Raw genomic sequence first — 57,372 nt, 5'->3', positions numbered from 1 at the left:
ATCCCGGCGACCCCAACGGCGGCGGCGCCGGCCGCGGCGCCATCATCGCCCAGCTCCACGAGACCCTGCGCCGCATGCGCACCGACTACCTCGACCTCTACTGGCTGCACAACTGGGACCGCAACACGCCCGTCGAGGAGACCATGCGCACCCTCGACGACCTGGTGCGGGCCGGAAAGGTGCGCTACCTCGGCTTCTCCAACACGCCCGCCTGGGTCGTCGCGCGGGCCCAGACCATGGCACAGCTGAAAGGTTGGACCCCGCTGGTCGCGCTCCAGGTCGAGTACTCGCTGCTGGCCCGCACCGTCGAGGGCGAGATCGCCCCGCTGGCCCGCGACCAGGGCATGGCGCTGGTCCCGTGGAGCCCGCTGAAGAACGGCTTCCTCTCCGGCAAGTACCGCCGTGGCGCCCAGGTGACCGACTCCGCCCGTACGGCCTACGTCGGCGGCCCCACCGACGACGAGTACAAGGTCATCGACACCGTCGCCGCGGTCGCCGACGACCTGGGGACCACCTCGGCCGCGGTCGCACTGGCCTGGCTACACGCCCGCGAAGGCACGGTGGTCCCGATCGTCGGCGCCCGGCGCGTCGAGCACCTGGAGGCCAACCTGGCCGCCCTCGACACGACCCTCACCCCGGCACACCTGGCTCGCCTCGACGGGGTGTCCACTCCGGACCTCGACTACCCGGCACCGCTGAACGGCCCGCTGCGCGCCATGCTCCAGTTCGCCGGCACCACAGTGGACGGCGAACCGTCCACCGTGTACCCACCTCTCCTACAAAGCGACGTCCGCTACTAGAGACCTTTCGGGGTCAGGGTCGCCGTTCGTCGTGCGTTGTTTCAAGGCAGATTTGCCCACGTCCGCGTCAGCTGCGGACCGTATGCTCCCGCGGGCACCGTTCCCGGCCGGCGGCTCGCAGCGCTCGCCGAACCCCCCGGCCGTCCACTGCCAGCTCCGCGGTGCAAGCCCCGAGCGGGTCGGCGCGGCCCCCACCCGCGCCACCCTGACGCAGCGTAACCAGCCAAACGGGCCAGACTTCGAGATCTAGGAGACTTAGGGTTGAAATAGCGCCCTAACTCTCTCCTAAATCTCGAACCTCGCGCCCGCTCGCACCCTCGTGGCGGTTACCCGCGGCGACGACAACCCCGTTGCCTTCCCGGATCGCCGATCCGGGAACAGACATTGTGGACAAACGTCGGCCACCGCCTGGCGCGAGCTCCGTCACCACGCCCCCTTTCCTCCCGGCCGGTTGCGCGCAGGGTGATCGCGACCAGCGGCGGACGGGTGAGGCCGCGGGAGCAGCGGTCTGGACCGCGACGGACATCGCGGTAGCCCAGTTTCGGGGCCGCGACGTCCGCCACTAGGCGCCGCCCGGGGGGCTAGGCGCGGGACGAGCTGCGGCGGACTACCAGGTCGGGGGTGAAGACCAGGTGGTTTTCCTCGGGCGGTGGGGTCTCGCCGAGCACCGCGAGCAGCAGGTCTATCGCGGCCACGCCGAAGTCTTCGTGGGGCGGGCGCACCGAGGAGAGCGGCACGAACGAGTTTTCCGCGTACTCGATGTCGTCGTAGCCGACCACCGCGACCTCCTCCGGCACGTCGACGCCGCCGGTGGCGAGGGTTTGCACGAGGCCGATGCCGAGCAGGTCGTTGACCGCGAAGATGCCGTCGGGGCGGCGGCCCTGGGTGCGGCCGATCAGCTCGGCGGCGACCTTGTGGCCGGTGGCGATGACGCGGGGCTCGCTCGCGATGATCTCCAGGGTGGCGGAGCCGGACTCGCGGATCGCGTCGCTCGCGCCCTGGAGGCGGTCGGCGACCTGGCGGATGGAGAGCGGGCCGCCGACGAAGGCGATGTGCTGGCAGCCGATGTCGACGAGGTGGCGGACCGCCGTGTAGCCGCCGGAGACGTCGTCGATGGAGACCGACGGCTGGGCCGGTGCGCTGGCCCGCTGGCCGACCAGCACCGAGGGGGTGCCGCGCCCGCGGATGGCCGCCAGGCGGTCTTCGATGGCGCGCGGTGACGCGACGAGCATGCCGCGCACGCCGTGCTCCTCGAAGAGGTCGAGGTAGGAGTCTTCGCGGGCCGGGTCGCCGCCCGAGTTGGCGACGAACACCGACAGCCCGGCCTGGGCGGCCCGCCGCTCGACGCCCTCGGCGATGGTGGCGAAGAACGGGTTGCTCACGTCCGGCACGATGTACGCGATCGTGGTGCTGTGGCCGAGCCGCAGCTGGCGGCCGGCGTTGTTGCGGACGAAGCCGAGCCGGTCGATGGCCTCCTGGATGCGCTTCGCCTTCTCCGCCGACACCCGGTCGGGGTGGTTGAGGAAGTGCGACACCGTGCCCATGGAAACGCCGGCCGCCGCGGCGACCTCCCGGATCCCAACTCTCGGCACCTCGAACCCCATGCTGCTAGTAAACGTGATCGCGTCCTACGGCGTGGGCGCGGTCTCCAATCGGAGCATCCGGGCGATCACCCGGTCGAGCTCGGCATCGTCGAATATCTTCTTCCAGTCGGGCCGCACGATGGTCTCGCGCCCGTAGTCCATGGCGATGCGGCACCCGTCGGAGAACGGGTTGGCACCGCGCAGCGTATTACTCAGCGCGACCTGGATGTGCCCGTGCAGCATCGCGCGGGCGGCGCCCTCGGGCACCCCGACCGTGTGGACGGTCTCGTGGAGCGCCTCGCGGAGCAGGTCGCCGACCATGCACGCCACCGTCTCCACCAGCGTCGGCTCCAGCACGGCGAGCTGCTTGACGGTGACCCAGTGGAGGTCGAGCACCGGGCCGTACATGACGCGGATGACCTCCTCGGCCACGGCGCGTTCCGCCTCCGGGCCCTCGAACGCGGCCACCACGTCCTGCGGGGCGGCCACGCCACCGAAGCTGTCCGCGTACTCCTCGGGCGCCGTCCGTTCCAGGAAGACCGAGGGGTGGCACGGGTGGGCGACCGCGTAGTGGACGTCGTCGCGGCGGTGCAGGACGCCCGCGTAGGCCGCCGCGGGGTCGAGCGTCAGCACCGTCGCGCCCGCCCGCAGCAGCGGGACCACCGCGGCCGACACCGCCGCGAGGGCCACATCGGGTACCGCCAGGACGACCACGTCCGCGTCGGGCGCCGCCGTCCCGGTCTCGGACAGGGGCCGGCCGGCGGCGGCGACCCGTTCGCGGCCGGCGGGGGCGTTCTCCACGTAGCGCACGTCGTGGTCGGTGCGCGCCAGGTTGTCCGAGACGCGCATGCCCATCTTGCCGCCCGCGCCGATCACCGCGATCTTCATGCTCTCCTCCTCAGGTACGCGAGGTTGTGCGCGGTCCAGCGGCGCTCCAGCGCCACCGTGCCGTCCTCGTCGCCTTGCCACGGCAGCCAGTGCTCGATCACCTGACTGATCCCTCGCTCAGCCGGCCGCACCCGTGCGAAGAGCCGGTCGAGGTCGAGCGCGCCCTCGCCGAGCGGGGCGCCGGCCAGGCGGAAGCCGACCCAGCCCTCGTCCCGGGTGAAGGCGAAGTCTTTGACGTGCAGGTTGACCACGTGCGGCGCGGCCGCGTCGACGACGTCGTCGGGGTGTTCCAGCGCGGCCACGCAGTTGGCCGGGTCGAGGCAGATGCCCAGGTGGGGATGGTCGATCCGCTCGACGAGCGCGACGAGCTGCGCGGAGGGCACCCGCTCGTAGGTCTCCAGCGCGATGGTCACGCCCGCCGCCGCATAGCGCGGCAGCACCGCTTTCAGCTCGCCTTCCGCGGAGGGCCCCGTCACCATCGTGCGCACCAGGCGGGCGTGGAGGTGGGTGGCCAGCCGCAGGTACGCGTCGAGGTGCGCGACCGCCGTGCCGCGCGTGCCGAGCTCCAGCGCCACGCCCGCGTCCCGCGCCCGCGCCGCGAGCGCGTCCAGCCGCGCGTCGTCGAAGCCGGCCACGTCCGGGTGGTCGCAGATCTGGAACACCTCGGCGCCGAGCGCGGCCGTCCGGTCGAGCATCTCCTCGACGGTCAGCGGCTCGGCGACGCGGGGGGAGTGCTGCCAGAAGAAGGCGTACGTGCTGAGGCCGATCATCCGCTCAGCGCCTCCGCTTCGTCGAGCACGTCGGCGAGCGCGGCCGGGTCGTGCGCGAACCGGCCCAGGAACAGGCCGTCCACCGCGCCGCCGAGCTTGGTCAGCAGGCCGGGTCCGGCGCTGCCGCCGTAGATGACGGGGTGCCCGCCGCCGCGCAGCGCGTGGCAGATGGCCGCGATGTGGTCCGGGCCGGCCGGCTCGGCGGCACCGATCGCCCAGACGGGCTCGTAGGCGACGATCGCGGGAGCCGCCGCAGCGGCCGCGTCCAGCTGCCGCAGGCACTCGCAGGCCGCCCCCGGCCCGGGTGACGTCTCACCGACGCAGATCACCGGCGTCAGTCCACTGCGGAGCGCGGCCGCCGTCTTGGCCGCCACCACCGTGTCGTCCTCGCCGAAGAGGCGGCGGCGCTCGGCGTGCCCCACGACCGCGTACCGGCAGCCGAGCGCGGCGAGGTCGGCGCCGCTGACCGCGCCCGTGTACGGCCCCCGCTCGGCCCAGAACAGGTCCTGTGCGCCGACCGCGAGCGCCGAGCCGCGCACCCGGTCGAGCACCAGCGGGATCGCGGGCAGGCTCGGCGCCACCCACAGCCGTACGCGACCGTCCACGATGGCCGGACGGTCGGCGGCCAGCGCCACCACCCGCTCGCACCAGTCGAGTGTGGACGGGATGTCGACGTAGAGCTTGAGGCTGACCCCGATCGTCAGCATGGGGCCTCCGCGTCGTAGCCGTCGAGCACGCGCACCTTCTCCGCCGAGGGCGAGCTTTCGTCGAAGCGGTGGGTCAGCCACTCGCGGGCCAGGCGGCGGGCCAGCTCCAGGCCGACCACGCGCTGACCGAGCGCGAGCACCTGGGCGTTGTTGCTGAGCACGGCGCGCTCCACCGAGTACGAGTCGTGCGCGGTCACCGCCCGCACGCCCCGCACCTTGTTGGCCGCGATGGCGACGCCCAGCCCGGTGCCGCAGACCAGCAGGGCCCGGTCGGCCTTGCCGTCCGCGACCAGCTGGGCGGCGGCGACCGCGATGTGCGGGTAGGCGGTGCGCCCGTCGGCGGCCACCCCGACGTCCACCACGGACTCGACGAGCTCGCTCGACTCGAGATCCCGCTTGAGGACCTCCTTGTAGTCGTATCCGGCGTCGTCCGAGCCGACCACGATCCGCCAGCGACTTCTCATGCCTGTGCCTCCACTGTGTCCAGAAGCGCGCGCAGCAGCAGCGCCAGCGACGTCGCGCCCGGGTCGGGGGTGCCGCGGCTCCGCTCCCCGTGCGGCCGCGCCCGGCCCTTCCGCGGCAGGAGGGCCGCGGTCGCGCGGGCGGCCCGCTCCGCCACCGGCACGGCCGCTTCGAGCGCGGTCCGCGCCCCGCCGGCCGCTGCGGCCTCGAACGCGTCCCGGAACGGCACCAGCACGTCGACCATCGTCTTGTCGCCGACCTTCGCGCCGCCGGCGTCCACGATGGCGTCCGTCGCGGCGGCGACCGCGAGCGCGAGCGCGGCCGCCGCCGGCTCGTCCCGGTCGCCGACCACCTCGCCGAGCGCGCGCAGGCCCACGCCCCACAGCGCCCCGGAGGTGCCGCCGGCCCGATCCGCCCAGGCGTCGCCGGCGAGGCGCAGCGCGGTGCCGGTGCCGCCGCCCGCGGCCACCACCCGCCCGGCCGCCTCGAAGGCCGCCTCCGCGCCGCGCCGCATGCCGATGCCGTGGTCGCCGTCGCCGGCCACCGCGTCGAGCCGGCCGAGGTGGTCGGCGTGCTCGCCCAGGACCCGGACCGCGGCGGCGAGGGCGTCCCGCACCGCCGCGGCGCCCCGCCGGCCGGCCTCGGGGGCGCTCTCTATTTCCCTGGTACGCACGGGTGCCTCACCGCCGGCGGGCACAGTGCCCGTGGCGACGGTGCCTTTGCGGTAGGCGGGCGTGTCGGCCGCGGCCCTCCACAGTGGCTCCAGCTCGTCGTCGAGCCAGCACAGGGTGAGCGAGACGCCGGCCATGTCGAGGCTGGTGACGAGCTCGCCGACCTCCGGCTCGACGATGTGGACGCCGGCCGCGTCGAGGCGCTCGGCGACCGCGCCGTACAGCACAAAAAGCTCCTCGTACTTGACCGCGCCGAGTCCATTGAGGATCGCGACCGCCCGCCCGTCCCGCGCCGCCGTCAGGTCCTCGGGAAGCTCGGCCAGCAGCGCGTCGACGAGCCGGCCGGCCAGCTCGTCCGCGGTGGGCACGTCGGCCTCCTCGATGCCGGGCTCGCCGTGGATGCCCATGCCGACGGCCATCCGCCCGGCCGGCACGGTGAACAGCGGCTCGCCCGCGCCCGGCAGCGTGCACCCGCCGAAGGCCACGCCGAGCGTGCGGGTGCGGTCGTTGGCCCGCCGCGCCACCCGGGCCACCTCGTCGAGCGGGCGCCCTTCCGCCGCGGCGGCGCCGGCCACCTTGTACACGAAAAGGCCACCGGCTATCCCACGACGGAGCGCGCGGTCGCCCGGGGGTGCGCTGGAGATGTCGTCGGTGACCAGGACGGTCTCGCACGGTACGCCGTCGGCGCGCAGCCGGGCCTGTGCCTGGTCGAAGTTGAGCACGTCGCCCGCGTAGTTGCCGTAGCCGAGCAGCACGCCCCGGCCGCGGTCGGCGGCGCGGGCCACGCTGTAGACCTGCTGGGCCGAGGGCGAGGCGAAGAGGTCGCCCATGGCGGCGGCGCTCGCGAGCCCGGGCCCGACCAGGCCCGCGAACGCCGGGTAGTGCCCGGAGCCACCGCCCACGACGAGCGCGACGTGCGGAGCCGGCTCGACGGTGCGGCGCGCCACTCCGCCCGGCACGGGGCGCACCCACGCCCCGAACGCCCGCGCGAACCCCGCGGCGGACTCCTCCGCGAAGCGTGCCGGGTCGTTTGCCAAGCGGGTCACGAGCGCACCTCCGTGATTGAAACGTGTCAAGCATAGCGGATCATGCCGGCTACCGGAACAGCCGAAATCCCTGGGATACTTCGGCACATGGCCGCGTTGACCGCTCCCAGCAGCAAGCTTGAAACGTTAGCGACAGGCACGCGATGGGGCGAAGGTCCGGCGTGGTTGCCCGCCGCCGGCCGGTTGCGGTGGAGCGACATCCCGAACGACCGGATCCTCGAGTACGCACCGGACACCGGCCGCACCACCGTCCACCGCACCGAGGCGGGCTTCGTCAACGGCCGCACCCTGGACGCGGCCGGTGCCGTGGTGCACTGCTCGCACGGGCGGCGCGCGGTGGAGCGCGAGACGGCGACCGGCGTGGCCACGATCGTCGACACCTGGGACGGCAAGCGCCTCAACTCGCCCAACGACGTCGTGGTCGGCCCGGACGGGGCGATCTGGTTCACCGACCCGCCCTACGGCATCCTCTCGGACCGGCAGGGCCACGTCGCCGAGCCCGAGTACGGCGGCTGCTACGTCTTCCGCCACGACGAGCGCACCGGCCGGACCACGCCCGTGGTCACCGACATGGTCCACCCCAACGGCCTGGCCTTCTCGCCCGACGGCCGCACCCTGTACGTGTCGGACACCTCGGTCCTGCACCGCCCCGCCGGCCACCACCACATCCGCGCGTACGACGTGACGCCCGACGGCACGTGCGAGCGCGGCCGCGTGCTGGCCGAGATCTCACCCGGCTGCCCGGACGGCCTCCGCGTCGACGAGGAGGGCCGAATCTGGACCTCCAGCGGCTCGGGCGTGCAGGTGCTGGGCCCGGACGGCGCGCGCCTCGGCGAGATCCCGGTGCCCGAGGTCGTCTCCAACGTCTGCTTCGGCGGCCCCGACCTCTACATCACGGGGGCGACACGCCTCTACCGCATCCGCATCCGCGTCCCGCGTCGCTAGTGCGGTGGCACGGACGCTTACCCGGCCCGGCGAAGCCGGCCAACCGCGCGGGTCGGTGCGGCTGTGGCCGCACCCGTTGTGACACGGCGTTACCGGCCCGGGGCCGGGACTTCGAGATCTAGGAGAGTTAGGGCTGAAATAGCGCCCTAACTCTCCTAGATCTCCACCATCCACGTCCGCGTTCCTCGCGGCCGTTACTGCTGGTGACAGGCTTCGCTGCCCGCCATCCGCGTCGACCCGGCTACGGACATCGTGGACAAATCCTCACCCCCGCCGGGGTCAGCGTGACCAGCCGCGAAGGGTGAGGCCGCGGGAGCAACGGTCCGGACCACGACGGACATCGCGGTAGCTCAAATCTCCGTCCTAAAGGAATTCGAAAGCCCGACCCCGAAAGGTCTCTAGTGGCCCGGCCAGTGCGTCCAGGTGCGCAGGACCGGCGCGAGCGCCTGTTCCTCGAACGCGAGGTGCTCGTGCAGGTGGGTGGTCAGGCTGTCGAGCGCCTCGACCAGCCGCACGCGGGCGGCGTCGCCGTCGCTCCCGAGGTCTCGGGCGGCCGCCTCGATCTTGTCGAGGAGGTCGCTGACGGTGCGATGGTCCTCCTCCAGCCGGTCGACGGTCCCGGCGAGGTGGGGTGCCGCCCGGCGCACCGCGGGGAAGAGCATGCCGTCCTCGCCGCCGTGGTGCGCGTGGACCAGCTGGCAGTAGCCCAGGCAGTTGGCCTTGAGCTGAAGGAGCGGACCCCGCGCGTGCAGGGCGTCCAGGCCGTCGCGGACCCGCACCGCCGGCTCGCCGGCCGCGGCCGCCGCGGCGATCTCCTTCACGGCGGCGAGGTCGCGGCGGAGCATGTCGTGCACGCGCAGCAGCTCGCCGAACAATGAGGCTTCTCGTGTCGTCACGCACCCAGGCTCGTCGAGGTCCGGCCCGCTCGGCAAAACCGGGTTAGTAACTTACGATCGGTAAGTGACTCAGATTGGTGTGGCCGACGACGCGACGTGCGAGGCGTTCCAGCCGATCCTGGAGCTGATCGGCCGGCGCTGGGTCGGCGTGATCCTGCTGGCCGGGGCGCACGGGGCCCGGCGGTTCGGGCAGTACCGGGCGCTCGTCACCGGCATCTCCGACCGGATGCTGACGCAGCGGCTGCGCGAGTTGGAGCGCCAGGACCTGATCACGCGGACGGTGATCCCGAGCTCGCCGGTGCAGGTCCTCTACGCGCCCACGGCCCGGGGTGAGCAGCTGATCGAGGCGTTGCGGCCGCTGCTGGCGTGGAGCCTGCGGCACCCCGACTTCGTCCACCGCTGAGGTCACGGGCCGAGCGGCTCGGGGATCTCGGCGCCGCACTCGACGAGCGTGTCGGTCACGACGCGGATGGCGTTGAGCGCTCGCGGAAAGCCGGCGTACTGCACGACGTGGATCACCGTCTCCAGGATCTCGGTCGGCGTCAGGCCGGCGTTCAGCGCGCCCCGCGTGTGGCCCTTCAGCTGGGGTTCCAGCCCGCCGAGGGCGACAAGTGCGCCGAGGGTGATCATCTCGCGCTGGGCCAGGGTCAGGCCGGGGCGGGAGTAGATGTCGCCGAAGTTGAACTCGATGCCGTACCGCGCCAGGTCCTGGGCCAGGCCGGTCTGCATGGCGATCAGGCCGTCGGCCTTGCCTTCGCCGTAGAGCTCCTCGAACTTGCGCTTGCCTTGTTCCAGCCGGTCGCTCACGTGCGAACCTTTCAGATCGAGTGCCCGCCGTCGAGCGGGAGGACGACGCCGGTGATGTTCACGGCGGCGGGTGACGCCAGAAACACGATCGTCTCGGCCAGGTCGCCTGGCTCGCCGAGCAGGCGGGTCGGGATCTGGGCCAGCAGCGCCTCGCGGCGTTCCGGCGTGTCGCGGTCGCGGCCGGGCGTGGCCTGCGCGCCCGGTGCGATGCAGTTGACGGTCACGCCCCGCTCGGCCACCTCGATCGCGAGCGCCTTGGTCAGGCCGACCACGCCTGCCTTCGCGGCCGCGTAGGCGGTGGCGCCGCGGACCAGGCGGCCGCCGGCGATGGCCGCCACCGAGGCGATGTTGACGATGCGGCCGTGCGACTGGGCGAGCATCGACGGGAGCACGGCGCGGGTGACGTTGAAGACCGTGGTGAGGTTGCGGTCGACCTGGGTCGTCCAGGTCTCGTAGCTCATCTCGTGGAAGAACGCGACCGCGCCGCCGCCGGCGCCGTTGACCAGGATGTCGACGCCGCCCCAGACGCCGGTGACCCGCCCGACGGCGGTCTGGACGGCGTCGAAGTCGGTGAGGTCGACCGGCTCGGTCAGCGTCAGCGCGCCGTTGGCGGCCAGGCCGTCGGCGTTGAGGTCGAGGCCGGCCACCTGGGCGCCCTCGGCGGTCAGGTGCTTGGCGATGACGGTGCCCAGCGCGCCCGCGGCGCCGGTGACGACGGCCCGCTTGCCGGAGAGCTTCACTGCGGCCTCCTCCAACCCCTACTTGAAACCTGTCAAACGTCAGTGAATGTTACGGGCCATACCCGTGGCAAGGGGAATGCCCTGCACCTGTGAGATCCTTGACATCGTGTTGGTGGCAGGGCTAACCTCCGCTTTGAAACGCTTCAAAGTCCCGCCGCGCTTCACGAGGAGGAAACGTGTCGGTAGCGAAGACAGGGCGCCGCGGGTGGGCCGTCCGGGTGACGGCCGCAACGGGGGCGGCGCTGCTGCTCGCCGGGTGTGCGTCTGACAACGGTTCGGGTGGCGGCGGGTCCGCTCCCGACAAGTTCAGCCTGCTCACCCCGGCGGAAAATGCGATCATCCGGGACGAGCTGACCGCGCTGTCGAAGAACCAGTGCGCCACGGCCGAGCAGGCCCTGCCACTGAGTAGTGAGACCGTCGCACAGTCGGACGTCGTACAGAAGATAACGCTCCTGGCCAGCCAGGACGCGCTGCCGGTCATGTTCGTGGCCGGCACCGCCCAGGTGAAGCCCACCGGCGACCTGGGCAAGGGCAAGCTGATCGTCGACTACGAGCAGACCCTCAAAGAGCTCGGGGTCTGGGACAACATCCTGCCGGCCGCGGCCTCGACCGTGAAGTCGGCCTACGGCTCCATGGCATCGCTGCCGTTCCAGTACAACATCGAAGGCATCTTCTACAACAAGAAACTCTTCGCCGACAACGGTGTCCAGCCGCCGCAGACCTGGGACGACCTCGTCGCGGCCGGGCGGAAGTTCAAGGGCGCCGGCGTCGTGCCGATCACCGAGGCGGGCAGCCAGGGCTGGCCGATCACCCGGCTGATCGGCATGTACCTCTTCCGCAGCCTCGGCCCGGACGCGATGCTCGCGATCCAGAAGAACGAGGCCAAGCTGACCGACCCGCAGTACGTGGCGGCCGCCAAGGCCGTCGCCGACCTGGGCACCGCGGGCATGTTCGGCGACGGGATCACCTCCCGCACCACCGACGCCGCGAACGCGCAGTTCCTCAACGGCCAGGCCGCGATGATGTACAACGGCTCGTGGTTCCTGGCCAACCTCAACGACCCCAAGCAAAACAAGATCGGCGCGGAGAACGTCGGCTTCATCCCGTTCCCGAACGTGGCCGGCGGCAAGGGTGACAGCTCGCAGTGGCCGGCGAACGCCGGTGCGGCGACCGCCCTCGCCACCAAGTCCTACACGCCGAAGGTCGGCGACTGGCTCAAGTGCGTCGCCGAGAACTACGGCAGCAGCGTGTTGCAGAATCAGGGCGTGATCTCCGGCTTCCGTACCAACCAGCAGGTCAGCAACGTGCCACCGCTGACATCGCAGCTCCAGGAGATCGTCAGCAAGGCCAGCCAGACCGTGCTGTGGTTCGAGGCGCTCATGGACGCCAAGACCACCTCGGACGCGCAGACCAACGCCGCCCTGCTGCTCACCGGGAAGATGGCGCCCGACAAGTACATGGCCACGCTCCAGGCGGACCTGGACCAGGCACGCTGACCCAGCTGGAAGGGAAGCCACGTGCAGAGCGTCCTGGGTGACAAGAAGGCGATCCTGATCCTTCTCGGTCCCGCGCTGCTCGTCTACACGCTCGTCAAGCTGGTGCCGGTGTTCTGGTCGCTGGGCCTGACCTTCTACACCGGCAACCCGCTGAGCGGATTCGACTTCATCGGGCTCGACAACTTCAGCCGCTTCGCCGAGGATCCGCAGGCCCGCTCGGCGCTGTGGTTCACCCTGAAGTACGCGTTCGTACTCTCGGCCGGCCAGATCGTGCTGGGGTACGCGCTCGCGCTGCTGTACGTGTTCGTGCTCCGGCGGGCGTCCACGTTCGTCCGCACGGTGGTGTTCTTCCCGACGGTGCTGCCCACGGTCGCGGTCGCGCTGCTGTTCAACAGCCTGTTCGCGACCGGGCAGCAGCAGGGTCCGGTCAACGCCGGGCTGGAGGCGGTCGGCGGGTCACCCGTCGACTGGTTCTCCACCGGCACCGGCACGTTCGTCGTGGCCATCGTCATGGAGCTGTGGCGCTCCATGGGCTTCTACGCCGTGCTGCTCTACGCCGGCCTCGTCGACATCCCGGAGGAGACGCTGGAGTCGGCGAGGCTGGAAGGGGCGACGGGATGGCGGCTGGTGCGACACGTCGTGCTGCCGCTGTCCCTGCCCGTCCTGCTCTCCTCGGTCATCTTCAGCATCAACAACACCCTGAAGGTCTTCGACACCCTGCTCGCGCTCAACAACGGCGGGCCGGGCGGCGAGACCACACCCCTGACGCTGTACATGTACCGCACCGTCTTCAACTACGCCGACTACGGCTACGGCAGCACGATCGCGTTCGTCCTCACGGTCATGTGCCTGCTGGTGACGCTCGTGGTGTTCCGGTCGGCCCGACGCGACATCACGAGGGCCTGATGACGACGCTCACCGAGGCGCCGGCGCGAGCGGCGCACGCCCGTACACCGGCACCCCGCCGCCGGGCCGGCCGCACGCTGCGGCGGCTGCCGGTCCGGATCCTCATCGGACTGTTGGTGGTCGTCGAGCTGTACCCGTTGGTGTGGCTCGTGCTCGGCTCGTTCAAGACGCAGGACGAGTTCTTCAGCAAGCCGACCTGGGCGCTGCCGGAGGGCTTCAACCTCGACAACTACACCGAGGCCTGGTCCGGCGGCGGCCTGGGCCGCAACGTGCTCAACAGCGTGCTGGTCACCGTGCCGTCGCTGGCCTTCATGATCCTGCTCGGCGTCGCCGCGGCGTACGCGCTGGAGGTGATGGTGTGGAAGGGCCGCGGCACGGTGCTGCTCGCGTTCGTCGCCGGCATCATGATCCCCGGGCAGATGATCCTGGTGCCGCTCTTCACCGTCTACTTCCAGGCCGGGCTCACCAACACGTTGTGGCCGCTCATCATCACGTACACGGTGATGGGCCTGCCGCTGACGGTCTTCCTGATGGCGGCGTACCTGCGCGCCATCCCGCGGGAGATCTTCGAGTCGGCGGCAGTCGACGGCGCCGGCATGCTGCGCAGCTTCTTCCGCATCGCGGTGCCGATGATGCGCAACGCGATCGTCACCATCGCGCTCGTGGAGTTCTTCAGCGTGTGGAACGACCTGCTGATCGCGCTCACCTTCACCACCCGCGACGAGCTGGCCACCGTCCAGGTCGGACTGTTGCAGTTCAGTGACGAGTACGGCTCGACGCAGTACGGCCCGCTGTTCGCCGCGATCAGCATCAACGTGCTCGGCATCCTCGTGCTGTACCTCTTCCTCAACCGCCAGATCATGGCGGGCTTGGCGGCGGGGTCGGTGAAGGGATGAGGCCGGTGACGATCGGCGCCGGTCGGGTGTCCAACGTCGACCTCGCGCTGGCGGTGCTCCGTTCGCCGTTCGGACAGGTCGACACGTCCAACGCCTACGGCGAGGGGCGCAGCGAGACGGTCCTGGGTGAGGCGATGCGCCTGGCCGGGCCCGCGGTGGTCTTCTCCAAGGCCGACGCCGACCCGGTGACCGGGGTCTTCGACGGCGACCGGGTCAAGCGGTCGTTCGAGGAGTCCGTCACCCGGCTCGGCGTCGACCGGCTGCCGATCTACCACCTGCACGACCCGTTCACCATCACGTTCGCCGAGGCGGCCGCGCCGGGCGGGGCGATCGAGGCGCTCGTCGGGCTGCGCGAGCAGGGCCTCGTCGGCGCGATCGGCATCGCCGCCGGCCCGCTCGACCTCGTCGAGGAGTACGTGCGCACCGGCGCGTTCGACGCGGTGCTCACCCACAACCACTACACGCTCGTCGACCGGAGCGGCGCCGAGCTGATCGCCTCGGCGAAGGCGCGCGGCATGGTGGTCTTCAACGCGGCGCCCTTCGGCGGCGGGCTGCTCGCCGGCTCGACGCGCGCCGGGGGAAAGTACGCGTACCGCTCCGCCGCACCCGAGGTGCTGGCCCGCGTCGACCGGCTCACCGCGCTCTGTCGCGAGTGGAGCGTCCCGCTGCCGGCGGCGGCGCTGCACTTCTCGCTCGCCAATCCGGACATCGACTCGACGGTGGTCGGCGTCTCCCGCGCGGCGCAGCTGGCCGAGCTGGAGGCGATGGCGGCGCACCCGATCCCGGACGGGTTCTTCGCCGCGCTGTGACGTCCTACGTGGAGTCGTTTTCGCCGGGGGAGGGGCGGCGCCGGCCGCGGGCTGACTTTCACTCCGACGCGCCCCGCCTCTCGCTGAACGGCGACTGGGCATTCCGCCTGGCGCCGACCGCGTCCGGTCCTTCGTTCTGGGCACCGGAGTTCGACGACAGCGGCTGGGACCGGCTGCGCGTGCCCTCGCACTGGGTGCTCGAAGGCCACGATCGCCCGCTCTACACCAACACCGCCTACCCGTTTCCCATCGACCCGCCCCACGTGCCGGTGGAGAACCCGACCGGCGACTACCGCCGCCACTTCGACTGGCCGTACAGCGGCCGGGCGGTCCTTCGCTTCCAGGGCGTCGACTCGTGCGCGAAGGTCTGGCTCAACGGCACCGAGCTCGGCCACTCGAAGGGGAGCCGGTTGCCGTTCGAGTTCGACGTGACCGGATTGGTGCGGCCGGCCGGCAACGTCCTCGCCGTGCGCGTGCACCGCTGGTCCTCCGGCAGCTACCTCGAAGACCAGGACATGTGGTGGCTGCCCGGCATCTTCCGCGACGTCGAGCTGCTGGGCGGCACCGTCGACGACTTGTTCGTCCACGCCTCCTATGTGGACGGCCTCGGCACGCTGCGCGTGGACGCCGACCCGCCGGGCATCGTGGAGCTGCCGGAGCTGGGTGTCCGGGTGCCGACCGGCGAGACCGTGACCGTGCCGGTCGAGCCGTGGAGCGCCGAGCGCCCACGCCTCTACAAAGGCGTGTTGACGGCCGCCGGCGAGCGGATCGACCTCGCCGTCGGCTTCCGGACAGTGTCCATCGTGGACGGCCGGCTGCTCGTCAACGGCGCGCCCGTGCTCTTCCGCGGCGTCAACCGCCACGAGCACGACCCGGACCGCGGCCGCGCGCTCGACCCGTCTACCAGCCACTACCCGCCGCATCCGGAGTTCCTGCGGCTCTGCGACGAGTACGGGCTGTGGGTCGTCGACGAGTGCGACATCGAGACGCACGGCTTCGTCTACGCCGGCTGGGAGGGCAACCCGCCGGACGAGCCGGCCTGGCGGGACGCGCTCGTCGACCGGATCGAGCGGATGGTCGAGCGGGACAAGAACCATCCCAGCGTCGTCGTGTGGTCGCTGGGCAACGAGAGCGGGCACGGCGCGGCCTTCGGCGAGATCGAGTCGTGGATCAGGGAGCGCGACCCGAGCCGCCCCGTCCACTACGAGCGCGACCGCTCCTACCGGCACTCCGACTTCGCCAGCGTGATGTACCCGTCGCTGGAGGAGCTGGAGGCGATCGGACGGCGCCGGGAGCCGACCCCGGAGGGCGTCGAGCCGGACTCGCCCGACGACGTACGCCGGCGCGGGCTGCCGTTCCTGCTCTGCGAGTACGCGCACGCGATGGGCAACGGTCCCGGCTCGCTCGTGGACTACCAGCGGATCCTGGAGGCGCACGAACGGTTCTGCGGCGCGTTCGTGTGGGAGTGGATCGACCACGGCCTGCACGCGCCGGACGGCGGCCTGTTACACGGCGGCGACGTCGACCACCTGCCCAACGGCGGCCGCTACTGCCTCGACGGCCTGCTCTTCGCCGACCGCACCCCCTCGCCCGGCCTGCTGGAATACGCGAAGGCTATCGAACCGGTCGAGATCACGATCGCGGACGGCCGGGTCTGGTTGCGCAACCGGTACGACTTCGCCGACCTTTCCCACCTGCGTCTGGAGTGGACGGCCGGCGACGAGGCCGGCGAGCTGCCCACGCCCTACGTGCCCGCGCGCCACGCGGCGTCGGTGCCGGCGCCGAGGGGCGACCTGCTCACGGTCCGCGCGGTGCTGGCCGCCGGGACCGCCTGGGCGCCGGCCGGGCACGTGGTCGCGTGGGGCCAGGCCCCGGTCGTCCCACCGGCACGGGCTTTCCGGCCGGCGGGTGCTTTCCGGGGCGTCCGGTTCGACGACGGCCAGCTCGTGCGCCTCGGCGACCTCGACCTCAGCGGCCCGGTGCTCGACGTCTGGCGCGCACCCATCGAAAACGACCGCGGCCAGGGCTTCCGCAACGACGTCACGCGCGCCTGGCGGGCCGTCGGGCTGGACCGGATGCTGCACCGCGTGGAGGAAATCCGGACGGAGGACGGCCGGGTTGTCGTGCGCGGCCGCAGCGGGCCGGCCGGCCAGGCCATCGGCCTGCGCACCGAGATGTGCTGGGAGCCGGCCGGCGACGCGGGCGTCGCGCTGACCCTGCGGGTCACGCCCGAGGGCGTCTGGACGGACACCCCGATCGGCGGCCACGCCGTCACCCTGCCGCGGCTCGGCCTGCGGATGGGGCTGCCGGCCGGGCTCACCCGCGCCAGGTGGTTCGGCCGCGGGCCGGGGGAGTCCTACGTGGACAGCCAGGCGGCCGCCCGGGTGGGGCTGTTCGCGGCGGACATCGACGCGATGCAGAGCCACTATCCGTGGCCGCAGGAGAACGGCAACCACATCGAGACCCGGTGGCTGGAGCTGACCGGCGACGGTGTGCCGAGGCTGCGGGTCGAGGGTGACCCGTGGTTCGACTTCACCGCGCGCCGCTGGACGAGCGAAGACCTCGACCGCGCCACGAAGCCCGCGCAGCTGGTCCCGTCCGACCGGGTGTGGCTCAACGTCGACTACGGCCAGCAGGGCCTGGGCAGCGCGTCCTGCGGGCCGCCGCTGCCGGAGCGGTACCGGCTGCCGATCCGCCCCTACACGTTCCGCGTCCGCCTGTACGCCTAGCCGTCGCGGCGCTATGGTGCGAGGCGAACAGATAGGGGGACGTGGATGCATCTCGTGGCCGCCGTCGCCATCGCCATCGCTTCCGCGGTCGTGCCGCCAGCCGAGCCGGCGCTCACCTGGCGGGCCTGCCCGGGCGTCGCGGACGCGCGCCTGACGTGCGCCACCGTCAGGGTGCCGCTCGACCACGCGCGCCCCGGTGGCCGCACGATCGACATCATGATCTCCCGGCTTCCCGCCACCGACCCGGCGCTCCGCCGCGGCGTGCTGGTCACCACCGGCGGCGGGCCGGGCGGCGCCGGGGTCCCCGAGCCGCTGGCCCTCGCCGGCGTCCTCGACCCCGCGGTGCTCGCCCGGTACGACATCGTCGGGTTCGACACGCGCTTCGTCGAGCGCAGCACCCCGATCAGCTGCGGCCAGCCGGAGGAGGAGCCGGGCGGCTTCTGGGTACGCTCCGCGACATACCAGTCCATGGAGGACACCGCGGCGCAGGCGCGCGCGTACGCCCGCGCCTGCGCCCGTCACGCCGGCTGGGCGCTGCCGTACGCCACGACCGCGCAGGCCGCCCGCGACATCGACGCCATCCGCGCGGCCCTCGGCGAGCGGCGCGTGTCCTTCCTCGGCGGCTCGTACGCCGCGATGCTCGGCGCCGCCTACAGCACGCTCTTCCCGGGGCGGGTGGACAGGTTCGTGCTGGACAGCCCGGCCGACTACGACCTCGTCTGGCGCCGGTACGAGCTGAGCCGCATCCCCGCCTTCGAGGAGAACTTCGCCGCCTTCACCGGGTACGTCGCCGCGAACAGCGCGACCTTCGGGCTCGGCGCCACGCCGGCCGAGGTGGCCGAGACGTTCCGCCGGGCGTTCGCCGAGGCGCCCCTGCCCGCCGGCGGGCACGCCTGGACGGTCGGCGAGCTCGGCTCCCTCGCCGTCATCGCGACGTTCTTCGCGCACCTCTGGCCGGTCGTCGCGACAAACCTCGCCGCCATCATCGCGGGCAACCCGCCGCCGATCCCGATCGACCCGCGGCCCGCCGCGCTGCCCGGCACCCCCGGCGTACCGGCCGACAACCACACCGCGGTCAACACCGCCTTCCGCTGTGGCGACAACGCGTGGCCGCGCGACCTGGCGACCTACCGCCGCGACCTGGCCGGCCTCGGCGCCCGCTATCCGGTGTACGGCCCTGCCAGCGCCAACGTCGGTCCGTGCGCCTTCTGGCCGTTCAGCCGCGACAACACCGTGCCGCTGGCCACCAACCGGGCGCCGGCCGCGCTCGTCCTCGCCGCCCTGCACGACGCGTCGGTGCCGCTGGCCAACTCGGTCGCGACCGCCCGCGCCATCGCCGGCTCGCGACTCGTCACCGTGGACCGGCGGACGCACGTGCCGCTGCTCAGCGGGCAGGGCAACGCCTGCCTGGCCGGCGCGGTGACCGCGTACCTGGTGGACGGCCGGCTCCCGGTGCGCGACACGGCCTGCTAGTAGGGCTAGCCCTACGCGGAGAGGGTGGCTAGCCGCAATGCGATCACACGGCGGGACGCGGGACCCTTCATAGCATGTCGAGCCCTCTCAGCCGCCGCACCGTACTGGGAGCCGCCGCCGGCCTCGCCGGCGCCGGACTCATCCCCGGACGGGCCGCGCACGCCAGCCCGCCGCCGGACCGCGACTCGGTGGACGCCGTGGCGTCCACATTGGACGCCGATTGGATCGCGCTGCGCCGCGACATCCACCGCCATCCCGAACCGGCCGGCCAGGAGGAGCGCACCGCCGGGGTTGTCGCGCGGCGGCTGCGCGCCGCCGGCCTCGCCGTCACCACGGGGGTGGGCGGGCACGGCGTCGTGGGCGTCCTCGAAGGCGACCGCCCGGGCCGGATGGTCGCCTACCGGGCCGACATGGACGCGGTGCCGCCCGACGGGCAGATCGGTGGCGCCGCCGGCCCAGCCGCCCACCTGTGCGGGCACGACATCCACACCACCGTCGGTGTGGGCGTCGCCGAGGTGCTGGCCCGCCTGCGCCGCCGGCTCAGCGGCACCGTCGTGTTCGTGTTCCAGCCGGCCGAGGAGGCACTCACCGGCGCCGCCGCGATGCTCGACGACGGCCTGTTCGCCCGCACCCGCCCGGCGGAGATACACGCCCTGCACTGCGGTCCGTGGCCGGTCGGGCAGTTCATGGTCATGCCCGGGTTCGGACTACCCGGCCTCGACCGCGGCACCGTCACGCTCACCGGCCCCGACGCGGCGACCCGCGCGCAGCGGCTCGCCGCCGACATCGGCGCGCTGGGCACCGTCATGCCGCCCACCACACCCGCCGACCTCGAACGGATCGTGTCCGACGTCCAGGTGCCGGACGGCCCGCTGGCCAGGTTCGTCTTCATGCGGCCCCGGGCCTCCGGCGCCGAGGTGCAGATCTCCTTCCGCTGCTGGCCGGAGAAGAGGTACGTCGAGATCCGCGAGGAAATCCGCCGCCTCGCCCGGTCGTCCGGCGAGGCCACTGTGGACTTCCCGGACGACCCGTTTCCCGCCATGGTCTGCTCCGAGCGGGAGGGTCACGCGCTCAGGCGGCACCTGCGCCGGACGCTCGGCCACGACCGGGTGGGCACGCTGCACGCCTCGATCCCGTTCAACGGCGAGGACTTCGCGCTCTTCCTAGACCGGATGCCCGGCACGTTCACGTTTCTCGGTGTCCGGCCGCCCGGCGCGCCCATCGAGTCGGCCTATCCGCACTTCGTCGGCTTCACCCCGGACGAGCGGGCGATCGGCCACGGCGTCCGCGCCATGTCCGGCTGGCTGGCCAGCCGGACCCATGCCTAGAGAGCAGATATCCCCGGTCCGCGTCACCTGCGGACCGTACGCTCCCGCGGGCACCGCTCCCGGCCGGCGGCTCGCGGGGCGAGCCGAGATCCCCGGCCGTCCACTGCCAGGTCCGCGGGACAAGCCCTCAAGGATCTTCGCGGGCAGTCGCAGACCCCTACTTTCCTCCACCCTGACGCAGCGTGACCAGCCCGGGGCCGGGACTTCGAGATCTAGGAGACTTAGGGTTGATATAGCGCCCGAACTCTCCTAGATCTCGACCGCGCGCTGCTCGCATCCCTCGCGGCCGTCACTCCTGGCACCGACGCCCGCGCCACAGGTGGACCGGTTCGTAGCCGAGCTCGGCGCGGGCCTTGTCGATGGACATCAGGGTCTCGTGCTCGCCCAGGTCCTTGCGCAGTGGCACGCCGGGGAAGGCGCCGGCGACGAGGTCGGGGGTGGGCACGGTGAGGCCGGTGTCGGAGGCGGCGACGTTGTACGCGCGGAAGCCCGGCCGCGCGGCGTCCAGCGCGAGTGACACGGCCGCCGCCGCGTCCCGGGCGTCCACATAGGTCCACAGCAAGACGCGGCGGTAGGCCGGGTCGTGGGCGCGCTCGGCGAACGTGCCGTACTCGCCGGGGCCGGTCACGTTGGTGAAGCGCAGCGCCGTGACGGACAGGTCGGGCCGCCACCGCACCAGCTGCGCGGCCATCGCCTCTTCGAGGACCTTGACGAGTCCGTACGTGTTGTTGGCGCGCGGTTCGCTCTCCTCGTCGAGCGGCAGGTAGGCCGGCGGCTCGTCGAACGGGAAGCCGAGCGCGGTGATGCTCGACGCGTACACGATGGACCTGATCCCCGCCCGCAGAGCCGCGTGGAATGCGTTGAACGAGATGGTCATGTTGGTGTGGAACGTGGTGGCGTCGGGCACCAGGCCGTTGACCGGGACGGCCGCGAGGTGCACGAGCGCGTCCAGCCCGGTGTGCCGCGCGGTGACGCCGAGCAGAGCGTCGAGCGCCTGGCCGTAGTCGGCCAGGTCGACGCGGGTGAAGCCGGCGCCCGGCGGGCCGGTCAGGTCGAGGCCGAGCACCTCGTGACCGTCCGCGCGGAGACGGTCCACAGTGGCCGTGCCGAGCGTGCCGGAGCTTCCGGTGACCGCGAGCCGCACGTGTCAGCGCCCGGGGAAGTCGGCCGGCAGTGGGCGGGCCGGCACCTCGTGGCCGGCGGCGTCCGACGGGTCGCGGTGCAGGTGGCCGACCCGGCCGCCGGACGGGTGACCGGTCTCCACGAAGAAGCCGCGCAGCGTCTCGTACACCTCGACCACGTCGTGGAGGTCGCCGGCCCGGATCAGCACGACGTCGCCGGCCTGGGTGTACCGCTCGGCGCCGTCGACGAGGATGCGGCCCTTGCCCTCGGCGACGAACCAGATCTCGTGGTCGTCGTGGTAGTGGCGGTCGAAGCGGCCGCCGTCGACCGGCACCGTGAACCGGCCGGCGGTGGCCACCTCGCACCACTCAGGACGGTCGCCGGGGTTGAGCCAGCGACCCGGCCCGTAAACCGGCATCAGGCCTGCCGCCACGCGGGTTGAACGCCCGGGTCGAGGATGCGCGCGTCCGGGAGGGCGTCCAGCCCGGTCTCCGCTCCGCCGGGCGTGTACACCACGACGAGGCGCAGCGGCCGCCAGGTGGTGTTGTACGTGGAGTGCAACGTGTTGGCCGGGATGTAGACCGCGTCGCCCTCGCGGATGGGGAAGGCCGGCCCGTCGCCGACCGTCTGCTCGCCCTCGCCGGAGATCACGTAGATGACCTCCTCCTCGTTCGGGTGCAGGTGCGGCGCGTGGCCCTGTGACGGGTAGATGATCACCTCACCGGTGGTGAGGCCGGCGCCTTCGTCGAGGTGTGGTGTGACGAGCCACTTGATGGTGCCCCAGTCGAACGTGCGGGTGGGCACCTCGTCCGGGCGGCGCTGGGTGATGGCGGACGTCATCGTGGGTTACTCCTCAATGGAAATGGACTTGAAGTCGGCGACCTGCTGCTTGATGGCGCGCTCGGTGGGCAGGCGCTCCACGGAGGACGCGCCGAAGAAGCCGACCACGCCGGTGGTGTTGGCGAGGATGTAGGCGGCGTCGTCCGGCTCGGCGATGGGGCCGCCGTGGCAGAGCACGATGACGTCCGGGTTGACCGCCACGGCCGCGTCGCGCATCTCCTGCACCCGGGCCGCCGACTCCGCCAGCGACAGCGCCGTCTTGGCGCCGATCGTGCCGCTGGTCGTGAGGCCCATGTGTGGCACGAGGATGTCCGCACCGGCCTCGGTCATGGCCACTGTGGACTCGACGTCGAAGACGTACGGCGCGGTGAGCAGCTCCCGCTCGCGGGCCAGGCGGATCATCTCCACCTCGAGGTCGTAGCCCATGCCGGTCTCTTCGAGGTTTTCCCGGAAGACGCCGTCGATGAGGCCGACGGTGGGGAAGTTCTGCACGCCGGCGAAGCCGAGCGCGGCGAGCTCGTCGAGGAAGCGGCCCATCACCCGGAAGGGGTCGGTGCCGTTGACGCCGGCCAGCACCGGGGTGTACCGCACGATCGGCAGCACCTCGCGGCTCATGTCGACGACGATCTGGTTGGCGTCGCCGTACGCCAGCAGGCCGCTGAGCGAGCCGCGGCCGGCCATCCGGTAGCGGCCGGAGTTGTAGATGATGATCAGGTCGACGCCGCCGGCCTCGGCGGCCTTGGCCGAGATGCCCGTGCCGGCGCCGGCCCCGATCACCGGGCGCCCGGCGTCGATGGTGGCCCGCAGCCGGGCGAGCGCGGTCGCGCGATCCATGCCTCAGCCCTCCTTCCCGGTGATCAACGCGTGCAGCCGGTCGGCGGTGTCGGTCGCGAGTGCGCTGTCGTTGATGTGCCGCGGCGAGTCGAGCACCGTCACGTCGCTGCCGGCCACCGCGTCCAGCGCGGCGGCGAAGAGCGCGGCGTCCGCACCCGGGTCGTGGAAGGCGCCACCGTCGGCGTCCAACGCCGACACTCCGCCGCGCGGCACCACCAGCACGGTCGGCCCGGTCGCGCCGGCCAGCTTGGTGCCCAGGCGCCGGCCCAGCTCCGCGTTTTCCGCCTCGGTGGTGCGCATGAGCGTGACGGTGGGGTTGTGCACGAAGAACGTCCGGCCGGTGAACTGGGTGGGCACGGTCTCCCGCGGTCCGAAGTTGACCATGTCGAGCGCACCGAGGCTGACCACCTGCGGCACCCCGGCGGCACCGGCCGCGGTGAGCCGGGTCGGTCCCGCGCTGAGCACCCCGCCCACGAGGTCGTCGGCGAGCTCGGTGGTGGTCAGGTCGAGCACGCCGGCGAGCATGCCCGAGCGGGCCAGCGCCTCCAGGGCCCGGCCGCCCGAGCCGGTGGCGTGGAAGACCAGCACCTCGTAGCCGAGCTCTTCCAGGCGGGCGCGGGCGGCGTCGACCGCGGGCGTGGTGACGCCGAACATCGAGGCGGCGACGAGGGGCCGCTCGGCCGCACCGGCGCCGGCCGTGGAACGCGCCGTGGCCATCCCCGCGATCGCGGCGGCGGCGTTGCCCAGCACCGTGCGAGACACCCGGTTGATGCCGGAGATGTCGACGACGCTGTACATCATCGTGACGTCGGAGGCCCCGACGTAGGGTGCGACGTCGCCGGAGGCCATCGTCGAGACGATCAGCTTGGGCAGCCCGACGGGCAGGTCGCGGACCGCGCGCGCGGCGATCGACGAGCCGCCGCTGCCGCCGAGCGCGAGCACGCCGTCGAGGCGGCCCTCGGCGGCCAGCCCGGCGAGCACGGCAGCGGCGCCCTCGCCCATCGCGGCGACGGCCACGCCCCGGTCGCCGCCGTCGCGCAGGGCCTGGATGGTGGTGCCGGCGGCGCGGGCGACCGCGTCCTGACCGACGGAGACTGTGCCGGTGAAGCCGGCCGGCGGGTGGATCCCGGCGTCCACGACGACAGGCTCCACGCCCAGCTCGCGCAGCCTCGCGGCCACCCACTGGTACTCAGCGCCCTTGGTGTCGAGCGTGCCGACGAGCGCGACGGACGGTATGAGTAGGGTCACGGCTCCCATCCTGTAACCATCTCTGAAACGTGTCAACCAGTCGGCTAAAGTCAGTGCGCTATGGTTTTGAAACGTGTAAAGGACCGGCAGTGGGAGGACCAGGCGAGATGAGGGTTACCCCGCACGCGCCGACTGTCGAGCACCACCGCGCGGCGCTCGGGATCGGCGAGCGGCGGCCGCGGCTGTCCTGGCGCACCGACGCCCCGCCGGGGTGGCGCCAGGCCGGGTACGAGGTCGAGGTGGTCCGCGACGCCGGCACCACGCTCGCCGGCACCGCCTCGCCCGACCAGCTGCTCGTGCCGTGGCCCGGCGCGCCGCTGCGTTCGCGGGAGAGGGCCGCCGTGCGGGTCCGGGTGCGCGGCGAGGACGGCACGCTCTCCGGCTGGAGCCCGCCCACGGCGGTCGAGGCGGGGCTGCTGGAGCCCGGAGACTGGCGGGCCGTGCCGGTCGGTGCGGCCTGGCCCGAGGAGCCGGACTCCGACGACCGCCGCCCGGCGCTGGTCCGCCACACCTTCGACGTCGGCGGCGAGGTGGTCGCCGCTCGCCTCTACGCCACCGCGCACGGCCTCTACCAGGTGGAGATCAACGGCCGCCGGGTCGGCGACGACGCGATGTCGCCCGGCTGGACCGCGTACCGGCGGCGGCTGCGCTACTACACCTACGACGTCACCGACCACCTGCGCGCCGGCGGCAACGCGATCGGCGCGTGGCTCGGCGACGGCTGGTACCGCGGCCGGCTCGGCTGGCGCGGCGGCTTCCGCGACCTCTTCGGCACCGACCTCTCCCTGCTCGCCCAGCTCGAGATCGAGTACGCGGACGGGGGCCGCCAGGTCGTCGCCACCGGCCCCGACTGGCGCGCGGCGCCCGGCCCGATCGTGCGCACCGGCAACTACGACGGCGAGGTCTACGACGCGCGCATGGAACGGCCCGGCTGGTCCACTCCGGACTACGACAGCGCGGGCTGGAGCCCGGTGCGGGTGGGGGAGCGGGATCCGTCCACATTGGTCGCCCCGACGGGCCCGCCGGTGCGCGCGGTCGAGGAGGTGCGGCCGGTGGCGGTGCTCCACACGCCGTCCGGCCGGCCGGTGCTCGACTTCGGACAGAACCTCGTCGGCCGCCCGAGGATCCGCGTCCGCGGCCCGCGCGGCACCGTCGTCACGTTGCGCACCGCCGAGGTGACGCAGGACGGCGAGCTGTACCGGCGGCCGCTGCGCGACGCGAAGTCCACCGACGTGTACACATTGGCCGGTGGCGACGTCGAGGAGTGGGAACCGCGCTTCACGTTCCACGGGTTCCGTTATATGGACGTGGAAGGGTGGCCCGGCGACCTCGACGCGGCGGTGGCCGCCGGCGACGTGGTGGCCCTGGTGCTGCACACCGACATGGTGCGCACGGGGTGGTTCGAGTGCTCGGAGCCGCTGCTCAACCGCTTGCACGACAACGTGGTGTGGAGCATGCGCGGCAACTTCCTCGACGTGCCCACCGACTGCCCGCAGCGGGACGAGCGGGTCGGCTGGACCGGCGACATCCAGGTGTTCGGCCCGACGGCCGCCTACCTGTACGACTGCGCCGGCATGCTCGCCTCCTGGCTGGCCGACGTGGCCGCCGAGCAGCTGCCCGACGGCACCGTGCCGTGGTACGTCCCGGTCATCCCGGCCCACCACATGTGGACCCCGATCCGGCCCGGCGCCGGCTGGGGCGACGTGGCCGTGCTGCTGCCCTGGACGCTGTACGAGCGCTACGGCGACACCGGCCTGCTCGCCCGCCAGTACCCGAGCGCCAAGGCGTGGGTCGACCTGGTCGAGCGGCTCGCCGGCCCGGACCGGCTGTGGGACGAGGGTTTCCAGCTCGGCGACTGGCTCGACCCGAGCGCGCCGCCGGACGATCCGGCCGCCGCGGCCACCGACAAGCACCTGGTGGCCACCGCGTACTTCGCCTGGTCCGCCCGGCGGCTCGCGGACACCGCCGAGGTGCTCGGCGAGGCGGCCGACGCGGAGCGGTACGCCCGGCTGGCCGCCGAGGTGCGGCGCGCGTTCCAGCGGCGGTACGTGACCGGGCCGGGCCGGCTCACCAGCGACACCCAGGCCGCCTACGCGATGACGATCGTGTTCGGGCTGGTGCCCCTGGCCGACCGCGAGGCGTGCGGCGAGCGCCTGGCCGAGCTTGTCGCGGCCGGCGGCAACCGGATCGGCACCGGCTTTCTCGGCACCCCGCTCGTGGCCGACGCGCTCACCCTGTCCGGCCACCTGGAGCGGGCGTACGACCTGCTGCTCCAGCGGGAGTGCCCGTCGTGGCTCTACCCGGTGACGCGAGGCGCGACCACGATCTGGGAACGCTGGGACAGCCTGCTGCCCGACGGCCGGGTCAACCCGGGCCAGATGACGTCGTTCAACCACTATGCCTTCGGCGCGATCGCCGACTGGCTACATCGGACGGCCGCCGGCCTCGCGCCGGCCGCGCCCGGCTACCGCGAGATCCTCTTCCGCCCGCGGCCGGGCGGCGGGCTCACGCACGCCTCCGCGGCACACGACACGCCGTACGGCCGCGCCGCGATCGCCTGGACCCTGGACGGCGGCACGCTCCACGTGGAGGTGACGGTGCCGGTCGGGACGACCGCCCTTCTCGACGTGCCGGGGGAGGAGCCGCGCCCGCTCGGCCCGGGAATCCACAAGGCCACCGCGCCGCACGCACCGATCCCGGCCCGCATGCCCGCGTAGCGCGTCACCCGTACGCGGTGGGTCGCGCTCACCCGCTGCCCGGTTGTGCGTGCGGCCTTCCCCGGGCCGGCGGCCAGGCGTGGGTGAGGTGTCCGGGGACGCCTTTGCTCTGCTTCCCTATCGGGGGCGGCCGGCGGTTCAGTGGCCCCTGGGCGTGGGCGCCCACTATGGGGAAGCAGAGCAAAGGCATCCGCGCACACCCTGTCCAGCCAGGTCCGCTAGGCAGATTTGAGCTACCGCGATGTCCGTCGTGGTCCCGACCGCTGCTCCCGCGGCCTCACCCGCTCCGCGAGCCGCCGGCCGGGAGCGGGCCGCGGGCATCCGCCCGACAAAGCTCGACACCGTGGGCTTGCGGCGCGGACCTGGCAGCGTGGGTCGGGGATCTCGGCGAGCGCCAGCTCGCCGCCGACCCGCGCGGTCTCCGGCGGGAGCGGCGGTCCGCAGCTGACACGACCCGGGCAAACTCAAGCTCGAGGCACCACGACGGAGTCACCCTGACCCCGAAAGGTCTCTAGTCGTAGTAGCGGCGGACGCTCGAGCCGACGCGGGTCACGTCCGTGCCGTAGATGTGGATCGAGATCGCGGTGCCGCCGGTGGTGTTGTGGACGCGGTGGATGTCGCCGGGCGGGGCGAAGCCGCTGACCTCGCCGGTCTTGTTGTCGCTGCGGCCGATCAGATTGAGGTCGGCGTCGAAGAGCTCCTCCCGCTCCACGCCTTGGATCACGCCGAAGACGCACCAGGTCAGGTGGTCGTGGATGCGGGTGATCTGGCCCGGCCGCCACACGATCGCGAGGATCGAGAAGGAGCCGTCGGGCTCGACGTGCAGGGTGTGGCTGCCGTAGCCGTCGGCGGAGCCGAGGCGCTGTTCGGCGGTGAGCACGTCCGGGCTGGGTAGGTGGCGGCGCAGCTGCTCGGCGACGAGCCGCGCGGTGGCGGCCCAGTCGACGTGTGCGGCGATGGCGGTGCGGACGCCGTCGACGAGGCCGGCGAGCTCGGTGGTGGGGCGGATCTGTGTCGTCGTCATGTGAATCAGCGTGCGCGCGGCCGATCCATATGTCTAATGCCAGGTTTCGTGCTGAACCATAGATATGCTCGATGGATGCTGGACGTTTCCCGGTTGCGTGTCCTCGATGCCCTGGCCCGCCACGGTTCGGTCACCGCCGCGGCGAAGGAGCTGCACTACACGCAGCCGACCGTGAGCCACCACCTGGCCCGGCTGGAGGCGGAGACCGGCGCGCAGCTGTTCCAGCGGGTGGGGCGCGGCATCCGGCTCACCGAGGCCGGCAGGCTGCTCGCCGACCGGGCGGCCGAGATCATCGGGCGGATCGACGCGGCCGGTGCGGAGCTTGCCGCGCACGTGGGGTTGACCGCCGGGCGGGTGCGGCTGGCCGGCTTTTCGTCGGTGATCGGGTCGCTGGTGCCGGCGGCCCTGGCCGCGCTGGCCGGCCGCCACCCCAACCTCCAGGTCAGCCTCGTCGACACGCACCCGCCGGAGGCGTTGGAGCTGCTGCGCGCCGGCACGATCGACGTCGCGGTCATCTTCCGCTACGACGAGACCGAGCCCGAGCCGGACGGCGTCCGCCTGCACCACTTGCTCAACGACCCGCTGTTCCTGCTGTCGAGCCGCCGTGGGCAGCGGCTCGCCACCCTGCGCGACGCGACCTGGATCGCCGGCTGCGAACGGTGTCGCAGCCACCTCCTGTCCCTCTGCGCCGACGAGGGCTTCGAGCCGCGGATCGGCTACATCTCCGACGACATGGTGGTGATGCAGACGCTCGTCGCCGCCGGCCTCGGCGCGACCGTGATCCCCGGCCTGGCGCTGCGCACCCAGCGGGTCAAGGGCGTCGTCGCCACCGAGCTGCCGGGCTCGCGCCGCCACGTCTACGCCGCGACGTACGGCGAGCCGCCCGACCCACCGGCCACCGCCGCGCTGCTGGCCGCGCTCGCCGAGACCGCGCGCTCGGCCTAGGGCCACCGGGTGTGCGGTGGCGCTCACCGGGCCGGCGAAGCCGGCGGCCTTAGCGGCGGGCGGCCAGTGTGGCGGGGGCGGCCGTGACGAGCAGCGCCGGTATGGCCCACCGCCCTAGCGGCGGGCGTGGCGGGCGGCCACCGTGGCGAGGGCGGCCGTGACGAGCAGCGCCGCCGCGCCGGCGACGGCGACCGGTGGCGGGCCGCCGGGCAGGGCGCCCATGTAGTCGAGGCCGCGGACGTCGTTGAGCACCGCGTACCAGAGTGGCGGATAGACGGCCTGAAACAGCCGGTGGGTGCGGCTCACCACGCCCAGCGCCAGCGCGAGCGCCGGGATGAACGCCACGCCGGCCAGCCAGCCCGCCAGCTCGCCCGCCGTGGCCAGCCGCACGCCCGCGCCGGCGCCGACCAGCGCGGTGAGCGCCACGCCGGCCAGCCACTGCGCGAGCGCGCGGCGCACCGGCGACGGGTAGGCGCCGAGCAGCCCCTCGACGCCGGCCTCCGCGGCCTGCGTGCCCAGCCGCGACCAGACCAGCACCGGCCAGATCCAGGCCGCGATCAGCAGCGGCCCGGACGCCCGCGTCGGCGCCGCCGCGCCGGCCACCACCAGCGCCGCGACGCCCAGCCACCACCACCGCGAAATCCCACCGGCCAGGATCCGCGTCTCTCCGGTCAGCAAGCCGCGGCCTCGTCGCCGCTCGGCCTTCGACATCATCTGGTACGAAACGAGAGGTGCCGTGGCGGTAACCGTGGGCGCCACGGGGGCGGCCGGGGCGGCTGAGCGGGCCGGGTCGAAGCGGCCGAACCACAGGGCCGGCACCGCCGCCACCGCGACCGCCAGCAGCACCGCGACGAGCCGCTGGCCGGCGAAGGCGGCGGTGAAGTCGACGCTCGCGAACCCGACCGCGCGGGGCGGGTCGTCCGCGTACATCAGGCCGATCGCGACCTCGGTGACCCCGACGCCGTGCGCGGCGAACTCGTCGCGCAGCGACGCGGCGAACACGTGCACGCCCAGGCCGCCCAGCGGAGCACCGGCCGACTGCCCGGCGACCATGCCGGTGAGCGCCACGAAGAACCACACCACGTTGCCGAAGCCGGTGCGCAGCACGGGAATCGTCTCGACGAGCACCGCCGCGGTGGCGGTGAGCGCCAGCACCGGCAGCGTGAAGAGCAGGAACGGCAGCACGAGGTCGACCGGGTGGAGCGCCCGCGACTCGCCGCGCGCCAGCTGCATCACCAGCGCGGTGCCGGCCAGCGCCGCCGCCATCGAGCCGAGCACCAGCAGGTTGCTCAGGAACTTGCCGACGAGGTACGCCGGCGTGCGCAGCGGGGTCGCGGCGAGCAGCTGGCCGACGCCGGTCCGCTCGTCGCGGGCGATCGCCGTACGCACCACGTAGAAGCCGGCGGCCGAGAGCCACAGCGCACCGGCGAGGGCGGTGACCGCACCGACGTAGGCGCTGTTGTAGACGCCGCGGTGGTCGCCCGCGTTGACGATCGTCCAATGCGCACCGGCGGCGGGTGCGGCCAGGTAGCCGAGTCCTACGGCGGCGAGCAGCACCACCGCGTACGACGGGCGGCGCACCCGCTCGCGGAAGTCGGCCACCGCGAGCGCCGCCAGCACCCGCGGCGTCATGCCGCCACCACACCGAGGTAGGCGTCCTCCAGGTCGGGTGCGACAGGTGTGGCATCCGGGTCGGGCCGGGTGGTGGAGAGCAGCCGCAACCGCACACCGCCGTCGACGCGGACCATGCGGCTGACCGTGTGCCGGGCCTGCACCGCCGGGACCGTTTCCGGCGCCACCACGGTCTCCCACACGTGCCCCGCCACGGCCTGGAGCAGCTGCTCCGGTGTGCCCCGGCGGAGCAGCCGGCCCCGTGCCACGATCGCGATGTCGTCGGCCACCGACTCCACATCGGACACGATGTGCGTGGAGAGCAGCACCAGCCGGTCGGCGGCGAGCTCGCTGAGCAGGTTGCGAAAGCGGACCCGCTCCTGCGGGTCGAGGCCGGCGGTCGGCTCGTCGACGACCAGCACCCGGGGGTCGGCGAGCAGTGTCTGCGCGATGCCGACGCGGCGCAGCATGCCACCGGAGTACTTGCCCAGAGGACGCTTGGCCGCCTCGGTCAGGCCGACGAGGCGCAACAGCTCGTCGACCCGGACCCGGGCGGACCGGGCCGACAGCCCCTTGACCGCCGCGAGGTACCCCAGGAACTCGCGGGCCGTCAGGTTGGGGTACACGCCGAAGTCCTGCGGCAGGTAGCCGAGGTGGCGGCGCAGCACGTCCGGCCTGGCGACGACGTCGGTGCCCTCGAAGAGCACCCGCCCGCCGGTCGGCCGGGTGACCGTGGCGGCGATCCGCATCAGCGACGACTTGCCCGCGCCGTTGGGGCCGAGCAGGCCGACGACGCCGGTGCCGAACCGCATCGTCACGCCGTCGACCGCCCGCTTTTGTCCCTTGTAGACCTTGGTGACGTCGACCAGCTCGAACATCAGGCTCCCTTTCGCACGCGGGCGGCGTGTCCGTCGCCGGCGACCGCGGTGACGACCCGCCCGCTGGCCGGATCGCCGCGCATCGCGTCACCCTTCGGCGAGGCGCTGACCCGGTAGGTCTCCGGCCCGTCCGGCAGCGTGACCTCCACCGCGCCGGCACCCCGCGCGTCGACCCGGCTGGGCGGCCCGGCGAAGGCGAGGCTGACGTCGCGGTCGGTGGAGCGGGCGACGACCTCCGCCGAGCGGGCGCCGGTCACGTCGACGTCGAACGCGGCCTGTAGGCGGAGCGAGCCGGCCGGATCCTCGACCCGCAGCCAGGAGTCGCGGACGGTCGCGGTGAGGTCGCCGCCGAGCCCGACCGCCCGCACCGGCGCGTCGCTGCGCACCTCGACCGCGACGCCGCCGGGCACGTGCACGATGTGCCGGCCGCCGCAGTCGGGCACGAAGCCGCTGCACTCCACCCGCAGCCGCAGCGTGTCGCCGTCGAGCGCCCAGGACGCGTTGCCGTCCACTGTGGCCTTGCCGGTCAGCGAGCGCTCCACGTCGACCGCGCCGTCGTCGCCGGCCACCAGGCGCAGATCGGCCCCGCCGCTGTCGACGACGAGCCGCTCGCCGGTGAAGGGGAACTCGCGCCGGTCGTCGCGGGACTCGTTGACCGCGCGGACGTCGGAGCAGCCGGCCGCGGCCAGGACGGCGGCGAGGGTGAGCAATGGCAAAAAACGCATGGGGCGGAGCACATCACGCGGCGCCGGCCCAGAGCACTACTCCTAGATACCGAACCAAAGGTAATGCTAGGTATACCGCGGCCGGCCGGGTGCACCGGATAGCGTGGGCTGATGCCCGCACCGATGCCGCAGACCGCGATCGAGGCGGTCGCCCGGCGCCGGTTCCTCGCCTCCGGGTGGCCGTGGCGGTCGGTCGCCTACCTGTTGACCACCGCGCCGCTCATGGTCGCGGTCGGCGTGCCGCTGGCGCTGCTCGCCGCGCCCTGGGCGGCGCTGCTCCTGCGTCTCGCGGAGTGGGACGGGCCGTCACTCGCGGGGCTGGCGCTCCTGCTGGTCGCCGGCGCCCTGCTGGTGGGCGTGGTCGGGCCGGCGGTGGCGCTGCCGCTGGCCGCGGTGGAGCGCCGCCGGCTGCGCCTCGTCGACAGCCGGCCGGTCGGCTCGGGCCACCGGCGGCCGCCCGGGGTCGGGCCGGGCCCGTGGCTGCGCACGCGCTACACCGAGGCGGCCACCTGGCGCGAGCTGGGCTACGCGGTGCTGCTGTGCACGGTGATGCCGATGGCCTACCTGACCGCGCTGATGCTGGTGGTCCTGATCGTCGTGTGGGCGGCCAGCCCGCTGCTCGTCCCCGACAACGGCCCGGTCTCGCTCGGCGTGGGCGAGGTGAACACGGTCGGTGACACGGTGCCGTTCGCGGTGGCCGGCATCGCGCTGCTCCCCGCCGTGCCCTACCTGCTAGCGCTGCTCGCCGGCGCGCACGCCGCGGTGGCGCGGGCGCTGCTGTCGGCCGGCGCCGGCTCCCAGCTGCGCGCCGAGCTCGTCGAGGTGTCGCGGTCGCGGGCCCGGCTCGTCGACGCGTTCGAGGCCGAGCGCCGCCGGATCGAGCGCGACCTGCACGACGGCGCCCAGCAGCGGCTCGTCGGCCTCACCCTCCAGCTCGGCCTGGCCCGCCTCGACCTGCCCCCGGAGACGCCGGCCGGCCACGCGGTGGCCAGCGCGCACGAGCAGGCCAAGCAGCTGATGGCGGAGCTGCGCGAGCTGATCCACGGCATCCGCCCGCAGGTGCTGACCGACCTCGGGCTGCCGGCCGCGCTGCGCGAGCTGGCCGACCAGGCGCCGATCCCGGTGACCGTCCGCACCGACCTGCCCGCGCGGCCGCCGCCGCACGTGGAGACGGCCGCCTACTTCGTGGCCGCCGAGGCGCTGGCCAACATGGCCAAGCACAGCGGCGCCACCGCGGCCGCCATCACCGCCACCCGCGATGGCGACATCCTGGCGCTCGAGGTGCGCGACAACGGTCGGGGCGGCGCCGACCCGGCCCGCGGCAGCGGCCTGACCGGGCTCGCCGACCGGGTGTCGGTTGTCGATGGTCGCATGTTCGTGTCCAGTCCGGCCGGTGGGCCGACCCTCGTCCGCGTGGAGCTACCGTGCAGCAAAGCCGACCTTCCGTCCGCGTAGTCCTCGCCGAAGACGGCGTGCTGCTGCGCGAAGGGCTCGCCGGGCTGATGGGCCGCTTCGGCTTCGAGGTGGTCGCCTCGGTCGGCGACGCGGCTGAGCTGCGGGCCGCCGTCGCCGAGCACCATCCCGAGCTGGTGGTGACCGACATCAAGATGCCGCCCACCTTCACCGACGAGGGGCTGCGCGCCGCCGTCGAGCTGCGCCGCGCCGACCCGCGGCTGGCGGTGGTGGTGCTCAGCCAGTACGTGCAGCAGGGCTACGCGACCGAGCTGCTCGACTCCGGCGACGGCCGCAAGGTGGGCTACCTGTTGAAGGACAGGGTGGTCGACGTCGAGGAGTTCGTCGCGGCGCTCCGCCAGGTGGTCGGCGGGGGCACCGTCGTCGACCCGGACGTGGTGCGGCAGCTGCTGCGCCGCCGCAGCGATCCCGTGGCCGGCCTGTCCACAAGGGAGCGCGAGGTGCTGGCGCTGGTCGCCGAGGGCCACTCCAACGCCGCGATCGCCCGCACCCTCGTGGTCTCCGAGGCCGCCGTCGGCAAGCACGTGGGCAACATCCTGGCCAAGCTCGACCTGCCACCCACCGACGACACCAACAGGCGCGTGCTGGCCGTGCTGACCTACCTGCGCAGCAGCTCACCGCCCGCGCGGTGAAAGCGTGGAACCGATGGGGGCGGTGCGGGGTGTACAGAGGGCTGCCCTCTTGGGCGCAGGGCGGAAGGGGTGAGCGGGACCAGCGGCGGACGGGTGAGGCCGCGGGAGCAACGGCATGGACCACGGCGGACGTCGCGGTAGCCCAAGTCTTTGTCCAAATAAGTGATTCAGGGGTCGAGCCACCCGACTTCGAAAGCTCTGTAGATCTCGAACGGCGCGTTGCCGGTGGCCGGAGCGGACGCGGCTATGGGCGTTCGATCCGGGTGGGGTCGCCGCGCACCAGCTCGTCGTGGATCCGCCACCGGGCCGTGGTCAGCGAGCGCCCGGCCTGTTCGTCGCCGCGCTCGAGGCGTTCGCGGAGCAGGCGCAGCGCGGTGCGGCGGTTGAGGCTGAAGTGGCGTTCCGTGTCGACCACCACCACCGTCCCGGATGGACGGTGGGTGGCGCGCACCGCGGTGCTGGCCTTGTTGCGGTGTTGTCCGCCGGGTCCACCGGTGCGGCAGGGCACGATCTCGACGTCGCCTTCCGCGAACACCGTCCGCGGCGCGTCCACCTCGCACGGCTGGGCGATGACGTACCAGTTCTTGCGGCCGGCGCTGGCCCGGTAGGGGCTCGGTGCCTGCCAGCACAGCGTGCCGGTCCAGGAGGCCGCGAACGCCTCGGCGCCGTCGCCGGTGACCTCCAGCAGCACCGAGCGGTAGGTGCCGGGACGGTCACCGGCCACGGTCTCGACCCGCCGGGTCGCCACCCGGCGCCGGGCGGCGTCGGCCTCCAGCCGGTCTACCAGGCGGGCCAGCGCCCACGCGCACTCGCGCGGGCCGCGGCCGGCGGACAGCAACAGGTGGACGCTCACCGCCGGCGCGCCGATCCGTTGTGTGCCGTCTTGTACGTGACCAGCGGCACCGTGGTGGCGATCGGCGTGGCCAGGCCGTGGTCGACGAGGTCGGCGACGACCTGCTCGATGCGCTTGTAGGCGGTGGGCGCCTCCTCGAAGAGCAGCTGCCGGTCGCCGCACACCACCAGCGAACCCACCGGCGTGCGGCGCAGCTCCTCGACCGTGTGCTTGGCCCGGCCGCGGCGCAGCGCGTCGGCGCGCGACATCTTGCGACCCGCGCCGTGCGCCACCGAGTGGTTGGCCTCCGGGCCGGCGTGACCGGCGACGAGGTACGAGCGCGTGCCGCGGGTGCCGGCGACCAGGACGTCGCGCCCGTCGCCCCGCGCCGCGCCCTTGCGGTGCAGGTAGACGCCGTCGCGGACCTCGACGGAGTTGTGGCATTCGTCGACGATCGGGTCGGCGGGCTCGGCGCCCAACGCGTCCGCGACCCGGGCGGCCATCAGCCGCCGGTTGAGTGAGCCCCACCGCACGGCCTCGTCGTGCGCAGTCAGGTAGGCGGCGGGGTCGGGCGCGGGGCCGGCGCCGTGCGCCTCGGTGTGCGCGCGCAGGATCCGCTCGCCCAGCCCTCGGGAGCCACTGTGGACGATGAGCACGAGCCCGCCGGCGGCCAGCCCGAGACGGTCCGCGTGCTCGGGTGCGGCGACGGTGTCGACGCGGGCCAGCTCCACGAAGTGGTTGCCCCGGCCGACCGTGCCGAGGCCGTCCACGTAGCCGGCGGGAATGCCGTCGCCGGCGGCCGAGGGGTCCAGCGGCACGTCGAGGTCGGGGAAGCGGGCGGCGAGCTTTTCCGGCACGGCGCGCTTGAGCCGGATCGGAAACACGGCGATGCCGCAGCCGATGTCCGAGCCGACCAGAAACGGGTACAGCACGGTGGAGGACATGGCCGCGCCGATCGGGGCGCCCTTGCCGGGGTGCAGGTCGGGCATGCCGGCGACGTGCAGCATCCCGTCGAGCGCGGCGACCTGGTGGCACTGCGCGACGGCGTCGGACTCGATCCAGCTGCCAGCGGCGGCGAACACGGAGACGGTAGACAAAGACGCTCACTTCACGGAAAGGGCGGACACGGGGCTCAACGTGAGGTCAGAACGTCATGCCCACCACGATCACCCGAGCCGCCCTAGTCCGGCAAGCGGTTTTCCACCGTGGTGAGCGGGCCCGGCCGCGCGGCCGGGCCCGCTCGTCAAAGCCGCGTCAGCAGGTCGCCAGCATGCCGTTCAGCGCGGTCTTCTCGGCGCTGTCGACGCTGAGGCCGTAGTAGTACTTCACCTGGATCCACGCCCGCGCGTACGTGCAGCGGAACGACGCCACCGACGGCTGCCAGGTGGCCGGGTCCTGGTCGCCCTTCGACTGGTTGACGTTGTCGGTGACCGCCCACAGCTCGGGCCCGCCGAGGTCGTTGGCGTACGTCTGCCGCCGCGAGGTGGTCCAGGCCCACGCGCCCGACGCCCAGGCCTCCGACAGGGGCACCATGTGGTCGATGTCGACGTCCGCCGGGTTGGTCCAGGTGGCGCCGTCGTACGGGCTGCGCCACGAACCCGACGTCGGGTAGCAGCTGCTGTCCACGGTGACCCCGGTGCCGTCCCGCTTGAGCACCTGCTCCCGGGTGTTGCACGAGCCGGTGATCGTGATCCAGTGCGGGAAGAGGTCACGGTCGTACGTGGACTGGTGCGACTCCGCCGCCACGGTGAGCGCGGCGAGCCGGCTCACGGCGGTGCTGTACGACGGGATGTTGGGCGGGGTGGCGCCGGCCGGTGTGGCGGCGAGCGCGAGGAGCGCGACGACGGCGGCAAGGGTGGCGCCGCCGGCCTTCAGGACGCGAGCCATCTGGACTCCTGACTGTGCGCCGCCGCGGCCGGACGGGGGTGTTCCGGCTGGGGACGCGGCGACGGACACATAGATCAATGTCAGATTTATTAGCATGGACCCCACCGAGCCCGAAACGACCGCGTGAACGTCGTGTGAAAATCGCCGCCGGCTCAGCGTCCTCTCAGCGGCTCTCAGCGGACTCAAAGGCTGGCTCGGCGAGGCTCGCGGCATGAGAGCGTGGGCCGCGATCCGCCTGACCCGACCGTGGTTCTGGCCGCTGGGGTGGGGCGGCGCGTACCTGGGCTGGGTGCTCGCGGCCGGCCGCTGGGTGCCGCCGCCCGGCGCGGTGCCCGAGGCGGTGGCCGCCGGCGTGGTGCTCGGGCCGCTGATCTGGGGCGCGGTCCTGGCCGTCAACGACCTGCACGACCTGCCGAGCGACCGCCGCAATCCCCGCAAGTCGACCGCGCCCCTGGTGACCGGCGTGTTGACCGAGGCCGACCTGGTCCGCGGATACCGGTGGGGCGGCGTGGCGGCCGTCGGCGTCGCGGTGGCGGCCGGGCCGATGTTCGCCGCGGGCACCGCGATCGTGCTGCTGCTCGGCTGGCTCTACAGCGTGCCACCGATCCGGCTCAAGGCCCGCCCCGGCGCGGACGTCGCCGTGAACGCGCTCGTCGTCGGCGTCCTGGCACCGCTGGCGGGGTGGTCGCTCCAGCGGCCGGTCGTGGAGTACCCGCCGGTCATGGTCCTTTTGGGACTGTTGCTGGCCGCGGCGCTGTACCTGCCGACGACGGTGATGGACCGCGCGGCGGATGTGGCGGCGGGTGACACGACGATCGCCGTGCGCTGGACGCCGCGGGTGTGCTACCTGGTGGGCCTCGGGTTGTGGACCGCGGCGAACGCGGTCTGGCTGGCCACCTGCCACCTCGACCTCATCGTGCGGCGCGACTCCTGGACGCTTCAGACCGCCGCCGCGCCGGTCCTCGTCGCGGTCTACGCGGTCGCGGCCCGCCGGCCCTCCATCCCGCGCATGGCGGCCGTGTCGGTCGCGTTCGGCGTCCCGGCCGCCGACTTCCTCGCCGCCGCGGTCGGCTGACACCGACGTCTTCGCCCGCGTCCCCCGGCTCAGCCCACGTTGACGACGTACCTGTCCGTCAGCAGGTCACCCGCCCGCCGGTTGGCGGCCAGCGACAGCCAGGCCGCCTCGGTCGCCGACCACGGGTAGTCGTGCCAGGAGACCCAGTACGCGACCGCCGGATAGTCCTCGCGCAGGCGGGTGGCGTAGAGCGTCGTGTCCAGGTCGCCGGCCCGGTCGTGGGCGCCGAGCAGGCCCGCCGAGTACTCGCCGGCCGCCACCACCTCGGGCAGGCGCAGGTGGTCGCGGTAGTCGGTGATGGCCAGCTCGTCGTGGTACGCGGTGCCGGCGACCACGTCCACCACGTCCGAGCCGGGATACGCCCACGCCGCCGGCTTGATGCCGGGCACCGGCTGCCCCGCGTAGACAAGCTGGCTGGAGGCGGGGGAGTACACCCACAGCAGGTTGTCCAGCCGGCGCGTGTGGGTGAGGTAGCGGTACATGTGCCGCCAGATGTCGACGTACGGCGACGCGTCGTCACCGTGGACGGTGGAGCCCCACCAGAACCAGAAGCCGTTCATCTCCTGCATGGGCCGCCACAGCACCACCACGCCGGCGTCGCGGAGTGTGGTGAGCGCGTCGGCCACCCGGGCGAGCTTGCGTCGCCACACCTCACCGGCGGGTGTGGTCGGGTCGAGCAGGTCGCGCAGGTCGTCGACGCCGGCGAGCTGGCCCGCGTCGGTGCGGGTGCCGGTCCACTGGCCCGGATGGCCGGCGATGTCCCGCTCGTCGTTGAGCCATGGGCTCAGCGGCGACCAGGTGACCTGCACCAGACCCCCGCGCCGCTCGTGGTCGACCAGCACGCTGTTGCCGGCGGCGAGCTGGGCCGGCGTGAAGACCTGGTCGTGCTCGTAGTCGAGCCCGACGACCGCGACCCGCTCGCCGGTGTCGGCGGCCAGCCGCTCGACCAGCCGCGGGTAGCCGAACCAGCCGTCCGGGTCGAGGGCCTGCGGGCCGTGGCCGACGTTCTGTCCGGACAGGACGCCGCGGCGGTGGCCGCAGGTGAGCGTCCACAGGTACGCGTGCAGGCGCACGGCCTCGGCGGTCGCGTGGCGGTTGGCGGTTCGCGGCGGGTGCCCGCAGACCGCCGGCCCGCCACTCCCGGCGGCGGCCGGGGCGGGCGTGACCAGCACGGCCACCAGGAGGGCGACGAGGGCACCGGTCCTCCGCATGACCACCGAGCGTAGTGACGTATGTCGATACCAGTCAACATCGGCCGGAATGATTCCCTGCGTCGGACCCTTGCGCGGGCGGCGGATGGGGTCGAGGGTAATGACCGGCGGTTTCGCCGGCGGTCGGCGCCGCCACGCAGGCCACGACCGGTCGGGGAGCGGCATGAACCTGGAGCTGCAAGGCATCGTCGACACGATGGCCGCGCGGGTCGGCCGGCCAGCGCTGATCGAGGACCGCCGCCACCGGGTGGTCGTCTACAGCGAGCAGAACGGCACGATGGACGACGTCCGCCGCTCCTCGATCCTGCGCCGGCACACCACGCCCGAGGTCGTCTCGTGGCTGCGCGGCTTCGGCATCCTCAAGGCGCGCGTGCCGGTCCGCACGCCGGCCTGCCCCGAGCTCGACCTGCTGCCCCGCCTCTGCGTGCCGATCGTCCACCAGGACCGCCTGCTCGGATACGTGTGGTTCATCGACGACGGCGGCATGACCGACGCGGACATCGACGTGGTCAGGCGGGCGACCGGCGACCTGTCGCTCGCCCTCTACCGGGAAAACCTGCTCGGCGAGCTGGCCTCGCAGCGCGAGGCCGAGGCGGCCCGCACCCTGCTGTCGGACAACCCGCTCACCCGCGAGGAGATGGTCAAGTCGCTGCTGGGCGACGGCGTGGTCACCGCCGACGGCCCGGCCACCGCGATCGTCGCCCAGCTCGTCCCGGCGCGCGGGCAGGTGCTCGACGAGGACGCCGGCATCGCGCTGGAGCAGGCGCTCGTCGCCACCCGCCGCTGGCTCGGCGTCCGCGACGCGCTCCACCTGCTCCGCCACGACCAGGGCGTGCTGCTGGTCCGCGGCGGCCAGGTCGCCGGCCGCCCATCCGCCGAGGCCGCCGCCGGATACCTCCGCGAAGGCCTGCGCAACGCGATCGGCGACCTGCCCGAGGTCGCCCGCGTGGTCGTGGGCGTCGGCGCACCGCGCCCCCGCCTCGCCGACGCCATCCACTCGTACGACGAGGCCGTCCAGTCGGCCCGCGTCGGCGTGCGGCTGCCCGCGCTGGGCCCGACGATCTCCTGGACCGACCTGGGCATCTACCGCATGCTGTCGCAGATGGAGGGTCGCCACCTCGACGTGGCCACCGTCCACCCCGGACTGCGCCGCCTGCTCGACGACGAGGCCAACCAGGCGCTGCTGGAGACGCTCGAGGCCTACCTCGACCTGGCCGGCAACGCCCACGCCACCGCCGAACGCCTGCGCCTGCACCGCACCACGCTCTACTACCGCCTGCACCGGGTGGAGCAGCTGGCCGAGACCGACCTCAAGGACGGCAACGAACGCCTCTGCCTCCACCTGGCGCTCAAGCTGGCCCGCCTGACCGGCGACTACCGGCCCAGCGCCTGACGACCCAAACAAAAGTTTCCCGGGTTCGCGTCAGCCGCGGACCGCCGCTCCCGCCGGAGACCGCTGCGGCCGGCGGCTCGCCAAGGCTCGCCGAAATCTTCGGCCGTCCGACCAACGACGGACGGGTGAGGCCGCGGGAGCAGCGGCATGGACCACCGCGGACATCGCGGTAGCTCTCCCGATCTCGGCGATCACCATGGACACCATGGTCGGGCGTGGGGAGCGGGATGGCGGTGGCGGGCCGCCATCCCGTCACCGGGGGTCAGGTGCGGCAGGCGTTCGCGCCGTGGACGGTGTTCGGGGCGCCGAAGTCGCTGGGGCGGGAGCTGTTGCCCGCGCACATCAGGGCGCCGTTGACTCGGTTGCCGACCAGCAACGGGCCGTAGGGGCCGGCGAGGCGGCTGTAGCGTTCGTTGGCCGTGACCTGGGTGTTGCCGGTCAGGACGACCGCGCCGTTGAAGGAGCTGCCGGCGACCGTCACGTCGCGGGTGGTGCCGGTGAGCTGGACCGCGCCGCTGACCGTCGAGCCGAAGACCTGCACCGCCTGGGCGCGGGTCGCGACGAGCGTGCCGCCGATCGTGCTCTGCCGGACCACCAGCGAGGCGCCCGCGCGTACCGTCACCTGGCCGGCCACCTGGGCGTTCGTCAGGCAGGTCACGCCCGAGGTGACGGTGACCGAGCCCTGGCGGCCGGTCAGCGTCCGGGTGCAGGCGGGGGAGGCGCCGGGGATCACGGTGGCGCGGTAGCTCGCCGCCGGGCCGATGTTGCCGGCCGGGTCGATCGCGCGGTGCTCGACCAGGTGGGTGCCGAAGCCGGGCACGAAGCCGCCGCTCGGGTGGTCGTCGGGCAGCGTCTGCTCGAACGTGGCCCGGGAGAGCCCGCCCGTGCCGAGGTTGCCGTAGGTCAGTGCCTTCACGTTCGTGCCCGAGTGGCGGAACTGGAACGGCGACGCCGGCATCGGCTGCTCCGGGAAGCCGAAGTAGTTGAACCAGCCGTCCTTGTCGAGCCGGAACTGCCCGACCACGTACCGCCCGGTCTGGTCGTCGCGCGGCTCGAGCCACATGTCCCAGCCGTCGAAGTAGACCGGGTGCTCCAGCGCGCCGGGCAGCGTGGCCAGCGGTGTGGAGAGCCGGCGGGGCGCTGTCGGCAGCGCGTTGTCGACGGTCCACTCGACCGAGTCCGAGGCGCCGGCCGGGTCGGTCGCCGTCGCGACGAGCTTGTGCGTGCCGGCGGAGAGGTCGAGCGCGCCGAGGTCGAGGCGGCGGCTGTTCCCCGGGTTGGGCACCGCCTTGCCGTCCAGCGTCCAGGCCACGTCGAGGATGCGGTCGGAGGGGTGGTTGGTCTCCACGAAGACGACCTCGTCGCCGGCGACCGGCTGCGTGGTCATCGTCGAAGAGGTGATCTCGGCGGCCGCCGGTGTCGGCGTCACGCCCGGCGCGCCGACCGTCCACTCGCGAGTCTGCACGAAGCGCGGCCCGTTGTACCCGGAGTTGGTGGCACTGTCGCCGGTGGAGGGGTTGCGCACCCAGTCGATCCCGTCCGGCCCGACCGGGTCGCGCACCTCTACCCGCACCGCGGTGCCGGCCGGCAGGCCCAACGACGCGAGGTCGAGGCTGTCCGCCGTGCCGACGACGGTGCCGCCGACCCGCCAGGTCACCTGGAGCTCGTGGTATCGCGGATGGCCGGTCTCCACCCACAGCACGCCATCGGACGGCACCGTCCCCAGTGGAGTGTGCTGGAGGGCCATCTGGCCGGCGTTGCGCCGCCCGGTGATGCGGGCGACCATGTGCTCGCGGCCGATCTGGTCCCAGTCGAAGCCGATCCACCGCATGATGGAGTGCTCGCTCGGCCGGCGCTGTCCACAGGGGAACATGCCGCCGCCCTCGTGCAGCCCGATCGTGCCGCCGGACAGGCTCTCCTCGCCCACCCACCGCCACCACTTGTGCTGGTCGGCGACCATCCGCGCGGGGTCGGTGTACACGGTGTGGTGGAAGCTGCTCGGCTCGGCGCCGGTGTAGCAGGGGCGCACCACGTCGCGGGAGGAGTACGGGTACTCGTCGGCCATCGTGCCGAGCGAGTGGCCGAGCTCGTGCAGCGAGATCAGCGGACCCTGCGGCGAGCCGCCGGACGTGGTGGCGTTGGTGCCGCCGATCCCGCCGTACGTGAACGTATTGAAGATGGCGAGCGTCTGGAGGTTCTGCGACGTGCGCGGGATGCCGAGGGCGGGCACCACGTACGACTCGAGGATGCGGTTGTGTGCCTGCGTCCCGGTCTCGCACGGGTTGACGCCCGGCGGGTAGTACGCGGCGTCGTTTTCGCAGCCGACCGGCGCTCCACCGTAGACGGTGCCGCGGGCGAGCGGGTCGGCACAGCCGTTCTGGAAGATCATGCGCAGCGCGGTGCGCTTGCCGTCGATCGGGCCTTCGCGCACGCCGGTGTCGCGGATGGTGCCGTCGGGGTGGCGCACCCGCCCGTCGGGGTCGCAGCGGACGCCGTAGTCGATGGAGGCGATCTCGACCGCGTACACGTTGATGTAGTCGCGGTAGGTGCGGAACGGCTCGGTGGCCCACATGACCGCGAGGTTGCGGTCGACGTCCGCGAGGAAGATGCTCTGCTGGTCGGCCTGGTAGCCGTCGCCGAGGATGACGAGGTTGAGCCGGTCGGCGGCCGGGCCGGTGACCTGGATCGGGTGCACCTTCGGCTCGGGCAGCGGCTGCTCTTGCGCCCGCGCCGGGGTGGCGACCAGCAATCCCCCCGCCACAGCCGCCATCATCAGGAACGCTCTCTGTCGCAACGGACCCACCTCACCCCAGGAGAAGCTCGCGGATACGGGTATCCAATGTGGACGCGTCGAGGCCGCCGGGCCAGCCGCGCAGCAGCGCGCCACCCTTGGCGACGAGCACCACGGCGCCCGGCTCGCGGACGGCGTACGACCGGGAGATCGTGCCGTCCGTGTCGACCACGACGGGAAACTCGGCGCGGTGCGACCGCAGGTAGGAGTCGAGATCCGCGGGCTCGTCCTCGGTCACCACGCCGACGAAGACGACCCTGTCGCGCAGGCCGCGGGCGAGCTCGCTCAGCGCGCTCTGCCGCTCGGCGCAGGTGGTGCACCACGAGCTGAAGAAGAGCAGGACCACCGGCCGCTCCGCCCAGAGGTCGGCGGCGGCGAGACCGGTGCCGTCGGTGAGCGTGCCGGTGAAGACGGGCGCGCTCGGCGTGCCGGGCGGCACGGGCCGCAGGGCGAGGCCGGCCGGGACCGGTCCGGGCAGCGTGGCCGCCCCGCCGGCCGGCGTCGCCGGGTCTCCACCGTCGCACGCCGCGACGCCGAGCACAACGGCCAGAAGTACCGCCACGGCCCTCACGACGGCACCACCGCGACGAGCGAGTCCGCGTCGGGCCGGAGCGGGATCGGCGACTCGTCGTCGACGACGAGCTGGTAGCCGGCCCGCGACGGCACCGAGACCGACACGGCGAACTCGCAGTACGTCGGGACGCGGTCGACTTCGAGGTCTTCCTCGAACGTGCGCACCGCCTTGCCGGGCGGCAGCTTGCCGTCGGTCAGCGTCCGCCCGTCGAGGTCGACGACCTTGAACGGCGCCCGGTTGTGGAAGAACGTGTACGCCCCGGTGCCGGCGCAGTCGACGCCCTCCTCGCGGATGTTGATGTCGCGCACGAGGACGCGGACCGTCGTCGCCGACGCGGCCTCGCCCCCGCAGCCACCCACCGCGGCCGCGAGCAGCAAGGCCACGCCGTAACGCAGGATCAATCCTTCTCCAGGTGGCACGTCTCCGTGACCGTCTTGGTCGGGTCGCTGACCGAGGTGGCGGTCAGCTTGGCGAACCCGCGCGCGGCCGCGTCGGCGGTCGCCCCGACCGATACCTTCACGGTGGTCTTCTTGCCGTACGGGACCGCGGCGAGGGCGTTCGGCACCTCGACCCGCCAGCCGATCTGCCCGATGTCCGCGGAGAGGCGGTATACGTCCGACTTGAGGTACGGCGTGACGGTTTCCGGGTGCTGCTGCCCGCCGGCCGACCAGGTGCCGGTGTTGGTCAGCTCGAACGAGCAGGTCACGCCCCGGCCGGTCGGCTTGCCGCTGGTGGTGACGCGGCCGTCGCCCAGGTCGACGCCGTGCGTGCTCGGCCCGCCGGTGCCGTCGAGCGACCGCACCGCGACCGTGTACGACAGCACGCCGCTCGCGTCGCGCTTGAGGTCGAGCACGTAGAAGTGCAGCCGGTTGGCCTCGTCGACGTACTCGTACTCGCTGCCCGACCGGGTACCGGCGTGGAAGAGCGCGTCCGACAGCTGCCGGTAGTCGCCCATGGTGATCTTCTGCGGCGTGCCGTTGGGCTGGTAGAAGTCGATCATGTCGATGTCCTGCGGGTTCGCGTCGATCACCCAGACGAACGGCGCGCTGTCCGCGTTCTTCGTCTTGCTGATCAGCACCCCGCTGTCCGGCGTGAACGAGTCAGCGCCCATCCGGTCGACGACCTCGACGGTGTAGTTGTTGTAGCCGCCGCCGTCGCAGAGCGGGTTTTCGCTGACGACGCAGGCCGGCGAGTTGTCGCGGTTCATCGCGATGTTGATGCCGGTGAGCCCCTTCGGCCCGGCGTCGACGGCGCGGGCGGTGACCTGGGCGACCACCAGGCCCGAGGACGCGAGCGCCTCGCGGGAGAGCCGCAGCAGGTGCTCCTCGCCGAGCAGCCCGATCTTGATCTTGTCGCGGACGACGTGCAGCGAGCCCATCGAGCCGCCGTTGACCGGCGGGATCTGCCAGCGGGTGTGCGGCCCGCCCGGCCCGTTGAACGAGCCGCGCGACATCATGCTCCAGATGCCGGTGTACGCGCGTCTCAGCGGTACCCCATAAGGGTTGTTGTAGTTGTCCCCGATGCTCAGCAGGTGGGTCAGCTCGTGCGCGTAGACGCCCATGCCCGAGCTCTCCGCCTGGGTCGACGAGCCGCCGCCCGCGTTCGGCCAGATGGAGGAGGCGGCCTTCCACGAGGTCCACTCGACGTATCGGGTGCGCGCGTAGTTGGGCAGGGCCGGGTCCGGCGGGCCCCACGCGTCCGGCACGTCCTCCTTGGTCTGGAACATCATCTGGCCGAACTCCTGCCAGGTCGACGACTCGTCCTGGCCGGCGGAGAGGATGAAGACCAGCTCGTACGAGTCGGCGACCGCGTCACCGACGGCCGCCCGCCACGCGCCGAGCCCGTCGGTGCGGATGTTGCGGGCGCACTGCTCGCCGGCCGGGCACCCGCCGGGGTTGAAGCCGTTGTCGATGCCGTACTGGTAGGACTTCGCCGGCATCTGGTACGGCCCGAAGCCGGTCAGGTCGACGCCGTAGCGGCCGTTCGAGTCCTGCATCCAGTACTCGTGCAGGGTGTGCCCCTTGTTCAGGGTGTTCGGCGTGTTGAGAAAGTCGCGGTAGAAGGTGGCCACCTGGTCGCGCGGGATGTTCTGCGCGGTCGCCTGCGGGTTGCCGAAGAGCGTGGAGCGGGCCCGCTGCGCGACCACGAACGGCTGGTCCGGGTAGTCCAGCGTGACCAGCGCGATCTTGAAGTTGCGCGTGGACCCGGCCACCGACGGGTCGGCCCAGTTTTTGCCCGGGACCGCCGTCCAGTCGTCCCAGGTCATGGTGTCCGGGTTTTGCCAGGCCTGCGGGTCGAGCACGTCGAACGGGCCGGTGCCGCCGGCCGGATTGCCGGGCGCGGCCGCCGCCGGGGTGGCCACGGCGGCGACGAGTACGGTCGCGAGGGCGGCGGCAAGGGCCGCGCGCCGCTTGAACTGAAGGCCCATCACGCCACCCTTCACGGAGGTGATCGTGAATTTATGGGCACGGATAGTAGCGCGTCACTGTACATCTGCCGGTAGATCATGGACGCGGTTTCGACATCTGACTGATCCCACCCCGGCCGCTTTGCCATAACGTACGCACAACTGGCATAGGGGAGGATGCATGAGTCGCTCCGGCAGGCTGTTCCGCGTCGCCGTTGCCCTGCTACCGGTGGCCGCCGTCGCGGTCCTGGGCGGGACGAGCCCCGCCTTCGCGGCGGACGTTCCGTCGATCGTCGTCTCCGGCGGTGTCACCCAGCCCGTCTTCGGCTACACGGACGCGATCCGCGAGCGGCTGTTCATCGACTCCACATTCGACAGCGACCGCGACGGGCTGCGCGACATCATCGCCTTCGACGTGATGCGTCCAAAGGCGACCCTCGACGGCCTCAAGGTGCCGGTCGTCATGGACGCCAGCCCGTACTACTCCACGCTCTGCCGGGGCAACGAGGCCGAGTGCAAGGCCGACCTCGACGGCGACGGCCTGCTCGACAAGTGGCCGCTCTTCTACGACAACTACTTCGTGCCGCGCGGCTACGCGGTGATCCTGCTGGACATGGTCGGCACCAACAACTCCACCGGCTGCCCGACCACCAACGCCAACGAGGACAACCTCAGCGCCAAGCAGGCCATCAACTGGCTCAACGGCCGGGCCACCGCCCGCAACGCCGCCGGCCAGGTCGTCACGGCCGACTGGCACAACGGCAAGAGCGCGATGATCGGCAAGTCGTACGACGGCTCGCTGGCCATGGCGACCGCGGTGACCGGCGTGCCGGGCCTGACCACCGTGGTGCCGATCAGCGGGCCGACCGAGTACTACGACTACGTGCGCAGCAACGGCGTCGTCACCCGGGGCAACAGCTACGTGGCGTCGCTCGCCAACATCGTCACCAACCCCGACCGGCGGGCCTACTGCCAGCCGACCCGCGACCGCATCGCCGCCGCGGACGGCGACGAGACCGGTGACTACACCGCCTTCTGGAACGAGCGCAGCTACGTCAAGAAGGTGCCCAACATGACCGCCAGCGTGCTGCTCTACCACGGCCTCAACGACGACAACGTGCGGGCCGACCACTTCAGCAAGTTCTGGTACGCGCTCGCCGAGAACGATGTGCCGCGCAAGCTGTGGCTCTCCCAGGAGGGGCACGTCGACCCGTTCGACTCGCGGCGCGCGGTGTGGGTGTCCACATTGCACCGCTGGTTCGACTTCTGGCTGCATGGCGTGGCCAACGGCATCATGGACGAGCCGCGCGTCGACATCGAGCGCTCGGCCGACGTGTGGGAGACGTACGCCGACTGGCCGGTGCCCGGCAAGGCCGACACCGAGGTCTTCCTCCAGCCCGGCACCGGCGGCGCCGGCGGGCTCAAGGTGGTGCCGGTCGCGTCGCCCACCACGCGGTCCTTCCAGGACAGTCCGACCCAGAGCCAGAACACGATGATCCTCAACCCGGACCTGGTACAGCCGAACCGGCTCGCCTTCCTGTCCGCGCCACTGACCGCGCCGCTGCACATCTCGGGTACGCCCGTGGTGCAACTGCGGGTGACGGCCGACCAGACCGACACCAACCTCGGTGCGATCCTGGTCGACTACGGCGCCGCCGAGCGGGTCAACCACCGCGCCTCGGGCGAGGGCATCATCACGCTCGACACGCAGGACTGCTGGGGTGAGACGAGCCCGACCGACGACCCCTGCTACAAGCAGACCCAGAAGCGGGTGGCGACGTCCGATGTGGAGCTGGTGACGAAGGGCATCCAGGACGCACTAAACCGCCAGTCGATCCGCACGGCGGTGCCGCTGGTGCCCGGCCAGGCGTACAACTACAGCTTCCCGATGCTGCCCGAAGACTACGTGTTCCAGCCCGGACACCGGATCGGCGTCGTCATCGTGGGCAGCTACCCGCAGTACTCCAGCCAGGTCGACCAGACCCGCGCCCGGCTCGACGTCGCGCTCAAGACGAGCAACGTGGTGCTCCCGGTGGTCGGTGGCACGGCCGCCGCGCACGCCGCGGGCCTCTGACCCCTCGGTTTCGTCACTTGAAGGTCTCGCTGTCGGCGCTGGCGACCGTCGCCCCGTCGACAGCGAGCACCGAGCGGATGAAGTAGGCCCCGTGCTCGGGCGGGAGCGGGATCCAGAAGTCGAGGCTGGCGGTGTCCCGGTCCGACGTCGCGACGAGCCGGTACGCGAGGTTGGTGTTCAGCCATTCGCCGTGCAGCCGGCGGGCGCCGCCCTGCTGCCACATCGACCACGAGAGGTGGGCCGGCCGGTCACGCATGCCGGTCAGCTCGAGTTCGACGGTCACCACCACGCCGAGCGGTTCGCTCTCGTCGGCCGGCACCTTGCGCGCCTGCTGGAAGATGTTGTCGACCCCAGCCGCACCTCGCTCCTCCTGCTCGACGCCGTGCGTGGGCGACGCGCTCGGGAGCGTGCTGTCCGCATATTGAGCCGCCAAGCCGGGGTTTGCGCGGCACGCGGAAGCGAACGTCTTCATGTGATCGCATATCCGCCTCGGGTCGACGCGCAAGGTTTGGCCCTTGTCCGCGGAGGGTTCGACCTCGACCGCGCTCCCTTGGAGGAGTGGGGCGGCGGGCTCAACCGGTGACGACTCCGGGGCGGAGGTCGTGGGAGGCACAGACGTCGCGTCCGCCGGCGGCGCGGTGTCGCTCGGCTCCGGTGCCGGCTCCGGCGGCCACTCGGGTGCGGGCTCGCCCGTGGCGGCGGTCGCCGCGGCGGCCAGGTGTAAGCCGCCCATGCCGAACGTGTCCTCGCCGGTGCCGTGCGCCGTGGCGATCCGCTGGCGGTACTCGCTGAACGGCACCTCCGGCGTGATCCGTACGGCGTGGAAGGCCGCCGCGTTCGCCGGGTCCGGCGCCGGCCAGAGCGACACGATCGCGGCGACCGCGGAAGCCAGCGCGCCCGCGCCGACGATCGTCTTGGTGGCGCCGTTCCACCAGCGCCGCCAGGCCGGCTGGTCCGCCTCTTCACGCTGGCGCCCGCTGTAGTCCACTCCGCGCGGCGCGCGCCGTTCCATCCGTTTTGCCATGGCTGAGTCCTAGCTCAGGTACGCAGAACTCCAGCCTATGGCGGCGTGATCATCCGCGGAGCCGAATCGGCACATTGCCCGGCGTCGCTACCATGCCGCCGTGGCTCGGTTCCAGATCCACCCGCAGGCCAGACCGCCGAGCTTCCACGCCCAGGAGTGGTCCCAGACGGCCTGGTCGGACGCCGGCGGCCGGGTCCCGCGCCGCCCGGTCCGCGTCCGCTACCGCTATCCGAGCCTGGACAGCCCGGCCCGCACCGGCCGCGACGGCGTGGTCCTGCTGATCTTCACGCTGATCGGCAGCCCGATCCTGCTGGTGCTGGGCGGGTGGGCGCTGTCGGAGGGCGACCGCACGCTGTACGACTGGGCCGGGGCCGCGCTGGCGTTCTCGTTCGTGGCCTGGTGGTGGTACATGATCGCCACGCACTTCGTGCGGGCCGTGCGCGGCGCCGGCCGCCGCACGGTGCGCGGCGTGGCGGTCGCCTGCCAGGTCCGCACCTTCCACCACTGGGAGACCCGCGAGCCGTACGACATCCACTTCCTGGGCGTCGACGACGGCACGAGCGACGACTGCTACGGCTGGGAAGTCCCGCACGAGGTGTACCAGGCGGTCGTCGACGGCACGCGGGTGGAGGTGGTGGTCTCCGGCGACCGCCGGTACATCTACACGCTCGACACCACCCCGATCGACTGACCGTTCGGGCGATCCGTCTGTAACGCTTGTGTGAACGTGTGTGAACGGTGGTGCCGCTGGGGCGCGGCTCCTGTCCACCAGCTAGGACACAGGTTGGCGTGAACAACGCGCGCACTCTTGTTCACGAAGTTTAAGCCTGATAGAACACGGAGAGCGGTCCACCTCCGGTCGCGGTTCTGGAAGGACGTCCCATGGCTGACTCAAGCCTCTCCCGCCGTTCCGTGCTCCAGCTCGGCGGCAGCGTCGCGCTGCTGCTGGCCACCGGCGCGTGCGCCGCCGGTTCGAAGAAGGAAGGTGGCTCCGGCACCGCGTCGGCGGGGCCGGCCGCCGGCACCCTGCGCATCGCCGTCTCCAGCTACCTCAGCAGCTGGGACCAGGACTTCGTCGGGTTCGACCTGACCGCCCTGATGCTGTACAAGAACGTGTTCCCATACATGATCGACTATGGCGTGACCGACGCCGGCGGGTCGAAGATCCTCGACACGCAGAGCATCACGCCGACGTTCGCCGAGTCGTTCGAGCCGAGCGCCGACCAGAAGACCTGGACGCTCAAGCTGCGCAAGGGCGTCACGTTCGCCAGCGGCAACGAGCTGAAGGCCGCGGACGTCAAGTGGTCCAAGGACCGCGCCTTCGCCGCGCAGGCCAACGTCGCCGGCGTCTACCGCACTATCGGCCTCACCGAGCCGGACCAGGTGCGGGTCGTCGACGACTACACGGTCACGTTCACCCAGGCCTTCCCGAGCGCGCTGACCCGGCAGATCCAGGCCATCTCGCTGTACGTCTTCGACTCCGTCGAAGCCAAGAAGCACGCCACCGACGCCGACCCCTGGGCCAAGGACTGGCTCGCCAAGAACGCGCCCACCGGCGGCTACTTCAACGTCACCAAGGCCACCCAGGGGCAGGAGATCGTGCTGGAGGCCAACAAGGGGTACACCGGTCCGGACCCCGCCAAGGCCGCCACCATCCGCATCGCGGTCGTGGCGGACGGCTCCAACCAGCGGCTCCAGCTCCAAAACGGAGACATCGACGTCGCGCTCGGCATCGGGCAGCGCGACATCGTCGACCTCAAGAAGACCGACGGCATCACGGTGGTCTCGGCCGCCAGCAACGAGCAGGTCGCGATCCAGATGTCCGTGACGACCGCGCCGTTCGACGACGTGAACGTCCGCAAGGCCCTCGCCTACGCGGTGCCGTACGAGCAGATCATCGCGAACGTGTACGGCGGCGACGCCCGGCCCACCAAGAGCCTGGTCCCGCTGGACATGCCGGGGTACGACGAGAGCGGCTACCCGTTCGGCTACGACGTCGAGAAGGCGAAGGCCGCGCTCGGCGGCAAGGCCATCAGCTCGGAGCTGGTTTTCGAGACCGACAACGCCACCCAGCAGCAGATCGCGGTGCTCGTGCAGAGCGAGGCGCGCAAGGCCGGCATCGAGCTCAAGCTGACCCCGCTCGACCCGGCCACGCTCGCCGGCCGGCGGCAGCAGAAGAACATCCCGCTCCAGCTCACCTCCGGCCAGCTGTGGGTCAACGACGTCGAGTACATGCTGGCGACGAGCTTCGTGAAGGGCGCGGCCCTCAACTACGCCAACTACACCAACGCGGAGATCGAGCAGATCTACGAGAAGTCGCACACCACAGTGGACGGAGCCGCGCGGCTGGCGCTGTGGAAGCGGGTACAGGAGATCTTCGCCGCCGACGTGCCCTGGGTCATCATCTGCCAGCCCAACTTCAACCTGCCGGTCCGCTCGTCGGTGAGCGGCTGGGTCCAGCCGATGGACGGGCTGGCCCGGCTGCGCTACCTGAGCGTGTCGGCCTGACCCGCGGATGCGGCTCCTTCGTTTCGTCGCCCGGCGGCTGCTCCAGGTCGTCCCGGTCCTGCTCGGCGTGGTCGTGCTGACCTTCGTGCTGGTGCGCGTGCTGCCGGGCGACCCGATCCGCACGATCCTCGGCCCGAACGCGACCGAGGCCGACGCCGACGCGGCACGCGCCCGCTTCGGGCTGGACAAGCCGATGTGGCAGCAGTTCCTCGATTACCTGAAAGGGCTGGCCACCGGCGACCTCGGCACGTCCATCCAGAGTGGAACGTCGGTCGGCTCGGAGCTGGCCGTCCGGGTCGGCCCGACGCTGGAGCTGGTGGTGATCGCGGTCGGCCTCGCCCTGGTGGTCGCGGTGGTGTTCGGCGTCTGGTCGGCCCGGCGCGCGGACCGGTTCGGCGACCACAGCGTGCGGGTGCTCGCGCTGGTCGGCAACTCGATGCCGGAGTTCTGGCTGGGCCTGGTGCTGATCCTGGTCGGATACAGCGCGCTCGGCTGGTTTCCCGCGCCCAGCGGCCGGGTCGACCCGGACACCAACCTGACGCCGCTCACCGGCGCCGACCTGCTCGACGCGGTGCTCACCGCCAACGGCCCGGCGTTCACCTCGGCGCTCAGCCACCTCGTGCTGCCGGTCGCGACGCTCGCGATCGTCGTCGTCGCGCCGCTGCTGCGCAGCGTGCGCGCCTCCGCCCTGGAGGTTCTGCGCTCCGAGGCCTACCTCGCCGCCACCACGCACGGCCTGCGGCCACGCACTCTTTTGCGGGGGTACCTGCTGCGCCCGGCCCTGGTCCGCCTGCCGGCGCTCGCCGCGCTGGTGTTCGGCACCGCGATCGGCTCGACCGTGCTCGTCGAGTACGTCTACTCGTGGCAGGGCTTCGGGCAGTGGGCGCTGCGCGGGCTGCTCTACCGCGACTATCCGGTGGTGCAGGCGTCGGTGCTGCTGGTCGCGCTCTGCTACGTGCTCGTGTTCCTGATCGCCGACGTGGTGCACGCGATCCTCGACCCGAGAGTGAGGATCTGATGACCGGCGTGCGCGCGGAGACCAGGTCCAGGTCGTTCTCCCGGGTGCTGATCGTGACCGGCGCGGCGATCCTGGCCGTGGTGGCGCTCGCCGCGTTGGCCGCGCCGCTGCTCAGCGGCTGGGGCCCGGAGGAGATCGACCCGGCCGCGAGCCTCGCCGGGCCGGGCGGCGCGCACCCGCTCGGCACCGACACCAACGGCATGGACGTCTGGAGCCGGCTGCTCTACGCCGCCCGCCTCGACCTCGGCGTCGCGGTCACCGCGGTCGCCCTCGCCGTCGTGGTCGGCACCGCGCTCGGGCTGCTCGCCGGATACCTCGGCGGGTGGATCGACGACGTGCTGATGCGGATCGTCGACATCTTCCAGGCGTTTCCCACGTTCATCCTCGCGCTCGCCGTCGCCGCCCTGCTCGGCAACGGCACCGTCAACCTCGTCATCACCATCGCCCTCGTCAACGCGCCGGCGTACGCGCGGCTGGTCCGCGCCGAGGTCCGCTCGATCCGCGAACTGCCCTTTGTGGACGCTTCCATCACCTCGGGCGCTTCCACGCTCGGCGTGCTGTGGCGGCACGTGCTGCCCAACAGCCTCACGCCGGTGCGGGTCATCGCGCCGCTCAACTGCGGGTGGGCGATGCTCACGCTCGCCGGCCTGTCGTTCCTCGGCCTCGGCGTGACCGTGCCGGGCGCCGAGTGGGGCGCGATGATCAGCCTCGGCAGCCCGGACGTGGTCGCCGGCCGCTGGTGGACGTCGGTGCCGCCCGGCCTGGCGCTGCTGGTCTGCGTGCTCGGCTTCAGCCTGCTCGGCGAGGGCCTCCAGGAACGCGCCGACGCGAGGAGGCGGTCGTGAGCTCGCTTCTGTCCATCGAGGACCTGTCGGTGCTGATCCGGCGGCCGGGGCGGGACGTCGCCGCGCTCAGCGGGGTCAGCCTGCACGTCGACGCCGGCGAGGTGGTCGGGCTGGTCGGCGAGAGCGGCGGTGGCAAGAGCATGGTCGCCCGCGCGATCGTCGCGCTGCTGCCGGACGGCGCGCGGACCGGTGGCGCGGTCCGCTTCGACGGCGCGGACGTCCTCGCGATGGACCGGGCCGCGCTCGCCACCCACCGCGGGCACGGCGCCGCCCTCTGCTTCCAGAACCCGCGCGGCGCGCTCAGCCCCACCCGCACCGTCGGCCGTCAGCTCACCGACCGCCTCACCACCCACCAGGGCATGGAACGGGACGCGGCGCGGGAGGCCGCGCGGCAGCTCTTCGAGGCGGTCGGCATCCGCAACCCGGCCAGCCGCCTCGACGCGTACCCGCACGAGCTGTCCGGCGGCATGGCCCAGCGGGTGATGATCTCGCTGGCCACGGGCTGCGCGCCGGGGCTGCTGATCGCCGACGAGCCGACCACCGGGCTGGACGTCACGCTGACCCGGGAGATCCTTCGGCAGTTCCGGCACGCCGCCGACACCGACGGGCGCGGCGTGCTGCTCATCTCGCACGACCTCGCGTCGATCGCGCCGATCTGCGACCGGGTCGTCGTGCTGTACGCCGGCACGGTGGTCGAGAGTGGACCGGCGGCCACGGTGCTGCGCGAGCCGGCCCACCCGTACACCCGGGCGCTGCTCGCCTCGGTGCCCGACGTCTCCGGCCGCCCGGCCCGCGCGATCGGCGGGGCGATGCCGCTGCTGTCGTCGCCGCCCGCGGCGTGCCCGTTCGCGCCCCGCTGCGCGCACGCGACCGGCCGCTGCACGAGTGAGCGGCCGGCGCCGACCGGTGACGGCTGGGAGTTCGCGTGCTTCCATCCGCAGACCGGTCCGATCGTGGGCGGCGAGACCGCCGGGCGCACCGGAGGAGAGCCCGGCTCCGTGGTCATGGAGATCGAGGACGCGCACGTCGTATACGGGAGCCGGTTCGGCAGCGGCGGCCACCACGCCCTGCGCGGGGTCAGCCTCCAGGTCCGCGCCGGCGAGACGGTCGGCGTGGTGGGGGAGAGCGGCTGCGGCAAGAGCACCCTCGCCCGGCTGATGCTCGGCCTCACCGCGCCGACCACCGGCACGGTGAAGCTGGCCGGCACCGAAATGCGGGCGCTCCGTGGCCGGAAGCTGCGCCGGCTGCGTACCAAGGCGCGGCTGGTCTTCCAGGACCCGGTCGGCTCGCTGAGCCCGCGCCGCACGGTCGCCGACGCGATCGGCGAGCCGCTGCGCGCCCTGGGCGTACCGGCGGCGGAGCGGGCCGCCCGCGTGGCCGAGGTGCTGGCCCGCCTTGGCCTCGACCCGGCCATGCTCCGCCGCCGCCCGCACGAGCTGTCCGGCGGCCAGGCGCAGCGGGTCGGCATCGCGCGGGCGCTGGTCGGCGACCCCGAGCTGATCGTCTTCGACGAGCCGACGTCGGCGCTCGACGTGACCGTGCAGGCGCAGATCCTCGACGTCATCGCCGAGCTGGCGGGCGACTCGACGCGCGGCTCGGTGTTCATCTCCCACGACCTGGCCACGGTCCGCGGCTTCTGCGACCGGGTAGTGGTGCTCTACCTCGGCCGGATCGTCGAGCAGGGCCCGGTCGACGAGGTGTTCGGCAACCCGCTGCACCCGTACACCCGGGCCCTGCTGTCCAGCGCGCCGAGCCTCGACGGCGGCTTCACCGGCCCGCGGGTGGAGCTGGCCAAGGACCTCGACGAGGCGGACGCGGCCACCGGCTGCCCGCTTGCCGCGCGGTGCCCGTTCGCCACCGACGAGTGCCGCGCCGAGCCGCAGCACCTGACGCCGTACGGGGCGACGGAGGCGGCCTGCTGGCGCGTGCCGCAGATCCCCGCCCTGATCCGGGAACGGCGTTTTGGGTTAAGGAGTTGACGCTAGTGTCCGAATTTCCCCTCCGGCTCGCCGTCGACATCGGCGGCACCTTCGTCGACGCGATGGAGCTGGACACCCGCACCAACCGGGTCCGCTTTCGCAAGGCGTCCACGACACCGTCGCGCCCGGCCGACGGGGTGCTCAACGCGATCGCCGAGCTGGGCACCGACCTGTCCACCGTGGAGCTGTTCATCCACGGCACGACGCTCGGCCTCAACGCGGTGCTGGAGCGGCGCGGGGGCGCCACCGGCATCATCACCAACGAGGGCTTCCGGGACATCTTCCTGCTCGGCCGGGGCAACGTGCCCGCCGACCACATGTACGACTTCACGTACCAGCGGCCGGAAAGCCTGGTGAAGCGCCGGTACACGGCCGGCGTGGTGGGCCGGCTGGACTACAAGGGCCGGGTGGTCCAGGAGCTGGACGCGGAGAGCGTCCGCGCCGCCGCCCGCACGCTCGTCGAGGAGCAGGGCGTGCGGTCGATCGCGATCTGCTTTCTGCACTCGTTTCTCGACCCGACCCACGAGCGGGAGGCCGCCCGGATCGTCCGAGAGTCCTATCCGGACGTTTCGCTGTCCCTCTCCACCGACATCGTGCGGGAGTACCGGGAGTACGAACGGACCAGCACCACCGTGCTGGAGGCGTACATCCGGCCCATCTTCGAGCGCTACGTCGACGAGCTGGAGAGCGGCCTGGCCGAGCGCGGGTTCGCCGGCCGGTTCCTCATCATGCGTTCCGGCGGCGGCTCGATGACCTCCGCGGTGGCCAAGACGTCGCCGACCCACACCGTGCTCTCCGGCCCGGCCGGGGGGATCGTCGGCGCCGCGTACCTCGCCGAGGCCCTGGGCCGGGACGACATGCTCACGTTCGACATCGGCGGCACCTCGCTGGACGCCTGCGTGATCGAGCGGGGCGGCGCGGTCGCCGCGTACGAGGCCCAGCTGGAGCACTTCCCGCTGCTCATCCCGGCGTACGACATCCGCACGATCGGCGCCGGCGGCGGTTCGATCGCTTGGCTCGACCGGGGCCTGCTCAAGGTCGGGCCGCGCAGCGCCGGCGCCGACCCGGGCCCGGTCTGCTACGGCCGGGGCGGCACCGAGCCGACCGTCACCGACGCCGCGGTGGTCCTCGGATACATCGACCCGGATCGGTTCCTTGGCGGCGACATGGGCCTCCAGGCGGACGCGGCGCGGGCGGCGCTCACCGGCACGATCGCCGCGCCGCTCGGGCTCACCGCCGAGGCGGCCGCGGCCGGCGTGATCGACGTGCTGCTGGCCCGCACCGTCGGCGCGGTCCGGCAGATCACCGTCGAACGTGGACACGACCCCGGGGTTTTCTCGCTGCTCGCGTTCGGCGGCGCGGGGCCGCTGCTCGCCCCGCTGCTGGCCCGGGAGATGGGCATCCGCGAGGTGCTCGTGCCGTTCGCGCCGTCCGGCTTCTCCGCTTGGGGCATGCTGTCCGCCGACATCGTCGACGACTTCGCCCGCACCGTGATGACCACATTGGACGACGCCGACCTCGACGAGCTTGAGGCGCTCTACAAGGGCGTGGAGGCCGACGCGCTCGCCTCCCTGACCGACCAGGGGGTCGGCACGGGCGACGCGGTCCTGGAGCGCCAGCTGGAGCTGCGCTACCTCGGCCAGGAGCACTCGCTGATGGTCACGGTCGGGCGCGAGCTGCGCCCGGACGCGATCCGGTCCGCGTTCGAGGAGCTGCACCACGCCCGGTACGGCCACACGATGGGCAACCGCCT

At 72.6% G+C, this 57,372-nt stretch carries 50 protein-coding genes (2 of these 50 running past the window's edge); 23 read left to right on the top strand and 27 right to left on the bottom strand.

The genetic code is table 11. The features are described 5' to 3' along the window. Positions 1-800 carry the 3' portion of an aldo/keto reductase gene (locus AC5L36_RS26985; RefSeq protein WP_441223071.1) on the top strand. It extends 283 nt beyond the left edge of the window, so only the last 800 of its 1,083 coding nucleotides appear in the window; its start codon lies beyond the left edge, outside the window; the stop codon is at positions 798-800. 581 nt (positions 801-1,381) lie between these two features. Here AC5L36_RS26985 and AC5L36_RS26980 read toward each other — a convergent pair. The 6 genes from AC5L36_RS26980 to AC5L36_RS26955 are packed head-to-tail and all read right to left on the bottom strand — an operon-like array spanning position 1,382 to position 6,927. Beyond that, the gene (locus AC5L36_RS26980) at positions 1,382-2,404 is read right to left on the bottom strand and encodes a LacI family DNA-binding transcriptional regulator (protein WP_441223070.1); all 1,023 of its coding nucleotides are present in this window, start codon (positions 2,402-2,404) and stop codon (positions 1,382-1,384) included. A gap of 24 nt (positions 2,405-2,428) precedes the next feature. Continuing rightward, the gene (locus tag AC5L36_RS26975) at positions 2,429-3,271 is read right to left on the bottom strand and encodes a phosphogluconate dehydrogenase C-terminal domain-containing protein (RefSeq protein WP_441223069.1); all 843 of its coding nucleotides are present in this window, start codon (positions 3,269-3,271) and stop codon (positions 2,429-2,431) included. Continuing rightward, positions 3,268-4,041, bottom strand: coding sequence for a sugar phosphate isomerase/epimerase family protein (locus AC5L36_RS26970; RefSeq protein ID WP_441223068.1), 774 nt, complete (start codon positions 4,039-4,041; stop codon positions 3,268-3,270). The genes AC5L36_RS26975 and AC5L36_RS26970 overlap by 4 nt, the downstream gene beginning before the upstream one ends. Then, positions 4,038-4,748: a triose-phosphate isomerase family protein gene (locus AC5L36_RS26965; protein WP_441223067.1), complete on the bottom strand. Its 711-nt coding sequence runs from the start codon at positions 4,746-4,748 to the stop codon at positions 4,038-4,040. The genes AC5L36_RS26970 and AC5L36_RS26965 overlap by 4 nt, the downstream gene beginning before the upstream one ends. Beyond that, positions 4,742-5,212 (bottom strand): ribose-5-phosphate isomerase, encoded by a 471-nt coding sequence (locus tag AC5L36_RS26960; protein ID WP_441223066.1) that lies wholly within the window; start codon positions 5,210-5,212, stop codon positions 4,742-4,744. The genes AC5L36_RS26965 and AC5L36_RS26960 overlap by 7 nt, the downstream gene beginning before the upstream one ends. After that, the gene (locus AC5L36_RS26955; protein WP_441223065.1) at positions 5,209-6,927 is read right to left on the bottom strand and encodes a dihydroxyacetone kinase family protein; all 1,719 of its coding nucleotides are present in this window, start codon (positions 6,925-6,927) and stop codon (positions 5,209-5,211) included. The genes AC5L36_RS26960 and AC5L36_RS26955 overlap by 4 nt, the downstream gene beginning before the upstream one ends. Positions 6,928-6,969: 42 nt before the next feature. On the opposite strand from AC5L36_RS26955, the gene AC5L36_RS26950 reads away from it, so the two are divergent. Next, positions 6,970-7,872, top strand: a complete 903-nt coding sequence (locus AC5L36_RS26950; RefSeq protein ID WP_441223064.1) for an SMP-30/gluconolactonase/LRE family protein — start codon at positions 6,970-6,972, stop codon at positions 7,870-7,872. Between the two features lie 398 nt (positions 7,873-8,270). On the opposite strand, the gene AC5L36_RS26945 is transcribed toward AC5L36_RS26950, so the two are convergent. Then, positions 8,271-8,768 (bottom strand): hemerythrin domain-containing protein, encoded by a 498-nt coding sequence (locus AC5L36_RS26945; RefSeq protein ID WP_441223063.1) that lies wholly within the window; start codon positions 8,766-8,768, stop codon positions 8,271-8,273. A 64-nt stretch (positions 8,769-8,832) separates the two neighbouring features. Here AC5L36_RS26945 and AC5L36_RS26940 point away from each other — a divergent pair, with 64 nt between their 5' ends. Next, positions 8,833-9,171: a winged helix-turn-helix transcriptional regulator gene (locus AC5L36_RS26940; RefSeq protein ID WP_441223062.1), complete on the top strand. Its 339-nt coding sequence runs from the start codon at positions 8,833-8,835 to the stop codon at positions 9,169-9,171. Positions 9,172-9,173: 2 nt separating this feature from the next. On the opposite strand, the gene AC5L36_RS26935 is transcribed toward AC5L36_RS26940, so the two are convergent. Beyond that, positions 9,174-9,575 (bottom strand): carboxymuconolactone decarboxylase family protein, encoded by a 402-nt coding sequence (locus tag AC5L36_RS26935; RefSeq protein WP_441223061.1) that lies wholly within the window; start codon positions 9,573-9,575, stop codon positions 9,174-9,176. Between the two features lie 11 nt (positions 9,576-9,586). After that, positions 9,587-10,315, bottom strand: coding sequence for an SDR family oxidoreductase (locus tag AC5L36_RS26930; RefSeq protein ID WP_441223060.1), 729 nt, complete (start codon positions 10,313-10,315; stop codon positions 9,587-9,589). 176 nt (positions 10,316-10,491) lie between these two features. Here AC5L36_RS26930 and AC5L36_RS26925 point away from each other — a divergent pair, with 176 nt between their 5' ends. The 7 genes from AC5L36_RS26925 to AC5L36_RS26895 all read left to right on the top strand — a co-directional run bounded on the left by AC5L36_RS26925 (position 10,492) and on the right by AC5L36_RS26895 (position 19,952). Continuing rightward, positions 10,492-11,811, top strand: coding sequence for an ABC transporter substrate-binding protein (locus tag AC5L36_RS26925; protein WP_441223059.1), 1,320 nt, complete (start codon positions 10,492-10,494; stop codon positions 11,809-11,811). A 21-nt stretch (positions 11,812-11,832) separates the two neighbouring features. After that, positions 11,833-12,717: a carbohydrate ABC transporter permease gene (locus AC5L36_RS26920; RefSeq protein WP_441223058.1), complete on the top strand. Its 885-nt coding sequence runs from the start codon at positions 11,833-11,835 to the stop codon at positions 12,715-12,717. Further along, positions 12,717-13,613 (top strand): carbohydrate ABC transporter permease, encoded by an 897-nt coding sequence (locus AC5L36_RS26915; protein ID WP_441223057.1) that lies wholly within the window; start codon positions 12,717-12,719, stop codon positions 13,611-13,613. The genes AC5L36_RS26920 and AC5L36_RS26915 overlap by 1 nt, the downstream gene beginning before the upstream one ends. A gap of 5 nt (positions 13,614-13,618) precedes the next feature. After that, on the top strand, positions 13,619-14,422 hold the full coding sequence (locus AC5L36_RS26910; RefSeq protein WP_441223056.1) for an aldo/keto reductase: 804 nt from the start codon (positions 13,619-13,621) through the stop codon (positions 14,420-14,422). Continuing rightward, the gene (locus AC5L36_RS26905; protein WP_494909063.1) at positions 14,419-17,151 is read left to right on the top strand and encodes a glycoside hydrolase family 2 TIM barrel-domain containing protein; all 2,733 of its coding nucleotides are present in this window, start codon (positions 14,419-14,421) and stop codon (positions 17,149-17,151) included. Before AC5L36_RS26910 ends, AC5L36_RS26905 begins: the two co-directional genes overlap by 4 nt. 45 nt (positions 17,152-17,196) lie before the next feature. Next, positions 17,197-18,624: an alpha/beta fold hydrolase gene (locus AC5L36_RS26900; RefSeq protein WP_441223054.1), complete on the top strand. Its 1,428-nt coding sequence runs from the start codon at positions 17,197-17,199 to the stop codon at positions 18,622-18,624. Between the two features lie 74 nt (positions 18,625-18,698). Continuing rightward, positions 18,699-19,952: a M20 metallopeptidase family protein gene (locus AC5L36_RS26895; protein WP_441223053.1), complete on the top strand. Its 1,254-nt coding sequence runs from the start codon at positions 18,699-18,701 to the stop codon at positions 19,950-19,952. A 289-nt stretch (positions 19,953-20,241) separates the two neighbouring features. On the opposite strand, the gene AC5L36_RS26890 is transcribed toward AC5L36_RS26895, so the two are convergent. From AC5L36_RS26890 to AC5L36_RS26870, 5 genes are read right to left on the bottom strand one after another with little or no spacing between them, the layout of a single operon-like run. Beyond that, positions 20,242-21,096, bottom strand: coding sequence for an NAD-dependent epimerase/dehydratase family protein (locus AC5L36_RS26890; protein WP_441223052.1), 855 nt, complete (start codon positions 21,094-21,096; stop codon positions 20,242-20,244). 3 nt (positions 21,097-21,099) lie between these two features. Beyond that, positions 21,100-21,492 carry an AraC family ligand binding domain-containing protein gene (locus tag AC5L36_RS26885; protein ID WP_441223051.1) on the bottom strand — a complete coding sequence of 131 codons (393 nt, stop codon included), beginning with the start codon at positions 21,490-21,492 and terminating at the stop codon, positions 21,100-21,102. Then, positions 21,492-21,914: a cupin domain-containing protein gene (locus AC5L36_RS26880; protein ID WP_441223050.1), complete on the bottom strand. Its 423-nt coding sequence runs from the start codon at positions 21,912-21,914 to the stop codon at positions 21,492-21,494. The genes AC5L36_RS26885 and AC5L36_RS26880 overlap by 1 nt, the downstream gene beginning before the upstream one ends. Before the next feature lie 6 nt (positions 21,915-21,920). Continuing rightward, positions 21,921-22,748: a phosphoenolpyruvate hydrolase family protein gene (locus AC5L36_RS26875; RefSeq protein ID WP_441223049.1), complete on the bottom strand. Its 828-nt coding sequence runs from the start codon at positions 22,746-22,748 to the stop codon at positions 21,921-21,923. 3 nt (positions 22,749-22,751) lie between these two features. Then, positions 22,752-23,996 carry a Tm-1-like ATP-binding domain-containing protein gene (locus AC5L36_RS26870; protein WP_441223048.1) on the bottom strand — a complete coding sequence of 415 codons (1,245 nt, stop codon included), beginning with the start codon at positions 23,994-23,996 and terminating at the stop codon, positions 22,752-22,754. A 107-nt stretch (positions 23,997-24,103) separates the two neighbouring features. On the opposite strand from AC5L36_RS26870, the gene AC5L36_RS26865 reads away from it, so the two are divergent. Next, the gene (locus tag AC5L36_RS26865; protein ID WP_441223047.1) at positions 24,104-26,713 is read left to right on the top strand and encodes a family 78 glycoside hydrolase catalytic domain; all 2,610 of its coding nucleotides are present in this window, start codon (positions 24,104-24,106) and stop codon (positions 26,711-26,713) included. 511 nt (positions 26,714-27,224) lie between these two features. Here AC5L36_RS26865 and AC5L36_RS26860 read toward each other — a convergent pair. Further along, positions 27,225-27,737 (bottom strand): cysteine dioxygenase family protein, encoded by a 513-nt coding sequence (locus AC5L36_RS26860; protein ID WP_441223046.1) that lies wholly within the window; start codon positions 27,735-27,737, stop codon positions 27,225-27,227. 75 nt (positions 27,738-27,812) lie between these two features. Between AC5L36_RS26860 and AC5L36_RS26855 the strand changes: the two genes are divergently transcribed. Then, positions 27,813-28,682 carry a LysR family transcriptional regulator gene (locus AC5L36_RS26855; RefSeq protein ID WP_441223045.1) on the top strand — a complete coding sequence of 290 codons (870 nt, stop codon included), beginning with the start codon at positions 27,813-27,815 and terminating at the stop codon, positions 28,680-28,682. A gap of 114 nt (positions 28,683-28,796) precedes the next feature. Here the strand turns inward: AC5L36_RS26855 and AC5L36_RS26850 are convergent, their stop codons facing one another. From AC5L36_RS26850 to AC5L36_RS26840, 3 genes are read right to left on the bottom strand one after another with little or no spacing between them, the layout of a single operon-like run. After that, positions 28,797-30,314: an ABC transporter permease gene (locus AC5L36_RS26850; protein WP_441223044.1), complete on the bottom strand. Its 1,518-nt coding sequence runs from the start codon at positions 30,312-30,314 to the stop codon at positions 28,797-28,799. After that, complete coding sequence (locus AC5L36_RS26845) at positions 30,311-31,171, bottom strand: ABC transporter ATP-binding protein (RefSeq protein ID WP_441223043.1); 861 nt, start codon at positions 31,169-31,171, stop codon at positions 30,311-30,313. The genes AC5L36_RS26850 and AC5L36_RS26845 overlap by 4 nt, the downstream gene beginning before the upstream one ends. After that, positions 31,171-31,896 carry a hypothetical protein gene (locus tag AC5L36_RS26840; protein ID WP_441223042.1) on the bottom strand — a complete coding sequence of 242 codons (726 nt, stop codon included), beginning with the start codon at positions 31,894-31,896 and terminating at the stop codon, positions 31,171-31,173. Before AC5L36_RS26840 ends, AC5L36_RS26845 begins: the two co-directional genes overlap by 1 nt. Before the next feature lie 111 nt (positions 31,897-32,007). Here AC5L36_RS26840 and AC5L36_RS26835 point away from each other — a divergent pair, with 111 nt between their 5' ends. Both AC5L36_RS26835 and AC5L36_RS26830 read left to right on the top strand, forming a co-directional pair. Beyond that, on the top strand, positions 32,008-33,351 hold the full coding sequence (locus tag AC5L36_RS26835; RefSeq protein ID WP_441223041.1) for a sensor histidine kinase: 1,344 nt from the start codon (positions 32,008-32,010) through the stop codon (positions 33,349-33,351). Positions 33,352-33,398: 47 nt separating this feature from the next. Further along, on the top strand, positions 33,399-34,001 hold the full coding sequence (locus AC5L36_RS26830) for a LuxR C-terminal-related transcriptional regulator (protein WP_441223145.1): 603 nt from the start codon (positions 33,399-33,401) through the stop codon (positions 33,999-34,001). A 244-nt stretch (positions 34,002-34,245) separates the two neighbouring features. On the opposite strand, the gene prfH is transcribed toward AC5L36_RS26830, so the two are convergent. From prfH to AC5L36_RS26815, 3 genes are all read right to left on the bottom strand, one after another. Then, a complete protein-coding gene (prfH, locus tag AC5L36_RS26825) occupies positions 34,246-34,854 on the bottom strand; it encodes a peptide chain release factor H (RefSeq protein WP_441223040.1) in 609 nt (202 codons plus the stop codon). Continuing rightward, the gene (locus tag AC5L36_RS26820) at positions 34,851-35,930 is read right to left on the bottom strand and encodes an RNA ligase RtcB family protein (RefSeq protein WP_441223039.1); all 1,080 of its coding nucleotides are present in this window, start codon (positions 35,928-35,930) and stop codon (positions 34,851-34,853) included. The genes prfH and AC5L36_RS26820 overlap by 4 nt, the downstream gene beginning before the upstream one ends. Positions 35,931-36,087: 157 nt before the next feature. Next, the gene (locus tag AC5L36_RS26815) at positions 36,088-36,720 is read right to left on the bottom strand and encodes an HNH endonuclease family protein (protein ID WP_441223038.1); all 633 of its coding nucleotides are present in this window, start codon (positions 36,718-36,720) and stop codon (positions 36,088-36,090) included. Positions 36,721-36,931: 211 nt separating this feature from the next. On the opposite strand from AC5L36_RS26815, the gene AC5L36_RS26810 reads away from it, so the two are divergent. Then, positions 36,932-37,795: a UbiA family prenyltransferase gene (locus AC5L36_RS26810; protein WP_441223037.1), complete on the top strand. Its 864-nt coding sequence runs from the start codon at positions 36,932-36,934 to the stop codon at positions 37,793-37,795. Between the two features lie 29 nt (positions 37,796-37,824). Here AC5L36_RS26810 and AC5L36_RS26805 read toward each other — a convergent pair whose 3' ends face one another. Continuing rightward, positions 37,825-39,006: a glycosyl hydrolase gene (locus tag AC5L36_RS26805; RefSeq protein ID WP_441223036.1), complete on the bottom strand. Its 1,182-nt coding sequence runs from the start codon at positions 39,004-39,006 to the stop codon at positions 37,825-37,827. Between the two features lie 163 nt (positions 39,007-39,169). Between AC5L36_RS26805 and AC5L36_RS26800 the strand changes: the two genes are divergently transcribed. After that, on the top strand, positions 39,170-40,399 hold the full coding sequence (locus AC5L36_RS26800) for a PucR family transcriptional regulator (RefSeq protein ID WP_441223035.1): 1,230 nt from the start codon (positions 39,170-39,172) through the stop codon (positions 40,397-40,399). A gap of 262 nt (positions 40,400-40,661) precedes the next feature. Here the strand turns inward: AC5L36_RS26800 and AC5L36_RS26795 are convergent, their stop codons facing one another. The 4 genes from AC5L36_RS26795 to AC5L36_RS26780 are packed head-to-tail and all read right to left on the bottom strand — an operon-like array spanning position 40,662 to position 46,207. After that, positions 40,662-43,193, bottom strand: coding sequence for a M64 family metallopeptidase (locus AC5L36_RS26795; RefSeq protein WP_441223034.1), 2,532 nt, complete (start codon positions 43,191-43,193; stop codon positions 40,662-40,664). Between the two features lie 10 nt (positions 43,194-43,203). Beyond that, entirely contained in the window at positions 43,204-43,761 is a 558-nt protein-coding gene (locus AC5L36_RS26790) for a TlpA family protein disulfide reductase (protein WP_441223033.1), read from the bottom strand. Then, entirely contained in the window at positions 43,758-44,165 is a 408-nt protein-coding gene (locus AC5L36_RS26785; protein ID WP_441223032.1) for a hypothetical protein, read from the bottom strand. The genes AC5L36_RS26790 and AC5L36_RS26785 overlap by 4 nt, the downstream gene beginning before the upstream one ends. Further along, positions 44,162-46,207: a M6 family metalloprotease domain-containing protein gene (locus tag AC5L36_RS26780; protein ID WP_494909047.1), complete on the bottom strand. Its 2,046-nt coding sequence runs from the start codon at positions 46,205-46,207 to the stop codon at positions 44,162-44,164. Before AC5L36_RS26780 ends, AC5L36_RS26785 begins: the two co-directional genes overlap by 4 nt. Before the next feature lie 145 nt (positions 46,208-46,352). Between AC5L36_RS26780 and AC5L36_RS26775 the strand changes: the two genes are divergently transcribed. Then, a complete protein-coding gene (locus tag AC5L36_RS26775; RefSeq protein WP_441223030.1) occupies positions 46,353-48,245 on the top strand; it encodes a CocE/NonD family hydrolase in 1,893 nt (630 codons plus the stop codon). Between the two features lie 13 nt (positions 48,246-48,258). Here AC5L36_RS26775 and AC5L36_RS26770 read toward each other — a convergent pair whose 3' ends face one another. Beyond that, a complete protein-coding gene (locus AC5L36_RS26770) occupies positions 48,259-49,269 on the bottom strand; it encodes a hypothetical protein (protein ID WP_441223029.1) in 1,011 nt (336 codons plus the stop codon). A 100-nt stretch (positions 49,270-49,369) separates the two neighbouring features. Here AC5L36_RS26770 and AC5L36_RS26765 point away from each other — a divergent pair, with 100 nt between their 5' ends. The 6 genes from AC5L36_RS26765 to AC5L36_RS26740 form a co-directional block, all read left to right on the top strand. Next, the gene (locus AC5L36_RS26765) at positions 49,370-49,960 is read left to right on the top strand and encodes a hypothetical protein (RefSeq protein WP_441223028.1); all 591 of its coding nucleotides are present in this window, start codon (positions 49,370-49,372) and stop codon (positions 49,958-49,960) included. A 191-nt stretch (positions 49,961-50,151) separates the two neighbouring features. Next, complete coding sequence (locus AC5L36_RS26760) at positions 50,152-51,777, top strand: ABC transporter substrate-binding protein (RefSeq protein ID WP_441223027.1); 1,626 nt, start codon at positions 50,152-50,154, stop codon at positions 51,775-51,777. Positions 51,778-51,784: 7 nt separating this feature from the next. Further along, positions 51,785-52,795 (top strand): ABC transporter permease, encoded by a 1,011-nt coding sequence (locus AC5L36_RS26755; protein WP_441223026.1) that lies wholly within the window; start codon positions 51,785-51,787, stop codon positions 52,793-52,795. Further along, entirely contained in the window at positions 52,795-53,640 is an 846-nt protein-coding gene (locus AC5L36_RS26750) for an ABC transporter permease (protein WP_441223025.1), read from the top strand. Before AC5L36_RS26755 ends, AC5L36_RS26750 begins: the two co-directional genes overlap by 1 nt. After that, complete coding sequence (locus tag AC5L36_RS26745; RefSeq protein ID WP_441223024.1) at positions 53,637-55,619, top strand: ABC transporter ATP-binding protein; 1,983 nt, start codon at positions 53,637-53,639, stop codon at positions 55,617-55,619. Before AC5L36_RS26750 ends, AC5L36_RS26745 begins: the two co-directional genes overlap by 4 nt. 5 nt (positions 55,620-55,624) lie before the next feature. Continuing rightward, positions 55,625-57,372, top strand: partial view of a hydantoinase/oxoprolinase family protein gene (locus tag AC5L36_RS26740; RefSeq protein ID WP_441223023.1) — the 5' portion only. Its footprint extends 301 nt past the window's final position; only the first 1,748 of its 2,049 coding nucleotides appear in the window; the start codon lies at positions 55,625-55,627; the stop codon falls past the right edge of the window.

Source organism: Phytohabitans sp. LZ39, assembly GCF_059359075.1.
The sequence above is the reverse complement of the archived record's forward strand: the minus strand, read 5'-3'. Positions and strand labels throughout refer to the sequence as shown.

Bases quoted from the DNA above. Each gene is read 5' to 3' on its own strand.
- AC5L36_RS26980 (WP_441223070.1), bottom strand. From the start codon at position 2,404: ATGGGGTTCGAGGTGCCGAGAGTTGGGATCCGGGAGGTCGCCGCGGCG.
- AC5L36_RS26975 (WP_441223069.1), bottom strand. From the start codon at position 3,271: ATGAAGATCGCGGTGATCGGCGCGGGCGGCAAGATGGGCATGCGCGTC.
- AC5L36_RS26970 (WP_441223068.1), bottom strand. From the start codon at position 4,041: ATGATCGGCCTCAGCACGTACGCCTTCTTCTGGCAGCACTCCCCCCGC.
- AC5L36_RS26965 (WP_441223067.1), bottom strand. From the start codon at position 4,748: ATGCTGACGATCGGGGTCAGCCTCAAGCTCTACGTCGACATCCCGTCC.
- AC5L36_RS26960 (WP_441223066.1), bottom strand. From the start codon at position 5,212: ATGAGAAGTCGCTGGCGGATCGTGGTCGGCTCGGACGACGCCGGATAC.
- AC5L36_RS26950 (WP_441223064.1), top strand. From the start codon at position 6,970: ATGCCGGCTACCGGAACAGCCGAAATCCCTGGGATACTTCGGCACATG.
- AC5L36_RS26915 (WP_441223057.1), top strand. From the start codon at position 12,717: ATGACGACGCTCACCGAGGCGCCGGCGCGAGCGGCGCACGCCCGTACA.
- AC5L36_RS26900 (WP_441223054.1), top strand. From the start codon at position 17,197: ATGCATCTCGTGGCCGCCGTCGCCATCGCCATCGCTTCCGCGGTCGTG.
- AC5L36_RS26895 (WP_441223053.1), top strand. From the start codon at position 18,699: ATGTCGAGCCCTCTCAGCCGCCGCACCGTACTGGGAGCCGCCGCCGGC.
- AC5L36_RS26885 (WP_441223051.1), bottom strand. From the start codon at position 21,492: ATGCCGGTTTACGGGCCGGGTCGCTGGCTCAACCCCGGCGACCGTCCT.
- AC5L36_RS26880 (WP_441223050.1), bottom strand. From the start codon at position 21,914: ATGACGTCCGCCATCACCCAGCGCCGCCCGGACGAGGTGCCCACCCGC.
- AC5L36_RS26875 (WP_441223049.1), bottom strand. From the start codon at position 22,748: ATGGATCGCGCGACCGCGCTCGCCCGGCTGCGGGCCACCATCGACGCC.
- AC5L36_RS26865 (WP_441223047.1), top strand. From the start codon at position 24,104: ATGAGGGTTACCCCGCACGCGCCGACTGTCGAGCACCACCGCGCGGCG.
- AC5L36_RS26860 (WP_441223046.1), bottom strand. From the start codon at position 27,737: ATGACGACGACACAGATCCGCCCCACCACCGAGCTCGCCGGCCTCGTC.
- AC5L36_RS26855 (WP_441223045.1), top strand. From the start codon at position 27,813: ATGCTGGACGTTTCCCGGTTGCGTGTCCTCGATGCCCTGGCCCGCCAC.
- AC5L36_RS26850 (WP_441223044.1), bottom strand. From the start codon at position 30,314: ATGACGCCGCGGGTGCTGGCGGCGCTCGCGGTGGCCGACTTCCGCGAG.
- AC5L36_RS26845 (WP_441223043.1), bottom strand. From the start codon at position 31,171: ATGTTCGAGCTGGTCGACGTCACCAAGGTCTACAAGGGACAAAAGCGG.
- AC5L36_RS26840 (WP_441223042.1), bottom strand. From the start codon at position 31,896: ATGCGTTTTTTGCCATTGCTCACCCTCGCCGCCGTCCTGGCCGCGGCC.
- AC5L36_RS26835 (WP_441223041.1), top strand. From the start codon at position 32,008: ATGCCCGCACCGATGCCGCAGACCGCGATCGAGGCGGTCGCCCGGCGC.
- AC5L36_RS26830 (WP_441223145.1), top strand. From the start codon at position 33,399: ATGGGCCGCTTCGGCTTCGAGGTGGTCGCCTCGGTCGGCGACGCGGCT.
- AC5L36_RS26815 (WP_441223038.1), bottom strand. From the start codon at position 36,720: ATGGCTCGCGTCCTGAAGGCCGGCGGCGCCACCCTTGCCGCCGTCGTC.
- AC5L36_RS26810 (WP_441223037.1), top strand. From the start codon at position 36,932: ATGAGAGCGTGGGCCGCGATCCGCCTGACCCGACCGTGGTTCTGGCCG.
- AC5L36_RS26805 (WP_441223036.1), bottom strand. From the start codon at position 39,006: ATGCGGAGGACCGGTGCCCTCGTCGCCCTCCTGGTGGCCGTGCTGGTC.
- AC5L36_RS26800 (WP_441223035.1), top strand. From the start codon at position 39,170: ATGAACCTGGAGCTGCAAGGCATCGTCGACACGATGGCCGCGCGGGTC.
- AC5L36_RS26775 (WP_441223030.1), top strand. From the start codon at position 46,353: ATGAGTCGCTCCGGCAGGCTGTTCCGCGTCGCCGTTGCCCTGCTACCG.
- AC5L36_RS26770 (WP_441223029.1), bottom strand. From the start codon at position 49,269: ATGGCAAAACGGATGGAACGGCGCGCGCCGCGCGGAGTGGACTACAGC.
- AC5L36_RS26760 (WP_441223027.1), top strand. From the start codon at position 50,152: ATGGCTGACTCAAGCCTCTCCCGCCGTTCCGTGCTCCAGCTCGGCGGC.
- AC5L36_RS26755 (WP_441223026.1), top strand. From the start codon at position 51,785: ATGCGGCTCCTTCGTTTCGTCGCCCGGCGGCTGCTCCAGGTCGTCCCG.
- AC5L36_RS26750 (WP_441223025.1), top strand. From the start codon at position 52,795: ATGACCGGCGTGCGCGCGGAGACCAGGTCCAGGTCGTTCTCCCGGGTG.